The organism is Sphingopyxis sp. (assembly GCF_040216815.1).
Classification (GTDB): Bacteria; Pseudomonadota; Alphaproteobacteria; order Sphingomonadales; family Sphingomonadaceae; genus Sphingopyxis.
Genome location: NZ_JAVJOJ010000012.1, coordinates 1 through 57,671, shown reverse-complemented (window position 1 = coordinate 57,671; position 57,671 = coordinate 1). Strand labels below are relative to the sequence as shown.

The following is a 57,671-nucleotide window of genomic DNA, read 5'->3' as shown; positions in this document are numbered from 1 at the left end:
CGACGAAACGCTCGACGGGCATCTCGCTGCCCCAGCTGCCCCAGCTTGTATCGGCGAGCCGCTGCGTGACATCCTCGCTCAGCCCCAGCGCCTTGCCGACCTCGCGCACCGCGCTGCGCGGGCGGTAATGGATCACCGTGGCGGCAATGCCCGCGCGCCGCCGCGTGTAGCGGCGATAGACATATTGCATCACCTCCTCGCGCCGCTCATGCTCGAAATCGACGTCGATGTCGGGTGGCTCGCCCCGCTCTTCGGACAGGAAGCGCGTGAAGAGCAGATTGTTCGCGATCGGGTCGATCGAGGTGATTTCGAGCAGATAGCAGACGAGCGAATTGGCCGCCGAGCCGCGCCCCTGGCACAGGATCGGCGGGTCCCGCGTGCGCGCGAAGTTGACGATGTCGTGGACGGTCAGAAAATAGCAGGCGAAGTTGCATTTGCGGATGAGCGTCAGTTCCTCGTCGAGCACCTCCTGCCAGCGTTGCGGCAATCCGGCGGGATGAAGCCTGTTCGCAGCCTCCATCACCTTATGTTCGAGCCAGCTTTGGGGCTCCCAGCCTTCGGGGACCGGTTCGTGCGGATATTCATATTCCAGATCGCGCAGCGAAAAGCCGATGCGATCGAGAATCTTCACGCTTTCATCCACCGCTTCGGGACAGTCGCGAAACAGGCGGCGCATTTCCTGCGGCGATTTCAGATGGCGTTCGCCATTGGCGCGCAGCAGGCGGCCGGCGGCATGAAGGTTGGTGCCCTCGCGGATGCAGGTGACGACATCGTGCAGCGGCCGCTGGCCGCGCGTCGCATAGAGCGCGTCGTTGGTCGCGAGCAGCGGGATTCCGACCCGTTTCGCCAGGGCTTTCAATCGGGCAAGACGGCGGCGGTCGCTTCCCCCCCGCGGCATTGTTGCGCCCAGCCAAAGCGATCCCGGTGCCCTTTGGGCCAGGCGATGCAACAGCGCCTCGTCCGCCTCGCTCGCCATCGCGATCAGGATCATCTCCTCGCAATGGATCAGCAGGTTTTTGAATTTCATCACGCAATCGCCCTTTCGGGTCCGGCGATTGCCGAGGGTCAGCATCCGGGTCAGGCGGCCCCAGCCGCGGCGCGTTACCGGATAGGCGATGATGTCGGGTGTGCCGTCGTCGAACACCAGCCGGGCGCCGACGACAAGCTTGAACGGCGGAAGGTCGACCCCCGCTTCGGCAGCCTCTTCGCGCAGATTGCGCAGCCCGGTGAGCGCGCGCACCACCCCCGCGACGCTGTTCCGGTCTGCGATGCCGATGCCTTTCATGCCGAGCGCCAGCGCTTCCGCAACCATGTCGGCGGGGTGCGAGGCGCCGCGCAGAAAGCTGTAATTGGTTGCGACGACCAGTTCGGCAAAGCCGGGATCTGCGGATTGTACGCTCATGCAAAGACCCCGTGGATATACCAGCGCGGGTCGGGCTTTTCGTCATACAGGCCGTGGCGAAAGACCCAGAAGCGGCGGCCCTGCGCATCCTCGACGCGGTAATAATCGCGCGTCAACCCGCCATTGTCGCGGCGGCGCCACCATTCGGCGGCGATGCGTTCGGGGCCTTCGTAGCGGCGCACGGCGTGGAAGGCGCGGCGCCAGCGAAACCGCTGCGGCGGCCCGTCGGGGACTTCGGCGATCACCTCAATCGGCTGCGGCGGGTCGAAAAGGTGGAAGGGGCGCGTCGGCGGTTCGCCTGGATCGGCCGCCTGCCACGGCAGCGGTGCGGGCGCGTCGATCGCGGGGAGTTCGAGCTGCGCCTGTTCGGGGATATGCGTGTCGGCGGGGCGAAGGCGCCGTACCCGCCCGCGCCCGAGCCGCGTCGCGAGCCGGTCGGCGAGTTCGTCGATCGCGGCGTCCTTGACCGCGCCGCCTTCGAGCCCCAGCTGGCTCGCGCCGAGCGTTTCGAGCCGCGGCACCGCGAGGCGGATCATGTCGAAGCCGAAACCGGGGTCGAGCGGATCGGCGAGGCCGTCCATGCGCTCGGCGAAGAGGCGCATGACGAGCCCCGCGTCGCGCGTCGGGTGGCCGGTCTCGATCGCGATGCCGCGGGCAAGACCGTCGCTGCGAAAGAAGGTCGCGCGGAAATGGCGCCCGCCCTGGCCGCGCTCGGCAAGCTCCGCGATCGTTTCCTCGACGAGTTCGGCCAGGATTCTGGCGGCGTGCGCCGTGCTGCCCAAAGGTTCGGCGAAGCGGCGTTCGGCGGCGACCGGGGGCGGCGCGACGCGCGGGTCGAGCGGGCTCGGCGCGTCGCCCAATATGCGGCGCAGCGCCATCGCGGCGTCGGTGCCGAAGCGCGCGGCGAGATTCGCCGTCGGTCGGCTCGCGAGGTCGCCGATCGTCTTCAATCCCGCACGCACGAGCGCGGTCGTCGCCTCGACCTCGAGTTCGAGCGCGGCGACGGGCAGGCGGCGGATCGCGCTGGCTTCGTCGGGGGCAGGGCGCGCCTGATAGCGCGCGAGCGCGCGAGCGGCGTCGGCGGTGGGGCCGAACGCATGGCGGAGCGTCATGCCGAGGCGCGCGAAGCGGCGTTCGGCGTCGGCGACCACCCGCGCCTCGCCGCCCAGAAGATGGTCGGCGCCGGTGATGTCGAGAATCAACCCGTCGGGCGCGTCGAGCGCGACAAGCGGGGTATAGCGCGCGCAGCCCTCTGCGAGCCGGTCGAGCCAGCCATGGTCGAGCACGGGATCATACGCGACGACCACCAGGTCGCCGACCTGCGCGCGGGCATCGGCGAGCGGCATGCCGGGGCGCAGCCCGACGGCAAGCGCCGCCGCATCGACGCTGGCAAGCCGCATCGCGCCGCGTTGCTTTTCGGCAAAGACGAGCGGAGCGTCAGGCGGCCGCGACGCCGTGCGCAGCCATCGCTCGGCGGGCAGGAAGGGGAAGAAGAGCGCCAGATAGCGCCGCATCGCCGGCCGGTGGTCCAAAGGCTTGTTCGTCATGGTTCCAGTCCAGTCGCCAGCGCGCGCCCGCAGGGCCGCCGCGCCAGCGCAGCAGTTCAAGGTCGAAGGCGGGGGCGCCGGGCGCATGGGCGGCAAGCGCGCCTGAGGCGGCGGCGGCGACGTTCCAGCGCGTTTCGGCGACGCTCGGCGCCGGCGCGGCGTTCAGGCGCAGCATCAGCAGCGTCGTTCCCGCGTCGCGCGCGCCAAGCGCGAGGCGGCGGCCTGCGGTGAGGTCGAGCAGCGGAAATCGCCCCCAGCTTTCGACGATCACCGCCGCCGATCCCGCGCAGCGAATCGCATCGTTCGCACAGCCGAGCAGCATCCTGGGGTCGGGGGTTTCGACGAGGAGCAGCCGGTCGGGATCGCCGCCAAGCTCGGCGATACCGGGGGCATAGATATGCCCCGCTCGCCGGCCCGCCTCGGCGGTGCGCAGCCAGATCAGCGGCGCCTGGCCCGGCACACGCAGCGCGACGAGCGCGGCGAAAGCCGCGGCGCTGGTCGCATCGAGCGCATCGGCGGCAAAAAATTCATGGGTGCGCCCGGTCATCAGCCCGCCGCCGAGCGCGGCATCGAACGGCGCATGGCCGCTCGTCAGCCAGCCCGCCGCCGGGCGGCTGGTAAGGCCGCCATCGGCGGCGATCCGGGCGATGCGTTGGCGCAGCCCGGCGAGAGGGTGGGACGACTCGCGCATCATTTGTTCCTGATATGTTCTATTAGCGCGCGCGAGGGGGCGCTTGTCAAGGCGAGTCCGTATCGTCCCCGATCGTCATGCCGGACGCTTCGACAAGCTCAGGACAGCTTGATCCGGCATCCATTCTACGACCGAAGCATGGACCCCGGATCAAGTCGGGGGGGGGGGGGGACGAAGAGGATGGTCCGGGTGCAGCGGGGCCTGCGCTGCTGTCGCCGCCGAGCGCGCGGAACAGCGCGATCCGGGTCTGCACGAGCAGCAGCTGCGTCGCAATCTCGCTCCGCCGCGCGGCATAGAGGCTGCGCTGGGCGTCGAGGCTGGCGAGGAAGCTGTCGATGCCGCCCCGATAGCGCGCGTCGGTGAGCGTCGCGGTGTCGGCGGCGGCGTCGCTGGTTGCTGTCGCGGCGCGCACCCTTTCGGCGATCGTGCCCTGAACCGCGAGCGCGTCGGCGACCTCGCGGAACGCAGTCTGGATCGCGCCTTCATAGCGTGCGAGCGCGGCGTCGCGCTGCGCCTCGCTGACCGCGACCCCCGCGCGGCGCCCGCCCGCATCGAAGATCGTCGCGGTGGCATCGCCCCCCGCCGACCAGCCGAACGACCCGCCGTCGAACAGACCGGACAGCGCATCGCTCGCCAAACCGAGCAGCCCGGTGAGCGAGATCGACGGGAAGAGCCGCGCGCGCGCCGCGCCGATGTCGGCATTGGCGGCGCGCAGATCATATTCGGCCTCGATCACATCGGGACGGCGCAGCAGGATGTTCGAGCTGACGCCCGCGGGGAGCGCCACGATCGACGGCGTCACGTCGGACAGGCTCGCGGGCAGCAGCGCGGCGTCGAAATCGCCGCCGACGAGCAGGCGGATGCGATTTTCACCCTGCGCGAGCGCGGTCTTTTGCTGTGCGATCGCATCCTCGGCGGCCGCGCGTATCTGTTCGGCCTGGCGCAGGTCGGTGCGCGGCGCGACGCCGCCGGCGAGCCGCGCCTGCGTCAACCTGACACTGTCGCGGGCATTGGCCGCTGTATCCTCGGCGATCTTCAACAGGTCGCGGTCGGCGCCATAGGCCGCCCAGGCATTCGCCAGCTCGGCGATCAGCGCGAGCCGCACCGTGCGCGCCGCCGCCTCGGTCGCGAGCGCGCGGTTACGCTCGGCCTCGGTCGCATTGGCGAGGCGGCCGAACAGGTCGAGCTCGAACGCGGTAACGCCGCCGCGCAGCGAAAAATCGGCGACGCCGCGGCTGCCCTCGCTGTCCGAATAGCCCGCGTCGGCGCTGACGCCAAGTTCGGGGAATTGCGCCGATCGGGTGACGCGCACCTGCGCGCGCGCCGCGGCGACATTGGCATAGGCGGTGCGCAGGTCGCGGTTGCCGGTGAGCGCGGCCTCGACCAGCCGTTGCAGCCGCGCGTCGGTGAAGACGCCTTTATACGACAGAAGCGGCAGCGCCGCCTCGCTCGCGATCAGATAGGCGTCGCCGATGGGCCAGCTTGGCGGCACCGGCGATGCGGGGAGGGTCGTTTTCGGCGCCAGCGAGCAGCCGCCGAGCAGCAACAGGCCGGCGCCGAGACAGGCGCGAAGCGCGATCATGCCGTCGCCTCGGCGCTGTCGCCGCGCGTCACTCTGCCGAAACGGCGGCGGAGCGCCGCCAGCCCGTCGCGCACGCCGCGGCGAACGAGGACGAAGAAGAGCGGGATGAAGAAGATGGCGAGGAAAGCCGCGGCGAGCATTCCGCCGATCACCGACGTCCCGATCGCGACGCGGCTGTTGGCCCCCGCGCCGGTCGCGACGGCGAGCGGCAGCACGCCGAAGATGAAAGCAAAGCTTGTCATCAGAATCGGGCGCAGGCGGATGCGCGCCGCCTCGATCGCCGCGTCGATCACGCGCTTGCCGCGCTTTTCCGCCTGTTCGGCAAATTCGATCATCAGGATCGCGTTTTTCGCGGCGAGCCCCATCGTCGTGAGCAGCCCGATCTGCAGATAGACGTCATTTTCCAGTCCGCGCAGGTTCACCGCCACGACCGCGCCGATCAGGCCCAGCGGGATGACGAGCAGCACGGCAAAGGGGATCGACCAGCTTTCGTAAAGCGCCGCAAGGCAGAGGAAAACGACGAGCAGCGACAGCGCATAGAGCAAGGGCGCCTGTCCCGACGAGAGGCGTTCCTGATAGGAAGCGCCCGACCAGGCGACGCTGGTGCCGGGAATCGCGTTCGCCATGCGCTCCATCTCGTCCATCGCTTCGCCCGAACTGGTGCCCGCGGCCGGTTGGCCGGAGATTTCAAAGGCGGGGACGCCCTGGAAGCGCGAACTGCTGCTGGGCGTCGTCGACCAGCCGAGGCTGGCAAAAGCCGAAAAAGGAGACATTTCGCCGCCGGACGAGCGGACATACCATTGGCCGATGTCTTCCGGGCGCGCGCGATAGGGGGCGTCGCCCTGGACATAGACGCGCTTGATGCGTCCCTTGTCGATGAAATCATTGACGTAGCGCCCGCCCCACGCGGTCGCGAGCGTCGCATTCACATCGGCATTGTCGATGCCATAGGCGGTGAGGCGCTGCGTATCGACGTCGACCTTCAGCGTCGCGACGTCGGGAAGGTCGGACAGGCGTACCGACGTCAGCTTGGGATTGTCATTCGCCATCGCGAGCAGGCGGTCGCGCGCTTCGGCAAATTCGGCGCGGCTCATCCCGCTGCGGTTCTGGAACTGCATCGTGAAGCCCGATGTGTCGCCAAGCCCGCGCACCGCGCCGGGGACGAGCGCGAAAACCTGCGCGTCGCGAAGGCCGCCCAGCGCTTCGCGGGCACGCGCGGCGATGGCTTCGGCGCTGTTTTCCGCTCCCCGCCGGTCGTCCCAATGGGTCAGGTTGACGAAGCCCTGGCCCGTATTCTGCCCCGTCGCGCCGCCGCCACCGCCGCCACCGGCGATGAGGAACAGCGTATCGACATTGGCCCTTTCCTTGGCGAGCAGATAATCCTCGATCCTGTCGCGCACCTCGAGCGTTCTCGCCTGCGTCGCGCCCGCGGGCAGGCGGAACTGCACCGCGACGCGGCCCTGATCCTCGTTGGGCAGGAAACCGCCGGGCAGGCGCAGAAAAAGAAAGGCGAGGAGCGCGAGCAGCACCAGATAGAGGCCGAGGAACATCCACTTGCGGTCGACCACCGTGGTGACGCTCCCGACATAGCGGTCGACCGACCGATCGAAACGGGTGTTGAAACCATTTTGTGCGCGTTCGAGCAGCGCGCGGACGCGCGGAAAGCGGCCGCTGGCGGCGCTCTCACCATTTTTGGGCTTGAGAAGGGTCGAGGTCAGCGCGGGGCTCAAGATCAGGGCGACGAGCACCGACAGCGCCATCGCCGAAACGATCGTGACCGAAAACTGGCGATAGATCACGCCCGTCGAACCGCCGAAAAAGGCCATCGGCAGGAACACCGCCGACAGCACAAGCGCGATCGCGATCAGCGCCACCTGCAGCTCCTTCATCGACTGGATCGTCGCTTCGCGCGCGGTCATGCCGGGGTTTTCTTCCAGCAGCCGCTCGACATTCTCGACGACGACGATCGCGTCGTCGACCAGCAGACCGATCGCGAGCGTCAGCCCGAACAGCGTCAATGTGTTGATGCTGAATCCCAGGAGGTAAAAGATGCCGAAAGTGCCCAGCAACACGACGGGCACCGCGATCGCCGGGATCAGCACCGCGCGCCAGCTTTGCAGGAAGACGAACATCACAAGGATCACCAGCAGGATCGCCTCGAACAGGGATTTCTGCACCTCGCTCACCGACAGCTTGATGAAGGCGGTCGAGTCGTTGGCGTAGCTGTATGTGAGTCCGTCCGGGAAATTATCAGCGAGCTCCTCCAACCGCGCCTTCACGCGCTCGGCGGTTTCGAGCGCGTCGGCGCCCGGCGACAGCGAGACCGACATGCCCGATCCCGGATGCCCGTTGATGCGGACGATGGTGCTGTAATTTTCGGCGCCGACCTCGACCCGCGCAACATCCTTGAGCCGCACCGTCGCGCCGTCGGGCAGCGTCTTGAGCAGGATATTCTCGAATTCTTCGGGGGTCTGCATCCGCGACTGGGCGGTGACGGTCGCATTGAGCATCTGACCCGCGGGCGCGGGAAGGCCGCCGACCTCGCCGGCCGCGACCTCGCTGTTCTGGGCCCCGATCGCCGCGACGACGTCGCCCGGCATCAACGACATCGCCGCCAGCCGTTGGGGATTGAGCCAGATGCGCATCGCGTGCGGCGAGCCGAAGACATTGACGTCGCCCACCCCCTCGACGCGCGACAGCGGATCCTGAATGTTCGACGACAGATAATCGGAGACGTCCTGATTCGAGCGCGTGTCGGTTGTGTCATAGACGCCGACGAGCAGCAGCGAATCGGCATTGGACTTGGTGACGCGGACACCCTGCGCCTGCACCTGCTGCGGCAGGCGCGAAACCGCCGACTGGATCTTGTTCTGGACCTGGACCTGCGCGATGTCGGGGTCGGTGCCCTTTTCGAAGATTGCGGTGATCGTCGCCTGTCCGCGCGAACTCGACTGCGAGCTGAAATAAAGGAGGCCGTCGATGCCGGTAAGCTGCTGTTCGAGCACCTGGGTGACGCTGTTCTCGATCGTTTCGGCCGACGCGCCCGGATAGGAAGCGCGGATATTCACCTGCGTCGGTGCAATGTCGGGATATTGCTCGATCGGGAGGGCGGAGATCGCGCCGATGCCGCCCAGCATGACGATGATCGCCAGCACCCAGGCAAAGATCGGCCGGTCGATGAAAAGGCGCGACATGGCGCGCTACTTGTCCGCCGCGCCGGTATCGGCGCGCTTGGCCGGGCCCAGGCGCTGTGCGCGGGCCGCGGGCACCGGGCGAACCGCCGCCCCCTGCCGCAGATTGCCGATCCCCTGGGTGATGACACGCTCGCCGGGCTTGAGGCCGCCGGTGACGACCCAGTTCGCGCCGAGCGTGCGTTCGGCGACGATGCGGCGCCGCGCGGTCTTATTGTCCTTGCCGACGATATAAACAAAGGCCGACCCGTCGAAATCGCGCTGCACCGCGGGTTGCGGCAACAGGATCGCGGCGGGGTTCACCGCCTGGTCGAACAGCGCGGTCACGAACATCCCCGGCAACAGCAGTCCGTCCGGATTGGGAAAGCGCGCGCGGAGCGTCACCGTGCCCGTCGCCTCGTTCACCGTGACCTCCGAAAATTCGACCGAGCCTGCGGGGCCATATTCGCTGCCGTCCTCCAGCCGCAGCCGCACCGCGGTGCTTCCCGGCGCAACCCCGCCGCTTTGCAGCGCCTGGCGCAGCCGGGTGAGATCGGCGCTCGACTGCTGCATGTCGACATAGATGGGGTCGATGCGCTGGATCGTTGCCAGCGGTTCGGCCTGGCTGGCGCTGACGAGCGCGCCGGGGGTCGCCAGGCTGCGTCCGATCCGCCCGCTGATCGGGGCGGCGATCGTCGCATAGCGCAGGTTTATCCGCGCGGTTTCGAGCGCGGCGCGGTTCTGCGCGACCGCGGCGCGCGCCATCCGCGCCTGGGCCCGCGCATCGGTATAGTCCTGTTCGGCGACCGCCTGCATCTTCGCCAGCGGTTCCAGCCGCCGCGCACGCTCTTCGGCGGCCTCGGCGCTCGCCCGCGCGCTTGCCAGATTGGCCTCCGCCTGCTGGGCCGCGGCGCGATAAAGGCTGGCGTCGATCTGATAGAGCGGCTGGCCGACGCGCACGAAACCGCCCTCGGTGAACAATCGCCGCCGAATGATGCCGTTCACCTGCGGCCGCACTTCGCTCGTTTCAAAGGCGACGGTCCGGCCGCCGAGCGACGTCGTCAGCGGCACGGCCTGCACGGTGGCGGTGACATAGCCGACCTCGGGCGCGCGGCGGCCGCCATTCCCGGGTTCGGCGGTGCAGGCGCTCATCGTCAAGGCAATGGCGCCCCAGGCCCCCAGGCGGAGCAGCGGCCGTTTGTTCAGCATATCACATGTCTCGTCACAGGCCGCCGCGGGCGGGGGCATTCGGACCTATCAGCCCATTGCTCCGCCGCTGGCAAGTCCTGCGGCCGCCTTGCGACAAATTGCGACAATTTTCTTGATTTCGTCGGCGCTTCGCAGGCGGCTTGGCGCGGTCGGCGGGATATTATTCCGGACCGTTCGCCTGCCCCGCCGCGATCAGCGCATTGTCGATGTCCTTCGCCCGCCGGTACGCCGCGCGTTCGCGCAGGGGCGCGACATAGGATTCAAAGGCGGGGCGCGACGCGATCGTCCCGAACTGCAGCCCGCAGTCGATCTGGCTGCCGACATAGACGTCGGCGGCGCTGAACCGATCGCCCGCGACGAAAGCCTTGCCCGCAACCGCGCGTTCGAGCGCGTCGAGCGCCGCGGCCAGCGAGCCAAATCCTGCCATGCGCTGCTGATCGGCGTCGGGTTCCAGCCCGAACATTCCGGCGGTGATCGCCTGCTCGACCGGGCCCGCGGTAAAGAAGAGCCAGCGATAATAATCGGCGCGGTCGGTGGGCACTGGCGCGAGTCCCTTTTCGGGAAAGGCGTCGGCAAGATAGGCGCAGATTGCGGCGCATTCGGTCACGACCCTGCCGCTGTGGACGATCGCCGGAACCTTGCCCATCGGGTTCACCGCCAGATAGGCGGCGTCCTTCATCGTCGTCCCATAATCGAGGATGCGCGGTTCATAGGGAACGCCAACCTCTTCGAGCATCCAGCGCACGATCTGGCCGCGCGACACCGGGTTGGTGTAGAAAATCAGTTCGTCGGCCATCGTGCCTCTCCTTGCGGGTTGCGAGTCGACTTGGAACATATCAGGAACAGATTGACCCTTCCACCGCTCTTGTTTTGTCATGGCGGCGCGGTAAGGCAAGGCGATGACCGACGAACGCATCTGGACCGCCGCCGTGCTGGTGATCGGCGACGAAATCCTTTCGGGCCGCACGCAGGACAAGAATGTGTCGCAGATCGCGACCTGGCTCGACGTACAGGGGATCCGCCTCCGCGAAGTGCGCATCGTTCCCGACGTCGAGGCGGAGATCGTCGAGGCGCTGAATGCGATCCGCGCGCGTTACGACTATGTCTTCACCACGGGCGGCATCGGGCCGACGCACGACGATATCACGGTCGATGCCGTGGCGAAGGCGCTCGGCGTCGGCGTGATCGTGCATCCTGAAGCCCGCGCGATTCTCGACCGCTATTACAGCGCGCGGGGCGGCGAACTCACCGAGGCGCGGCTGCGCATGGCGCGCACCCCCGACGGGGCCGAACTTATTCCCAACCGCATGTCGGGCGCGCCGGGTATCCGCATCGGCAATCTGTTCGTGATGGCGGGGGTGCCGCACATCACCGCGGGGATGCTCGATGCGCTGACCGGTCAGCTCGAAGGCGGCGCACCGCTTGTCGCGCATACGATCGGCGCCTGGGCGCCCGAGAGCGAGATCGCCGATCTGCTCCGCCTCGGCGAAAAGGAGCATCCGGGGGTCGCGATCGGCAGCTATCCCTTTTTCCGCGACGGCAAGGTCGGCGCCAATTTCGTGATCCGGTCGGTCGACGGGGCGGCGGTTGCGGCCTGCACGGCGATGCTGACGGCGGGGCTCGAGGCGACGGGCTATGCCGTGACCGACGGCGGGATCTGATCGCCCGTCGGCGTTGCGCGGGGCAGGCGGCGCAGCATCGCAATCGCCAAAAAGCCAAAGATCGCCGCGACGATGAACGCCGCGCCGGGGAAGTGGACGGGCGCCGTATCGGCGGTGAAATAGGCCATGGTGCCGGTGAGCAGCATCGGCGCGGCGAGCTGGCCCAGCCCCATCGCCATCGCCGAAATCCCCTGCACCTCGCCCTGCGTATCGGCGGTCGCGCGGCGCGACATCATCGCCATCAGCGACGGCTGCACGGGCGCCTGCAATGCGACGGGAATCAGCAGCAGGAACGCACCGATCGTCGAGGTGGTGAAGGCATAGGCGATGTAGACGGCGACCGCGACGAGGATGCCGAGCGTCGCGGCGTCGCGCTCGCCGAAGCGCGCGACCGCGGGGCCGACCACGAACGTCTGTCCGAGTGCGATCATCACCCCGACCGCGGCAAGGCTCGCGCCGATCATGCCGGGGGTCCAGCCGAGCTGCGCGATGCAATAGAAGCTCCACGTCATCGGATAGACGAGGCTGGCGATCTGCCACAGCACGAGCACGCCCGCGACGCCGTCCATTCCGGGCAGCGCGCGCATCGTTTTCCAGGCGCCCAGCGGATTGGCGCGGCGCCAGTCGAACGCGCGGCGGCGTTCGGGTGGCAGCGTTTCGGGAAAGATGAAAAAGCCGTAGAGCATGTTGGCGGCGGCCAGGATCGCGGCGGCGACGAAGGGCGCGCGCGGGCTCATCTCGCCCAGGAAACCGCCGATCGCGGGCCCGGCGACGAAGCCGACGCCGAAGGCCGCGCCGACGAAGCCGAAGTTGCGCGCGCGCTCCTCGGGCGCGGTGATGTCGGCGATGGCGGCCTGCGCCGCGGCATAGCTGCCGCCGAAAATCCCCGACAGCGCGCGCGCAACGAACAGCCACGGCAAAGTCTCGACGACGGTGAGCAGCGCATAATCGACCGCCAGCCCGCCGAGTGCGAGCAACAGGATGCGCCGCCGCCCATAATGGTCCGACAGATTGCCGAGCACCGGCGACGCCAGAAAGGTGGCGACCGCCATCACCAGCCCGATCCACGCGCCGACCTCGATCGCTTTGGCAAGGTCGATTCGTCCGACCTCCATGACCAGCTGCGGCAGGACCGGCATGATGATGCCGAACCCGACGGCATCGACAAAGATCGTCGCGACGATGAAAGGGATGGTGCGTCCCGCGTTCACTTGTTCTGCTTCCCGATTGTCATTGGCGCGGCCGTTCTTTCCGTCATAGGGTGCCGATAGATGAAACTGAAAATTTCCGCCTCCCTAAATTACCGGATCGTCGAACCCGCCGAACTGATGCTTCAGATCGAGGCAGCCGACGGCGGCGGGCAGCGGGTGATCGACGCGGCGCTCGACCTTAAAACTCCGGCCGAGGTGGTGCGGGTTCCGGCCGCGGCAGGGGTGTGCACGCCGGTCTGGCTGCGCGCCGAGCGGGCGCTCGATGTCGCTTATCGCGCGATTGTCTCCGTCGAGCGCGACGGTGCCGATCTGGCGGCGCTCGCTGCGGTACCGCTCCACCGCCTGCCCGCGGAAGCCATCCCCTATCTCAACGAATCGCGCTATTGCCCGTCGAACAAGTTTCACGCCTTTGTCGAGCGCCGCTTCGGCGACGCCGAGGGCGGCGCGAAGATCCGTCAGATGCGCGACTGGATCGAAAGCCGCTTTACCTATGCCGCGGGATCGAGCGACGCCGAAACCGGCGCACTCGACAGCTTTGTCGAACGCCGCGGCGTGTGCCGCGACTATGCGCATGTGCTGATCGCGCTCGCCCGCGCCGCGCATATTCCCGCGCGCATGGCAAGCGTCTATGCGCTGGGCGTCGATCCGCCGGATTTCCATGCGCTCGCCGAAGTCTATCTGGACGGCGACTGGCACATGGTCGATGCGACGGGCATGTCGCGCCCCGGCGAATGCGCGCGCATCTGCGTCGGCCGCGATGCCGCGGACATCGCCTTCCTGACCGCTTATCGCGAGGTCCGGTTGATCGAACAGACGGTGACGGTCGACCGCGCTTGAAGTGGGTGGGCGGCGCTGTCAGGGTGCGGGCGTCGCGAGCATCGTTTCCATCATCGCCAGCGCCGCCTCTCTGCCGATCTCTGCGATGCGCGCGCGGTCGGTTTCATCGCCGATTTCGAACGTCGCGGTGGGGACGCGATAGGCTTCGTAAACCCATGACTTGGCGGTCGGCAGGCCGGGATTGTGGCTGGCATCGCGCTCGACGCGATAGCCGGGCATACGGTCCTGGTAGCGTGCAAGCCAATTGGCCGTGAAACCGGGCGGATCGCTGACCTTGGTATCGGGCAGGGTATAGACGACATCCTTGTGCGTCGAATGGAAATCGAGAAAGAGGCGCAGCGTCCGCGCCGGGTCGTCGGCAATGCGCTGAAGCAGGCTTTGCATCAACCTGGTTTCGGGCTGGGTAAACGGCCCCCAGTCGCGGTTCAGGTCGAGCCCGCCCGTCGCGTGGCGCCAATGCCCGCGCGCGACGCCGTCGGGGTTCAGCATCGGCACGACAATCGTGGAAAAGCGCGCGCGATAGGCGATGGCAATCGGGTCGTCCGACAGGATCGTGTCGACGAAAGCCAGCATCGCCTGCGCGCCGGTGATTTCCGGCGGGTGCTGGCGGCCGAGCAGCACCACCTGTTCGCGCGGCGGGGTCCGCGCCGACGTGATCGTTAGCTGGTCGATGGTGCGGCCCTCGGCCGACTGTCCCAGCACCGTGCGGCTGACATCGGGATGGCGCGATTTTTCGGCGAGCCACTGATCGTTGGTCGAAGGCGCGATGATTTCCTGGCCCGCGACGAACAGCGGCCTTTCGCCGATCCGGATCCGCAACCGCGCCTGCTTGATCCCCTGGTTTTCGAACAAGGTCACGTCTTTTGCCGAAAGCCTGGTCCAGCGCACCCCGTCTTCGCTGACTTTGGGCCAATAGCGATGCCCGCATGCGGTATAGTTCAGCGTGATCGTCACCCGCTGACCGCGTTTTGCGCCGCCTTGCGGCGTCAGGCGGAAGGCATACCACGCGCTGCAATTGATCGGCGGCGCATCTTCGGGCGCCAGCGTCACCACCAGCTCGCGCTTGCCCACCGCATCGCAGCGCGCGGCGGCGCCGGTCGGGAAATCGGTGTCGAGTTGCACCCGGCGGTTGGCACATCCCGCCTTTTGTGCAGCGGCGACCGGCGCCGCAGCCGCGCCGGTCACGGCCGCCAGGGCTGCGGGCGGCCCCAGAACCGCGGCCGCGACCGACACAATAAGGGCGTGACGGATCATGGCTTTCATGCGCGCCGCGCCCCTGTCATCGCATCGCCTCAGAACTTCTTGCGGATTTCAGCAAAGAGCATGCGCCCCTTGCCGCTATGTTCGGCGCCATAATAGCCGTAGCTTTCGTCGGCGATCGGCGGGTTGCGGTCGAACAGATTGTTCGCGCCGATACGGATGCGCGTGTCGCCGAGCGGCCCCCGGCCCTTGAACGTATAGCCAGCCGACAGGTTGACGACGAACCAGGATCGAACAGGCAGGTAATCGCCGTCGTTGTTGGTCGTGCTCGGATCCAGGAACTTGCCCGTATATTTGCCGAACAGGTCGATGTCGAAATCGCCGATGTCCCAGTTGATCGACGTGCTGAAACGCCATTTCGGGCGGCCATCGATCAACAGCAGCTCGCCCAGCCCTTCGACCGGGAAATTGGCGTCGAGCAGAGCCTGGCCGTCGACGCTGGGTACCTGGAAGAAGGACCGCAGGCGCGCCGCGTTGAAACGGAATTTGAAGTCGCCGATCGGGGTGGTGCCAATATCGTAATAGAGGCCGAAGTCGATGCCCGAGGACGTCCGGCTGTCGAGGTTCAGATACGGGTCGAGGATGAAGGTGATCGGCCCCGCCGGATTGGCCTCCAGGCTGGTCCCGGCGAACAGGGCGATCGTGTCGGCATCGACCGGACCGCGCAGCACATTGGGATTGGAGCTGCCCTGCGTGCGCAGCAACAGATCGAGCGCGACCTGGTTCTGGAAACCGAAGGTTCCGACAAGCCCGGTTTGCTTGATCCGCCAATAGTCGGCCGTGACGACGAAACCGCGCAGCTCGGGCGGAGCAATAACGATACCCGCATTGATGCTTTGCGTGTGTTCGGGATTGAGCGCGTCGGTACCGTTCCGCAAGCTGGAGATGCTGGTGCCGGCGCAATCTTCGACGTTGTTGATCCCGGGCTCGCCGCGTTCGACGCGCGGCAAGCAGCGGACGAAGTCGTCGGTCGTGTTGCTGCGCGTCGTGCCGACGTCATTGACCTGTGCCAGGTTCGGGGCACGGAACCCCTTCGACCAGGCGCCGCGCAACGTGACCGAATCGTTCAGCCCCCACGACGCCGCAATACGCGGGACAAAGGTGCTGCCGACGTCGGAGAAGCTTTCGAACCGGCCGGCAAGTTGCACGTCGAGCTTATGCACCAGCGGGATGTTCATGTCTTCGCTGACCACCGGCACAAAGAGTTCGGCAAAGGCCGAATAGACTTCGCGATTGCCCGACGTGTCGGGGCTGGGGCTGGTGCCCAGAATGTCGCTTTGGTCGAACAGGCCGGTGACGCTGTCGGTGAAGGTGATCGTGCCGTCGGCGCGCGGATCGCGGTCGTCGATAAAGGTTTCGCGGCGGGCTTCGACGCCCAGCGCGATGCCCAGATCGCCGGCCGGAAGCTGGAACAGGTCGTTGCGCGAAATCTTGAAGTCGGCCAGCGCCAGCGTCGTCTCGCCCTTGCGGTAGACATTGACCAGGAAGCTGTCGATCGTCGCCTGGCTGTTACGCCCGCTGCCTTCGGTATTCGTGTTGGTCAGGCTGCCGCCGCTGAACGGGTTATACGCCGTCGGATCGGTGCGGTTGATCGCCGCTTGATACAGCGTTTGCGAAATACGCCGCGCGCGGTCGGTGGTATTGGCCTGCGTATAAAGGATCGCGCTGTCGAAATCCCATGCGCCGATTTCGCCGCGCAGCCCCGCGAGCAGCCGCCAGCTGTCGCCCGTTACCTGGATGACTCGCGGCCCCGCGTCGATCGGGCGATAGCCCACGATGGCCACCGTCAGACCTTCGGGTGGAACATCGGTGCCGGTGACGCGGTTGGGGTTGGTGGGGTCGGCGGCGCCGAACGGGTTGTAATAGGCGGTTGCCGAAACGGTCACGGGCGCGGCGCCCAGCGGCGACGATTGTTCGATCGTCCGGTTCAGTTTCGAATAATAATAGGACCCCTCGGCATAAAGCTCCATGCCGTTGTCAAATTCATGGTTGAGCAAGGCATAGGCGTTGTACCGGTCGCGGTTCGAATAGAGATTGGATACCGGCGCCGAATCATAGCGAAGATCGCTGGTGATCGCGCTGGTCGTGCTGCCGTTATCGATACAAAGGCCGTTGCCAATCTGGATGTTGCAACCGCTGTTGGTCGCGGGCTGGATATGGAAATCATCGTCGCCGACCAGATTGATGCGGCGGCTTGCCTTGAAACGCCCCCAGGGCGTCACCGTGCTGCGGTTGTCGAGCTGGCTGTCGCCTTCGAAGCTGGTGCCTTCGAAAAAGCGCTGGAAATTGTCGGTCGACGAAAAATCCTGCTCGGTGGCGAGGATGCCATTGCCATGGAAATAGCTGCCGTAAACGGTCAGGTTGGTTTTCCCGCCGTTGAAGTCAAAGCCGTATCCGCCGAATATATTATATTCGAACTGCGACGTGCTGTCGGAAAAATCATAACGGCCCTGCAGGAAGCCGCCCTTCATATTTCCACGGAGCTGGGTGTCGATCACCCCGGCGACCGCGTCGGCGCCGTAAATGGGCGACGCGCCGTCGCGCAGCACCTCGACGCGGCGCACCGCACCGGGCGGAATGGTGTTGGTGTTGGGCGACACGACGGGGACCAGCAACTCGGTCTGGAAACCGGGGTTCAAAACCATGCGGCGTCCATTGATCAGCAGCAGCGTGTTGCCGGTGCCAAGGTCGCGCAAATTGATCGACGCGACGTCGCCGCGCGCCGCATTGGCGCTGCCGACGGTATTCTGGTCGTTGAAGGCGGTCGCGCCGATTTGCGGGATCGACCGGAATAATTCGTCGCCGGTGATGGCGCCGGTCGTTTCGACATCCTCTTCGGTCAGAACGGTGACCGGCAGAACGGCGTCGATCTTGGCGCCCTTGATCTGTGAGCCGGTGACGACAATTTCGGTCGTATCGGCGGTTTCGGCCGACGGTGCGGGCTCTTGAACCGTTGCGCCGTAATTGGCTGCGCTGCCGCCCAGGGCGACTGCGGAGACCGTATGGCCCGGCCGGGCCACGACGAACGATCCCCCCGCCGTTTCGCGCAGGATCAGACCCGAACCCTGAAGCAGCATCCGATAGGCGGCCCCCGCCGTGACGCGCCCGCGAACCGCCGGCGCGGTCTTTCCCTGGACGACCGATCCGGCAAAGACGACATTGCTGTTGGTGATCGAAGCCACTTCGCGCAGCGAGCGGCCGAGCGGCTGCGATGGCAGGTCAAAGCTGTATTCCGCCTGGTCGCGCGCCTCTGCGGTGTTTGCTGCAATTGCGACAATGGCGGCGCAGGCCCCCAGCATAGCCTTCGATATCATAATATGTCCCCCCTGCGCCCGGTGCGTTCATCGCATTCCGCCGCATTGGTTTAGACGCGCGGGCGTCCCAAATCCGACACAATCACGAACAAAAACATGTCTGCGGCCGCAAGTGTGTAATTATATTCCGATTTTCGGTTCACTTGCCCGCGGTTTCGCCTAGCGCGACAGGCGCAGGCGGCCGTCCTCTCGCTTCACTTCCAGCCCGTGGAGCACGGCGACGGCCGAGGCGAATTCGGCCGCGTCATTGGTGGCAAACACCCCCGAAACCAAAAGGCCGCCCAGCCTGGGATCCGCGACGTCGATCTGTACGCCGCCATAATGATTGAGTTCGGCGATGGCGGCCGACAATGTCGTATCTTCGAACACCACCTGTCCGCGCCGCCACGCCGTCGCCGCCTCGGACGAGGTGCGCGTGACAATTTCCGGCGAGTCGGCCGCCGCGATCAGGCGCTCGCCCGGTGCCAGCACGACGGGCGCCGGTGACGCCGACCGGGCCGCGCCATCCTGCGTGTCGACGCGCACCTTCCCCGAAATCAGCGTCACGACCACCGCGTCACCCACCTTGCGCACAAGGAAGCTGGTGCCGAGCGCGGTCACGGTCTTGTCGCCCGCCTCGACCCGGAAGGGTCTTTTGGGATTGTGCTTCACCTCGAACATTGCCTCGCCGCTGTCGAGGCGGACGCTCCGCGTCCGACGGTCGTATCGGACACTGAGGTGCGTTTCCGCGTTCAGCGCGATGCGGGTTCCATCCTCCAGCGTGGCGATTTTTTGCTCGCCCACCGCGGTCGAATAGGCGGCGGGCTGGTCGAGAAGCCACCAGCCCGCCGCAAAAAGAACGAAGACAAGCGACGCCGCGAGCGCAAGCGCCCGGACAAGCCGCGACCGATCGTTCGCGGGCGCCGGATGGGCGTCGAGCAGCTGCGCCGCCCCCGGGATGATCGCCCAGGCGTCCATGGCGCGTTCGAACGATCGCCGATGCGCGTCGTCGGACACGAGCCACGCCTGCAGCCCCGGCTCGGTCGCGGCGCTACGCCCCGTCGATTCGAGCCGGGCGAGCCACGCCGCGGCTTCCGCGGCAATCCGTTCGGACCGGTCGGGCGGCGTCACCATTGTTCCATCCATTTCATCAGTTGCAATGTCGCGCGCGCGACCTGCTTTTCCACCGCGGCGACCGACATCCCTTCGAGTTCGGCGATCTCGGCGAACGAAATATTGTCGAGCCGCCGTCGCAACAGGATCCGTCGCGCGCGCTCGCTCAACTGCTCCAGCCCTGTCGCGGCGTGGAGCAGGCGCAACCGTTCTTCGACAATTTGCGCGGCGTCCGGCGACGTATCGCGGATGTCGGCAATATTGTCATAGTCGGTGAAGGGCGATCGGCGGCTCCGGCGCACGCGATCGATCGACAGATTGACGGCGGCCTTGACCAAAAGCGCCTCGCGCGATTGGGCCCGGTGGATCTGCTCATATTGCTCGACCTTGATAAAGGCGTCGTGCACAATTTCGTCCGCATCGTCGGCCGCGACGCCGCGCCGCATCACCGCGCGCCTTGCTTTTGCCATCATCTCGGTCAGGCTCGACATAGCGTTCCCATATATTGCTTCGTCCAGTTAGACGAATGGGCGGACCGTTTCAGACAATTCCAAACGATCGCTCCGCCGATCGCTTCCAGAAGCAAGGCGCAAAATCATGGCGTCCAGCGGGCCATGCCGGGGGCACGGCCGGCCGATTGGCGAAAGGATTTTCAGGGATGGAGCGGGTGAAGGGAATCGAACCCTCGTCGTAAGCTTGGGAAGCTTCTGCTCTACCATTGAGCTACACCCGCTTGCCGCTCCGGCCTTTGCCGCCTTCCGGCGCGGCGGTCAATGCTTCAGCGCGCCGATTCGAGGATCGTTTCCATCGCCACGAAGGTCGAGGTGCTCGCGACATGCGGCAGGCTGGAGATTTTTTCGCCGAGGACGATGCGATAGCGGCGGATGTCGGGGGTGCGGACCTTGAGCAGATAGTCGAAGCTGCTCGCAATCATGTGACATTCCTCGACCTCCGGGATTTGGCGTACCGCATCGTTGAACTGCTTGAGCGCCTCCTCGCGCGTGTCCGACAGCTTGACCTCGGTAAAGGCGACATGGTCGAGTCCGACTTTCGCGGGATCGACGATTGCGCGAAAGCCGGTGATCAGCCCGCTGTCGACAAGGCGTCTCACGCGCTGCTGGCACGGGGTTTTCGAGAGCCCGACCCGCGATGCGAGGTCGGTGTAGGTGATTCGTCCGTCGCGGCCCAGAATCGCGAGAATCTTGCGATCGAAATCGTCCAGATCGACTGTTGAAGAAGGATTTGTCATCCAAAGAGACTATGATTGATTGAAAAGTTGGTCAATTCGCACCTGAAATTCCAGCAAACAAGTCGGATCGCCCTCGGTGACTATGCTATTCGGGACGGCATGACCCCGAACCCCGACCGCGCGCCCCTCCGCGCTCTCGCCCGCCGCAACGAAGCCGATCTTGTCGCAGAGCTGCGCGCCGCCCTTGCAACCTCGACGGCGAGCGTCGAGGCGGTGACGCGCCGTGGGCTCGCCCTTATCCGCAAGGCGAAGGCCGAGGGCGAACGCGAAACGCTCGTGGCGCAGCTGATGAACCGCTACCGCCTGTCGACCGAAGAAGGCGTGGTGCTGATGTGCCTTGCCGAAGCGCTGCTGCGCGTTCCCGACAATGCCACCGCCAATGCGCTGATCCGCGACAAGATCGCCGGGCGCCATTGGGCCGAGGGCGATGATGACGACAGCCCGCTGATCGTCGCGCTGTCGGCGCGCGGCCTCTCGCTCGGCTCGGCGACCTTGATGCTCGATGCGATGGGGAGCAAGGCGAACCCGCTCAGCCTGCTCAAATCGATGATCCGCCGATCGGGCGAGCCGGTGATCCGTCAGGCCGCGCTCGCGGCGATGAAACTGCTCGGCCAGCAGTTCGTGATGGGCGAGACGATCGACGCCGCGGTCAAGCGCGCCGACAAGGAACAGTCCGAACTGGCGAGCTTCGACATGCTTGGCGAGGCGGCGCGCACCGCCGAGGATGCGCAGCGCTATTGGAACAGCTATGCCGCGGCGATCCGCCGGATCGGCGAGCGCGCGATGGCCGGCGACCCCCATGCGAACCACGGCATATCGATCAAGCTCTCGGCGCTTCACCCGCGCTACGAATATCTGCAAGCGGCGCGCGTCCGCGAAGAGCTGGTCCCGCGCGTCATCGACCTCGCAAAAGCGGCGCGCGCGGCGAACATCCCGCTGATGATCGACGCCGAGGAAAGCGACCGGCTGGAACCGCATATGGACGTATTTGCGGCGCTGATCGATGCCGGCATCGCCGACGGCTGGACCGGGCTGGGCATCGTCATCCAGGCATATCAGAAACGCGCGCCCGCGGTGATCGACTGGCTGGCGGCGCGCGCGCGGGCGCGCGGGGTCAAATTGTCGATGCGCCTCGTCAAAGGGGCCTATTGGGATACCGAGATCAAGCGCGCGCAGACGCTGGGCCTCGGCGATTTCCCGGTGTTCACGGCCAAGCTGCACACCGACCTCAACTATATGCGCTGCGCGCAGCTTCTCCGCGGCTATCAGGATTGCATCTATCCTGCCTTTGCGAGCCACAATGCGATGACGCTGGCTTTCGTCGCCGAACTCTTTGCGGGCGCCGATTACGAGCTGCAACGGCTGCACGGAATGGGCGAGGGCGCGCACGACGCGCTCGTCGCGCTGTCGCCGCCACCGCGACCGGTGCGCGTCTACGCGCCCGTCGGCACCCACCGCGACCTGCTCGCCTATCTGGTCCGGCGCCTGCTTGAAAATGGCGCCAATTCCAGCTTTGTGCATCAATTCTCCGATCCCGACGTCACCGCGGAGGAACTGGCGGTCGATCCGCGCAGCATCGCGAGCGCGCCCTCTTCAAATATCGCCACCGGGCTCGCGCTGTTCGACCCGGCGCGGCGCAATTCGCGCGGCTACGACCTCGGCGAGCCGGGCGTGCCCGAGGCGCTGGTCGCTGCGATCGGCGCGGCGCGGCGCGCCGACCGGGTCGCGGCGCCGATCGTCGGCGGCATCGCGCGCGCAGGGCGCCATGAACCGGTGCGCAATCCCGCGACGGGGGCGATCGTTGGGCAGGTGGTCGAGGCCGATGCCGATACCGTCGCCGATGCCGTCGCGGCGGCGCGCCGGGCGCAAGGCGACTGGAGCCTCGCGGGCGGCGCCTTCCGCGCCGCGCGGCTCGAACGCGCGGCGGACCTGCTTGAGGAACAGGACGCGACCTTCCTCGGCCTCGCGATCGACGAGGCGGGAAAAACGCTTGTCGACGCGATCGCCGAGGTACGCGAAGCGGTCGATTTCCTTCGCTATTATGCGGCGCAGGCGCGCGCGGACTTCACCCATCCCCTCGCGCTTCCCGGCCCGACGGGCGAGCGCAACGAATTGATGCTCGAAGGCAAGGGCGTGTTCGCGTGCATAAGCCCGTGGAATTTCCCGCTCGCGATCTTTCTGGGCCAGCTATCGGCGGCGCTCGCTGCGGGCAACGCCGTGCTTGCGAAGCCCGCCGAGCAGACGCCGCTCATCGCGCACGCCGCCGTCGAGCTGCTGCTCGAAGCCGGGGTTCCCGGCGATGTGCTCGCCTTTCTGCCCGGCCGCGGTGAAACGGTGGGCGCGGCGCTGACCGGGCACCCCGGTATCATCGGCGTCGCCTTCACCGGGTCCACCGAGGTTGCGCGCGCGATCAACCGGGGTCTCGCGATGCGCGACGGCCCGATCGCGACCCTCATCGCCGAAACCGGCGGCGCCAACGCGATGATCGTCGATTCGACCGCGCTGCCCGAACAGGTGGCGCGCGATGCCGTCGCCAGCGCCTTTCAGTCGGCGGGGCAACGCTGTTCGGCGCTGCGCCTGCTTTGCGTGCAGGAGGATGTCGCCGAAACGATGATCGCGATGGTTGCGGGGGCGATGGCCGAGCTTGATGTCGGCGACCCCGCGATCCTTGCCACCGACGTCGGCCCGATCATCGACGAGGAGGCGCAGGCCAGTATCGCGGCCTATATCGCCGAAGCGCGCGCGGCGGGCCGCGTGATCGCCGAAGCGGGGCGGACGAACACGCCGCCGGGCGGGCATTTCGTGCCGCCGGTGCTGATCCGGCTCGACGATGTCACCGATCTGAAGCGCGAGATTTTCGGTCCGGTGCTGCATGTCGCGACGTGGAAGGGGGGCGAACTCGATGCGCTGATCGACGCGATCAACGCATCGGGCTATGGTCTGACGCTCGGCGTCCACACGCGGATCGACGGCGTGGCCGCGCACATCGCCGCACGCGCCGCGGTCGGCAATGTCTATGTCAACCGCAACCAGATCGGCGCGATCGTCGGCTCGCAGCCGTTCGGCGGGCGCGGGCTGTCGGGAACGGGGCCGAAGGCGGGCGGCCCGCACTATCTCCACCGCTTTGCCGAGGAAAAGACGATCAGCACCGACATCACCGCCGCAGGCGGCAATGCCGCGTTGATGGCGGGATGAGCGATCTGAAGGGTCGGCGAGCGGCGACCGCGGGTTTCAAACCCCATGAACCGCGCGGCCTGATACAGAGTGGACAGCTATCCCAGGCAATACGTCCGAAATCGTCACGCGGCTTGGTGCCGCGGCGACCCTTTATTCTGGTTCCCCCCGCAGCGCCCGCAATATAGCCTTTATGCGCGGTTATGCAAAGCTTCCGCGTCGACGGCGACCGCGCCAGTCGGGCCGCCCGTCAACGGCCTTGATCCGGTCGACGAGGGCGCGGATGCGCCGCAGCTGCCCGCCGCTCTTTTTGGGGTCATCACCTCGATAGAGTCCCAGATCAGGCGCCCGGCACCCCGAGCAATTGTCCTTGCGCCTTCAATCGTGCGGTCGCGCCTGGATTGGCGGCCATCGCGTCCTTCAGCGCCTGTGCCGCCTTTGCGGTCTCGCCCAGCGTCATACGGCTGCGCATCAGCATGATCCATCGGTCGACGTCGGCCGGGTTCGCCTTCAGCTTTGCCTCCAGCCCGTCGACCATGCCGGCGATCATCGCGTCCTGCTGGCCCTTGGGAAGCTGTGATGCCGCTTCCATCTCGGCGCGACTCGGCCCCGGAATCGCACGCGCGGCGACGGGCATTTCATCGGCGGTCGGCGCGCGCGGCCGTGTGCTGGCGAGGCGCGCTGCAACGTCGATCCTGTGGATCGCGCCGACCTGTTCGATCGTCCGGTGCAGGTCGGCCTCCCACGGCGCGCCTTCGGGCGTGTCGGCCAGCAGCGCGAACCAATCGTCGATCGCGCCCTTGTGATCGCCGCCGATGTCCTTTTTCACCGCGAGGAAATAGCGCGCGCGCGGATCGCTGGCGTCGAGCGCGATGGCCTTGTCAAAGGCCCGCGCCGCCGCGGCCGGCATCGGATCGCGCTCGCTCGCCATCACGCGCGCTTCGCCCAATGCCGACCACAAACCCGCCGCGTCCGGCGACAGCCGGGTCGCCTTTTCATAGGCCGCGATGGCGCCCGCAAAGTCGCCGAGGTCGAATCGCGCCGCCCCCAGCGCGGTCCAGGCATCGGCGCTGTTCGGTTCGCGCGCCGTGCGCGCCTCGATCGCGGCAAGCTGGTCGCGCGGCGCCGCGACATCTTCGGCCGCCGGATCGGCGGCGGGAGTTGTATCGCGCCAGACCGAATAGCCGATCGCCGCGGCGAGCAGGGCGAAGGCGGCGACCAGGATCGCGCGGTTGATGCCGGTAAGCCCACCCGCCTTTTCGGCCTTGATCCCATTGGTCCCGCTCATTTTTGCCCCCACGAAAAATAGCCGGCTTCCGGCGCTGCCATATTGCCTTTGGCCCGCGATGGTGTAGCCTTTGACCCACGAGGTCGGTCAACGACAAAATCGTCAGGGGTCGCACCGGCTTTCCCAGTCAGCAGGGGAGGGGTGCATGGCAGTGTCGGATCACGTCGATTTTTCGACGTTCATGGAAGGCGTGAAAAGGCGCAATCCGGGGCAACCCGAGTTCGTCCAGGCGGTGCAGGAAGTGTCCGAGGACATTTTCGATTTCATCGCCGACAAGGAAGAATATCACGCCCAGCAGATATTGCGCCGCATCGCCGAACCCGACCGGGTCGTCTCCTTCCGCGTCTGCTGGGAGGATGATAATGGCAACATCCGCGTCCAGCGCGGCTGGCGCGTCCAGAATAACAATGCCATCGGCCCCTATAAGGGCGGTATCCGCTTTCACCCCAGCGTCACCGAAAGCGTGCTCAAATTTCTGGCGTTCGAACAGACGTTCAAAAATGCGCTGACCGGGTTGCCGATGGGCGGCGGCAAGGGCGGGTCGAATTTCAACCCCAAGGGCAAGAGCGTGCGCGAGATCATGCGCTTTTGCCAAAGCTTCATGACCGAGCTGTACCGCCACATCGGCGCCGACGTCGACGTGCCCGCAGGCGACATCGGCGTCGGCGGGCGCGAGATCGGCTTCATGTTCGGCCAGTATAAACGCATCACCAACGAATTCACCGGCGTGCTCACCGGCAAGGGGCTCGAATGGGGCGGCTCGCTGATCCGGACCGAGGCGACGGGTTATGGCGCGGTCTATTTCCTCGCCAACATGCTCGCCGCCAAGGGGCAGGATCTGGTCGGCAAGAGCGCGGTGATTTCAGGGTCGGGCAATGTCGCGACGCACGCCGCCGAAAAGATCGTGCAATTGGGCGGCAAGGTGCTGACGCTGTCCGATTCAGGCGGGTTCATCCACGATCCCGACGGCATCACGCAGGACAAGATCGACTGGGTCAAGGCGCACAAGACGCACCGCCGCGGCCGGATCGAGGAATATGTCGACGCGTTCAAGGGCGCGACCTTCACCGCCGGCAAGACTCCATGGGGGGTGCCGTGCGACGTTGCGCTGCCGTGTGCGACGCAGAACGAACTGCTCGGTGAGGATGCCAAGACGCTGGTAGCCAATGGCTGTATCGCGGTGAGCGAGGGCGCGAACATGCCCACCAACCTCGACGGTGTGCATCATTTCAAGGATGCGAAAATCATGTTCGCGCCGGGCAAGGCCGCCAATGCCGGCGGGGTTGCCGTGTCGGGGCTGGAAATGAGCCAGAACAGCGGCCGCCGCGCGTGGAGCGAGGGCGAATTGCAACAGATGCTGCAGGACATCATGGACGGCATCCACGCGCGCTGCCTGACCTATGGCGACCAAGGCAATGGCTATATCGACTATGTAAAGGGCGCCAATATCGCGGGATTCAAAAAGGTTGCCGACGCGATGCTGGCTTTCGGGGTGGTGTAATTCGGTTCAAGGCGTAAAAGCGCCGGTTGGGGAAAAGGGGAACTGCGGATGACGGCGCACGCTGGGAAGGAGCGCGGCGATCGGCCTCGGGCGGCATTGGGCGCCCGTCCTCCCCTGCGCGCGGCATTTGCCGCGCTGGCGGCGACGTTGCTCGCGCTCGCTATCGCGGCGCTTGTCTTTGCTCCCCCAGCGCAGTCGCAGGGCGACGGCAGCGCGCGTTACACCGGCGTCGCGTCGTGCGCCGGGTCGACCTGTCACGGCCGAATGGAGGGTGACGGCACCGTCGTCCGCCAGGACGAGCTGATGAGATGGCAGGAACCCTCGACCCCCGGCGGCGCGCACAGCCGCGCCTGGGCGGTGCTCAATAATAATCGCAGCCAGTTCATCGCGCGCAATCTGGGCATCGGCGATCCCGCGAAGGCGCAGATGTGCCTGGGCTGTCATAGCACGGCGGGGGCGTCGCGGGCGGTGTTGGCCGAGGATGGCGTCGGCTGCGAATCGTGCCACGGCCCCGCGGGGGGCTGGCTCGCGAGCCATTATGCCGGGGTCGGCACCAACGCCGATCCCGATGCCGAGATGCGCCAGAAACATCTCGCCAACCTGTCGGCGGGGCTCAAAAAGCTGGAGGATCCGGTGGTGCGCGCCGGGGTCTGCGTCGATTGCCACTTCGGCTCGGCCGCCGACGGCCAGTTCGTCACGCACCGCATCATGGCGGCCGGGCACCCGCGCATTGCGTTCGAGCTCGACCTTTTTTCCTCGCTGCAGGCGCATCATCAGGAGGACGCCGATTATGGCTGGCGCAAATTCGGGGCACCGGGTCGCCGCACCGATCATGTCCAGATGTGGGCGGTCGGGCAGGCGGCGGCGATCGAGCGCAGCCTTGCCCTCTTCCAGACGCGGCGCGGGACCGAGGGCATCTTCCCCGAATTTTATTTCCTCGATTGCCACAGCTGTCATCGGCGCATCTTCGACCAGGCAAAGCCCGTGCGCACCGGCATCGACAATCCCGGCCGCAACCTGCCCGAAGGGATGCCGCCCTATAATGACGAAAATCTGATCATGCTCGCCGCGGCGGCGCGCATGGCGGCGCCCGCGCTCGCCGATCAGCTCGCTGCGCGCACGGCCGCGTTCCACAAGGCGATGGCGACCGACCGCGCGAGCGCGGTTCAGGCGGCGGCGGCGCTGGCGCAAACGGTCGCGGCGCTGAAGCGCGCCTTTGCGTCGCGCAGCTTTTCGGGTGCCGATGCCTTTCAAATGGTCGACGCGATTGCCGCGAAGGCGACGAGCGAGCGTTACACCGACTATGCGGGGTCGCAGCAGGCGGTGATGGGGGTCGACACGCTGCTGGGCGCGATGGTCTCGTCGGGGCGCGTCACCGTCGGCGCGGCGGCGGGAATCCGCGGCGACATCGACCGCGCCTATGCCGCGGTGAAGGACCCCAATGCCTATCGACCCGCGGAATTTCAGGCGTCATTCGGCAGTGCGGTGCGCGCGATCGGGGCGCTTCGGTAAGATGATGCAAGGCAAGACCCGTTTTTTCCGTTCGGCCGCCGTTGCAGCAGGCAGCGCACTGCTGCTCGCCGCCTGCGGGGGCGGTGGAGGCGGTGGCGGCACACCGGCGCCCTCGCCTTCGCCCGCGCCGACCCCCACGCCGACCGGCGGGTTCTATACGCCGCCTGCCGCCGAGGCGCTGAGCACGGGCGACGTGCAGACGGTCCTCGCCAACGCCATTGCAGAGGCGCAGGCGCGCGGGCTGCCCTCGGTCATTGCCGTGACCGACCGCGTCGGCAATGTGCTTGGCGTCTTTCGTATGACCGGCGCGCGCGCCACGGCGACGACGTCGGCGGCGCCCAACGGCAACAGCATCGACGCGCAAAATGTCACCTTTCCTGCCGAAGGCGGCGCGATCGCCAAGGCGGTGACGGGGGCTTATCTGTCGAGCGGCGGCAATGCCTTTTCGACGCGCACCGCCAGCCAGATCGTCCAAGAACATTTCCCGCCCGCACCGACGACGGCGGGGCTGGAAAGCGGTCCGCTCTTCGGCGTGCAGTTCAGCCAGCTTCCGTGCAGCGACCTGTCGGCGCGTTTCGGCGCCGCGGGGTCGGCCGCGCTGATCGGCCCGAAGCGCTCGCCGCTCGGCCTCGCCGCCGATCCCGGCGGACTGCCGCTTTACAAAAATGGCGTGCTCGTCGGCGGCATCGGGGTGATGGGCGACGGCGTCTATGGCAGCGACCCCAATATCCTCGACATCGACGCCGATGACGAGGAGTTCATCGCGCTGGCGGGGACACGCGGGTTCGAGGCGCCGAGCAGCATCACGGCCGACAAGATCGCCGTCGACGGGACGACATTGCGCTTTTCCGACGCGACCTTCGCCGGGGTGCGGACGAGCGGCGGCGCCAGTTTCGCCAGCCTTAACGGCAGCGCGGGCAATCTGGTCGCGGTGATCGGCTATGCCAATGCCGCGATCACCGCCGGGACCGCCTATGGCACCGAGGCGTCGGGCATCCGCGCCGCGACCGCGGCCGAATTTTCCAACCGCGACGCCTTTATCCTCACCAACGGCAGCGGCACGAACCGCTATCCGATCCGCGCCGGTACCGATGGCGCGAGCGTCGCCGCGCCGCTAAGCGCGGCCGAGGCACGCGCGGTGCTGGAGGAAGCCTTTGCGGTGATGAGCCGCGCGCGTGCGCAGATCCGCCGCCCGCTCGACAGCCGCGCGCAAGTGACGATCAGCCTTGTCGACACGCATGGCGCGGTGCTCGGCATCGTGCGCTCGCCCGACGCGCCGATTTTCGGGACCGATGTGTCGTTGCAGAAGGCACGCACCGCCGCTTTCTTTTCGGGACCGCAGGCCGCCGCCGAGCTGTCGGCGAACGCCAGCGCCGATGTCGCCGCCTTCGTGCCCGCGGTGCGCAGTTTCCTGAGCGACCCCGCCGCACTTACCGGCGCCATCGCCTTCGCCGACCGATCGGGCGGCAATCTGTCGCGCCCCTATTTTCCCGATGGCGAGGTCGGGCGGCCGCACGGCCCGCTGTCGCGCCCGATCGCGCAGTTCAACCCCTTTTCGACCGGGCTGCAATCGGCGCTGATCATCGGCAATCTCGGCGCGCATCTGGGCTTTGTGTCGGGGGCGAGCCCCACCGACACGCCCGCGCGCTGCACGACCTTGCCCGACGCCGCGCCGGGACAGAACCGGCTGCAGAACGGCATCCAGATCTTCCCTGGATCGGTCCCCATCTATCGCGGCAATACGCTGGTCGGGGCGATCGGCGTGTCGGGCGACGGCATCGACCAGGACGATATGATCAGCTTTCTGGGCACGCACAACGCCGGCGCGCGCGTCGGCGGCATCGGCAATGCCCCGAAAGCGATCCGCGCCGACACTATCGTCGTCACGCTCGCCGACCGGCGGACGGTGCGCCTTCGTTACATCAGCTGTCCCTTTGCCCCCTTCCTCGACACGGCGGGGCAAAATGTCTGCGACGGGCTATAGGCGATGATGGCGGGGGGCAGCCTTTGGCCAGTCATCGCGGCGCTCGGCGCGCCGGGCGCCGATGCACCGCCGCCGCCGGCGACTGACGTGCGGTCGGCCGATAGCGTGCCCGCCGAGCAACCGGGCGAAGACCTTTCCCCGCCCCCGCCGCCGGTCGACTGGCAGGAAATCCTCCCCGACGATCTCGTCACCGACATGATCGAGGGGCGTCGCCGTCCCGGCTATCGCCCCGAGCTGCCCGATGCGCTTGCCCAGGACAATGTCGGCGCGCTGCGCCCGCCGCCGCCGCAGGCTTTTCCGGGGATCGAGGACCAGCTTCCCGTTCCCGACCGCTGGCGCCTCATCGAAACGCTTGGCGTCGTCAAGGAACGCTGGTTCGACCCCTATCACCAGAATGTTCTGAAGGGCGACCGCGCGATCGACCCCGACAAGGTCAAATGGTTGCCGATCAAGGGCGACGACTGGTTTTTTGTTGCCAGTGCGGTGTCCGACACGGTGTTCGAACCGCGCACCTTTCCCATTCCCGTCGGCGTCCAGACGACCGAGCGGCCGGGCAGCCTCGACGTCTTTGGCAAGGATCGCAGCTTTGTCTTTGCGCAGACCTTCATCGGGGGCGTCGCGCTGATCAAGGGATCGACGGCCTTCAAACCGCCCGATGTCGAATATCGGCTGACGCTCGCCTGGCAGGCCAATTATGTCGACGTGCCCGAACGCCGCGTGCTCGACGTGCGCCCGTCGAAGCCCAGCCATCGTTACGACAGCTTCCTCGGCGTGCAGGAACTCTTCGTCGACAAGCATCTGGGCAACACGTCGGATCGCTACGACTTCTATTCGATCCGCGTCGGCATCCAGCCGTTCCAGAGCGACTTCCGCGGTTTCCTCTTCAACGACAGCCAGCTCGGCATCCGCCTGTTCGGCAATCGCGACAACAACCGCTTTCAATATAATCTCGCGGCCTTCTGGCGGCTCGAAAAGGATACGAACAGCGGGCTCAACGACATCACCCAGACGCCGCGCGACGATTTCATCCTCACCGCCAACCTCTATCGCCAGGATTTCCCGGTCGTCGGGCTGACCAGCCAGGTCAGCGTGACCTATAATATGAACCGCGAAAAGAAGGATGTTCAGATCGACCACAACGGATTCCCGGTGCGCCCCGCGCTGCTCGGCGACCTGCGCGGGCGCGAATATGATGTCGTCTATCTGGGCTATAGCGCCGACGGGCGTATCGGGCGGATCAACCTGACCGCCAGCTTCTACGCCGCGCTGGGCGAGGATCGGAACAGCTTTTTCACCAGCCAGCCCGCCGAAATCCGCGCGGGCTTCGGCGCGGTCGAACTCAGTTACGATTACGACTGGATGCGCTTTCGCCTGTCGGGGCTGTACGCGACGGGCGACGGCGATCCCTATAACAAGACCGAAGGCGGTTTCGACGCGATCTTTGAAAATCCGATCTTCGGCGGCGCCGACACAAGCTATTGGATTCGGCAGACGATCCCCTTTGCGGGCGGCGGGCGCGTCATTTCGGTGAACGGCCGCAACGGCATCTTGAACTCGCTGCGCTCGTCAAAGGAAGAGGGGCAGTCGAATTTCAACAACCCCGGCACCGTCTTCGTCGGCGCCGGCGCCGATTTCGACCTGTCGCCGCAGATGCGCGTCAGCCTGAACGCCAACCATCTGTGGTTCGAAAATACCGCGACGCTGCAGGCGCTGCGCGTCGAGGGCTCGATCCCCAAGGACATCGGTTTCGACCTGTCGGTTGCCGCGATCTGGCGACCCAAGGCGACGCAGAATATCGTCGGGCGCCTCAGCGCCGCGGTGCTGCTGCCCGGCGACGGGTTCAAGGACCTGTTCGACAACAAGCAGAAGAACGACGCCTATGTGTCGATCCTCGCCAATGCGATCTTGAGTTTTTGATATGCTGATGCGCAAACTCTTCGCTCTGTTGGCTTTCGTGACGCTGTGCGCTGCCTTTGGCGCCAGCGTCGGCCGTGCGGCCGAGGAGGAAAAGCCGCTCAAGATCACCTATCGCTTCACCCCGCCCGCGCCGCGCGAGCAGAGCGACGCCGACGTCGCGGCGAAATCGGCGGGCTGTTACAGCTGCCACACGCAGACCGATCAGCCGTCGATGCACGCCACCCCGGCGGTCAAGCTTGGCTGCACCGATTGTCATGGCGGCGACGCGACCTCGCCCGCCGCCTTCGGCAAGCCCGAGCTGGGATATAAAAGCGCCTACAATATCGCCGCGATGAAGGTCGCGCACCCGCAGCCGACGCTGCCCGGCGCGTGGCACGACAGCTCGGCGAACCCCGTGCGCAGCTATACGTTGCTCAACAAGGAAGCGCCCGAGTTCATCCGCTTCGTGAACCCCAGCGACTATCGCGTCGCGCGCGAGGCGTGCGGGGCGTGCCACATGGAGGTGATCGAGGCGACCGAACGCTCGCTGATGTCGACCGGCGCGATGCTTTGGGGCGGCGCGGCGTATAACAACGGCATTGTTCCCTACAAGAATTACATCTTCGGCGAGGCCTATACGCGCACCGGCGATCCGGCGTGCATCCTCTCGCCTTCGTCGAAGCTGACGCGCGAGGAATATGCCGAGGCGTGCAAGCCAAGCTTCGCGTCCGAAAAAATCCTGACCGACGCCGAACGCAAGCGCGGCGCGCTCGCCAAAATGTATCCGCTCCCGCGCTGGAGCGTGATCCCGCCGGGCGACGTATTCCGCGTGTTCGAGCGCGGCGGGCGCAACATCAATACCCAGTTCCCCGAGATCGGCCTGCCCAATCCGACGGGGCAGATCCAGCGGCTCGAAGAGCCGGGGCGCCCCGACCTCAAACAGTCGAACCGCGGCCCCGGCACCGGCCTTCGCGTCGCGATCCCCGTGCTCAACATCCACAAGACGCGCCTCAACGACCCGTTCATGTGGTTCATGGGGACGAACGACCAGCCGGGCGACTATCGCCATTCGGGCTGCGCGGGCTGTCACGTCATCTATGCCAACGACCGCGAGCCGCGCCACAGCCTGACCTATGCCCAATATGGCCGCGATGGCGAGACCGCGACGGTCGATCCGACGATCGCGGAGAAAAAGTGGAAGGGCGGCGGGCATGGCGACGACGACGCGCATGGGGCGCCCGCCGACGGTCATCATGCGGGCGGCGGGCACGGCGCGCTGATCGACCCCGCCGACCCCGATGTCCCGGCGCGCGCCGGTCAGAAGCCGCGCCGCGAGTCGGGGCATCCGATCAGCCACGCCTTCACGCGCGCGATCCCGACCGCGCAGTGCATGACGTGCCACATGCACCAGCCCAACATCTTCCTCAATTCCTACCTCGGCTATACGATGTGGGATTATGAATCGGACGCGCCGCAGCTGTGGCCCGGACCCGAAAACAGCGCGCCGCGCCCGCCGGGGATGAGCGACGAAGAGTATCAGAAGAGGTATAAGCAGCAGCGCTATCCGACCGCCGCCGAGGTGCATCAGGTGCTCGAACGCAATCCGGAGGGCGCCGCGCCGCGCGGCCTCTGGGCCGATGTCGAGTTCCTGCGCGACGTCTATGACGTCAACGACAGCAACAAGGACACGCAGTTCGCGGACTATCACGGCCATGGCTGGAACTTCCGCGGCATCTTCAAGCGCGACCGGAGCGGCAACCTGCTCACCGCCGATGGCAATATGGCGACCTGGGGTACCGACACCGCACATATCGTCGACCCTGCCGACCCCGAAAAATGGCGCAAAAGCTGTTCGAGCTACAGTGATCCCAAGGAACGCGACCTCTGCCTGACGAGCGCGACCGCCGACGGGCGCGAGGGCAAGTTCGTCCCCGCCGGGCTCAATCCCGGCAAGACGGTCCATATGATGGACATTCACGCCGAAAAGGGGATGCAATGTGCCGACTGCCACTTCGCGCAGGACGCGCACGGCAATGGCTATATCCAGGGCGAGGTCGCGAACGCGGTCGAGATTTCGTGCAAGGATTGCCACGGCACCGCCGACGCGCTGCCCAACCTCCTGACCTCGAACGTCGCCGCGCGGCCGCAGGGCACCAATCTGGCGCTGCTGCGCAACCCCGATGGGCGCCGTCGCTTCGAATTCCAGTATAATGACGATGCTGAGATAATCGGCCTCATCCAGCGTTCGATCGTCGATCCCAAGCTCGAATGGCAGGTCAGCCTGGTCAAGCAGGCGGTGACGCCGGGGCCGCAGTTCAACGCGAAAGCGGCGCGCGCCAAGCTGATGGCGCGTTCGGGCAGCGACGACGGCAAATATGAATGGGGGCCGGGTATCGCGAAGGAAGACCGCGCGCACGGTGACGACAAGATGACGTGCTTCACCTGTCACCTCTCCTGGACGACCAGCTGCGGGGGTTGCCATTTGCCGATCGAGGCAAATTGGAAAACCAAGATGCACCATTTCGAGGGGGAAGAGACGCGAAACTTTGCGACGTACAACCCGCAGGTCGCGCGCGACGAAATGTTCCAGCTCGGCCGCCACCAGCTCACCAAGCCCGGCGAGCCTGACGCCGACGGCAACCCGCGCGGCATCATCACCCCGGTGCGTTCGACCTCGGCACTGATCCTCTCGTCGACCAATATCAACCGCGAGCGCATCTATATCCAGCAGCCGCCGATCTCGTCGGCAGGCTATTCGAGCCAGGCCTTCGCTCCGCACTTCCCGCACACGGTCCGCAAACAGGAAACCAAGCAGTGCACCGACTGTCACCTGTCGGCCGCCGACGACAATAATGCGATCATGTCGCAGCTCCTCCTGCTCGGCACCAATTTCGTCAATTTCGTCGGGCTCAACGTCTGGTCGGGGATGGAGGACGGCTTTCAGGCGACGCGCGTGACCGAATGGGACGAGCCGCAGGCGGTGATCGGCTCCTATCTCCACCGCTATGCCTATCCCGATTATTGGAAGCTCCACGTCGAACAGAACGGCCGCGAGCTTAAAAATTGGGTGCGCGGCAAGACCTTCGACGCCAGCGGGTCGGGCGAGACCAAGGCGCTCGAGGAATTTGCCAATATCGTTCAGGACACGAGCGGGCGGGTGAACTGCCTGCAACAGCGCGGCGAGTATATGTTCGTGGCGGAGGGCAAGGGCGGCTTCCGCGTTTATGACGTCGCCTCGATCGGCAACAAGGGCTTTTCCGAACGTATCGTGCGCGCGCCTTTCTCGCCGCTCGGCCACGACACGCATGTGCGGACGAAGAATGCGACCTGCATGGCGCTCGCGACGACGCAGCCGATCAGCGTCGCGCGCAACGAGAATATCGTCCAGAATTTCCCGGAAAATCTCGAACAGGAAATGCACCCCATCTATCGCTATGCGGTGATTACCGACAGCGTCGAGGGGCTGGTGCTCGTCGATGTCGATACGCTCGCCGATGGTGAGTTCCGCAACAACAGACTGAAGCGCGCGCTGACGTGGAACGAGGGTAATGTGCTGACGGGCGCGCGGCATGTGACGCTGGCGGGCAGCTTCGCCTATATCACCACCGACGCGGGGCTCGTCGTGCTCGACCTGTCGGCGCCGCTCAAACCGAAAGTCACCGCGCAAATCCCGCTCAGCGACGCGCGCGCGAGCGCGGTGCAGTTCCGCTACCTCTGGGTCACCGACGCCGAGGGGGTCAAGTTGTTCGACGTCACCGACATGGCGCGGCCGGTGGCGGTGCCGTCGGGCACGGTGCGGCTTGCCGACGCGCGCAAGCTCTATCTCGCGCGCACCTATATGTATGTCGCGGCGAAGCAGGACGGGCTCGTCATCGTCGACGTCACGCGCCCCGCCGCGCCGGTTGCATGGCCAGCGCTCAACTTCGACGGCGCGATGCGCGATGCGGAGGATGTGATCGTCGCCTCGACCAACGCGTCGCTCTTTGCCTATGTCGCCGACGGGCGCGGGGGCATCAAGGTGATCCAGCTGACCAGCCCCGACAATCCCGGGCTCTATGGTTTCTCACCCAAACCGACGCCGCAGCTTATCGCCTGGGCGAAAACCCCGTCGCCCGCGCTTGCGCTGTCGAAGGGCCTCGACCGCGACCGCGCGGTCGACGAAAGCGGCGGCCAGATGGCGGTCTTCGGCCGCCTCGGCTCGCGCCCCTTCACCCGCGCGGAGATGGAGAAGCTGTTCCTGAACAGCAAGGGGCTCGTCTACAAGGTCCGCGACGAGGTCGATGAGAGCGCGTGGCGGCCGCCGTTGCTGTATGCGAATTGAGGGTGGCGTCCGCTTTCGACCGGAAGTTGACGTTTCGGTTCTTATAACTTCGTCATTCCCGCGAAAGCGGGAACCCAGTGTGGGGTCAGCCTACGCACGCTCTGGGTCCCCGCTTTCGCGGGGATGACGAATATGGGTGTGGCAGCTTCCCACCCCACAACAGACGTCGCGAACCTATAACCGCTCCGCCTGCACCACGCTGTCCGACGCGCGCAGCGCCGAAAGGATACGCATCACATGCTGGACGTCGCGTACCTCGACGACGACGTCATAGGTGTGGAAACCGCCTTCGCGGTTCGACAGCCGCAAATTGGTGATGTTCGCCGAATTGGCGGCGAGGATGCCCGACATTTCGGCGAGCGTGCCGGGTTCGTTCAGGATGACGATGCACAGCCGCGCATTGCCGCCCTCGCTATCCTCCTGCCAGCGCAGGTCGATCCAGTCGGCATCGACCCCGTCGGCGAGGCTCGGGCAGTCGATGACATGCACTTCGATGCCCTCGCCGGGGCGTGAGAGGCCGACGATGCGGTCGCCGGGCACGGGGTGGCAGCAATCGGCGAGCTGATAGGCGACGCCGGGGGTCAGGCCGGCGATCGACACCGCGGCACCCTGTACGAGCTTGCCGGGCTTGGTCTTCATCTCGGCGGTGATGCCGGGGACGAGCGCTTCGAGCAGGGCGTTGTCGGTCAGCCGCTGCTTGGCGATCGCGACATAGAGCGCCGTGTCGTCGTCGAGCTTCAGCCGTTCGCGCGCTGCTGCGCGGGCCTTGTCGCCGACCTTGTTCGGCAGGCGCGCGACGATTTCGTCGTACATTTTCCGGCCGAGCGCCGCGAGTTCGATCTTTTCCTTTGACCGGACGTGACGCCGGATCGCCGCGCGCGCCTTGCCGGTCACGGCGAAGCCGAGCCACGCGGGTTGCGGCGTCTGTTTGTCCGACGAGAGGATTTCGACCGTATCGCCGTTGACCAACTGGGTGCGGAGCGGCACGAGCCGCCCGTTGACCTTGGCCCCCACCGTGCGGTCGCCCAGCCCCGTGTGGACGGCATAGGCAAAATCGACCGGCGTTGCGCCTTTGGGCAGCTGATGCAGGCTGCCCTTCGGCGTAAAGGCGAAGATGCGGTCCTGATACATTGCGATGCGCGTATTTTCGAGCAGCTCGTCGGGATCGTGCGTCTGTTCGAGGATTTCGATCAGGTCGCGGATCCACCCCGCCTGGCCGTCGGGGGCGCTGCCGCCCTGTTTATACGCCCAGTGCGCGGCAAGGCCGAATTCGGATTCCTGATGCATGCCGATGCTGCGAATCTGGATTTCGATGCGCATATTCTGCTGGTGCATGATCGTCGTGTGCAGCGATTTATATCCGTTGCGCTTCGGCGTCGAAATATAATCCTTGAACCGGCCGGGGACCATTTTCCACTTGCGGTGGATTTCGCCCAGCGCGGCATAGCAATCGGCGTCGGTCGGCGTGACGATGCGAAAGGCGATGATGTCGGTCACTTGTTCGAAGCTGACGTGGCGTTCCTGCATCTTGCGCCAGATCGAATAGGGGTGCTTCTCGCGCCCCGACACTTCGGCCTCGATTCCTGCGGCGGACAGCAGTTCCTTGAACTCGCGGCTGATCGCTGCGACCTTGTCCTTGCCGCCCGCGGTCAGCTTGGCAAGGCGGCCGGTGATCGTCGCATAGGCTTCGGGTTCGAGCTCGCGAAAGGCGAGCAGCTGCATCTCGCGCATATATTCGTACATGCCGATCCGCTCGGCGAGCGGGGCATAGATATCCATCGTCTCCCTGGCGATGCGGCGGCGCTTGTCGGGATTCTGGATGAAATGCAGCGTCCGCATATTGTGCAGCCGGTCGGCAAGCTTGACCAGCAGCACGCGGATGTCGTCCGACATGGCGAGCAGGAATTTGCGCAGATTTTCCGCCGCGCGTTCATTCTCGGTCTGCGCTTCGATCTTGCTCAATTTGGTCACGCCATCGACCAGCCGGCCGACGTTGGGTCCGAACAGCCGTTCGATCTCCTCGGGCGTCGTCAGCGTGTCCTCGAGCGTGTCGTGAAGCAGCGCGGTGACGATCGTTTCGCTGTCGAGGTGCAGGTCGGTCAGGATTCCCGCGACTTCGACCGGATGGCTGAAATAGGGGTCGCCCGACGCGCGCTTCTGACTGCCATGCTTCTGGACGGTAAAGACATAGGCGCGGTTGAGCAGCGTCTCGTCGACGTCGGGATCATAAGCGCGCACGCGCTCGACAAGTTCATATTGACGCAACATCGGCCCCAATGTCGCCCCTGCCGCCCATATTGCAATGCGAAATTTGCGTGCGCCGTACAGAAGACATCGGCAATTTTGGTAAAGCGCGTTGGAAGCATTGTGCGTCGCCGCTAGGACAGGCGACAGATGGGGACCGAAGCTCTTGATTCGACACCGCCGCCGCGCGTGTCGATGATCATGCCCGTGCACAATGGCGCACGCTGGCTTGCCGACGCTATTGCATCGGTCCTTGCCCAGGATTTCACCGATTTCGAACTGATTCTGGTCGACGACGCCTCGCGCGACGATTCGCCCGCGATCATGGCCGCCGCCGCCGCGCGCGACCCGCGCGTACGGCTGGTGCGGCTGAAGGCCAATCAGGGCCTGCCGGCAGCGCTCAATCACGGCTTTGCGGCCGCGCGCGGCGAGCTTCACAGCTGGACCTCGGACGATAATCTGCTTCGCCCGCACATGCTGACCCGTCTCGTCGCGACGCTCGACACGCACCCGGACGCGGACATTGTCCACGCCGACTTCATGCTCATCGACGAGGATGGCCGCGAACTTGGCCGGGCGCAGGTGGGGCCGGTCGAACGGCTGCTATATGGCAACAATATCGGCGCCTGTTTCCTGTATCGCGCGCGCGTGGCCAGAGCGCTCGGCGGCTATGACGTCCGGCTCTTCGGCGTCGAGGATTATGACTTCTGGCTTCGCGCAGCGCAGCGTTTCCGCTTCGTCGCGCTGCACGAGGATCTGTATATCTACCGCAAGCATGGCGGCAGCCTGACCAATCAGCGGTCCGATGAGATTCAGGCGCTGACCGCCGAAATCGTCGAACGCGCACTTCCCGCTACGCTGCCCGCACGCATCCGCAGCGAAATCCTCGTCGGGCTTGCGCTGCGCAGCCAGGGGCGGTGGCGGCTCGACCTCGTCGGCCGCGCCTTTCGCGCGCACCCGGCGCCGGTCGTTGTGCGGCTGCCCGCGCTCGCGCGTTGGTCGCTCGTCGTCGCGCGCAACCGCTTCACCGCCTGAACGGCGGGCGATTCCCGTTGCGAAACGCAACGCAGCCTCTATATTTTTTTGGCACGTTGGGCGATTTTACGTTAGGGCTTTGGGCATGGGAAAATTACGCGAAGTCTTGAACGATCTGAACGGTGGCAATTGCGCATTGCCCTTGGCCCTTGAGGCGATGGGCGAACGCTGGTCTTTCATGATCCTGCGCGCGGCGTTCAACGGCGTCCATCATTTCGAGGAGTTCCAGCAGGAACTCGGCATCGCGCGCAACATCCTGTCGAACCGGCTGTCGAAGCTGGTCGACCATGGCATCATGGCGCGCGAAGTCATGGCCGAGGATCGGCGCAAGGTGCGGTATCAGCTTACCGAAAAGGGCATCGACCTGCTCCCCGCGATGATTGCGCTGCGGCAGTGGGGCGAAAAATGGGGCGCCGGCGTTCCCTCGACACCCGTTCTTGTCGACGCGCGCGACGAACAGCCGATCGGCCCCGTCGGGCTGACCGCGCATGACGGCCGGGTGATCGGTTACAAGGAATTGCTGTGGAAGCATCGGTCGGAGCTTCAACCGCTGGGTCAGGCGCGCGTGCGCGCCGATGGCGCCGCGGCGCCGGTCGCGGCGGAATGATCCGCCGCGCCGCCGCCCGCCTCGTCGTGCGCGGCCGTTGACCATCGCCATCGCCCGGACCCCCATGCCGCTGTTTCGACTGACTTCGCCCGGTCCCTTTTTCGATAACAAGGTCCGTGCTTTCTGGAACCTTCAGATATTGGGCTGGGCCGCGTGGCTCGGCCTGCGCGGCGTATCGGGCCTTGCCAATGGGCAGGCGTTCAGCTTCTTCATTCCGCAGACGATTTCGGCGATCACCGGCTTTTCGCTGACGCTGATCCTGTCGGTCTGTTACCGCGCGCTGATGAACCGCCGTCCGCTGCTCATGTGGGGGGTCAGTTTCGGGCTTGCCGGCCTCGCGACGGCGCTTTGGGCGTTCATCGACGCCTGGGTCGCGCAGATCCAGAATCCGGCCAGCGAGGCGGGCTTTACCAGCCTGCTGCTCGGCGCGATGTATATCGACGCGACCTCGCTTGCCGCCTGGTCGGCGCTTTATTTCGCCATCAATTATTTCCTCCAGCTGGAAGAGCAGAACGACCGCGTGCTCCGCCTCGAAGCGCAGGCGGCGTCGGCGCAGCTCGCGATGCTGCGCTATCAGCTCAATCCGCATTTCCTGTTCAACACCTTGAACAGTATCTCGACGCTCGTGCTGCTGAAACAGGCCGAGCCCGCGAATGCGATGCTATCGCGCCTGTCGGCCTTCCTCCGCTACACGCTCGCCAACGAGCCGACCGCGCAGGTCACGCTGGCGCAGGAAATCGAGACGCTGAAGCTGTATCTCGATATCGAAAAAATGCGTTTCGAGGACCGGCTGCGCCCGCATTTCGCGATCGACCCGGCGGTGGCGCGCGCGCGCCTGCCCTCGCTCTTGCTCCAGCCGCTCATCGAAAATGCCATCAAATATGCGGTGACGCCGCAGGAAGAGGGCGCCGACATCACCATCTCTGCACAGCTGGCCGGTCAAAATGTCCGGATCACCGTGTCCGACACCGGCGCGGGATTGTCAGGCGAGCGCACCGACCCCACCACGGGCGTTGCAACGGAATCGACCGGCGTGGGTTTAGCCAACATCCGGGACCGCCTGGCGCAGGCATTTGGCGACCAGCACCGGTTCGACGCCCAGCTGGGCGCTGAGGGCGGCTTCACGGTGGTGATCGAGTTTCCGTTCCAGCCCGATGGGCAAGCAAGAATTGGAACCGAAGGCACATGACGATCAGAACCATCCTGGTGGATGACGAAAAATTGGCGACCCAGGGCCTGCAACTGCGGCTCGAAGCGCATTCGGATGTCGAGGTTGTCGACACCGCCCAGAACGGCCGCGAGGCCATCCGAAAGATCAAGACGCACAAGCCCGACCTTGTCTTCCTCGACATCCAGATGCCGGGGTTCGACGGCTTTTCGGTGATTCAGGGACTGATGGAGGTGGAGCCGCCGCTGGTCGTCTTTGTCACCGCCTATTCGGACCATGCGATCCGCGCGTTCGAGGCACAGGCGGTCGATTATCTGGTCAAACCCGTCGAGCCCGAACGGCTCGCCGATGCGCTCGACCGGGTGCGTCAGCGGCTCTCCGAAAAGCGCGGCGCCGCCGAAGTCGAGCGGCTGAAGACCGTGCTCGCCGAAGTCGCGCCGGAGGCCGTCGAGGAGTTTGGCGCCGAGACGGCAGCCGACGCACTCTCGTCCGATCGCTATGAAAAGATGATCAATATCAAGGATCGCGGCCAGATTTTCCGCGTCGATGTCGACAGCATCGAACGCATCGATGCCGCGGGCGACTATATGTGCATCTATACCGCCGATAACAGCCTGATCCTGCGCGAGACGATGAAGGATCTGGAAAAGCGGCTCGACCCGCGCAATTTTCAGCGCGTCCACCGCTCGACGATCGTGAATCTGAGCCAAGTCAAGCAGGTCAAGCCGCACACCAATGGCGAATGCTTCCTCGTGCTTGGATCGGGCGCGCAGGTGAAGGTCAGCCGCAGCTACCGCGACGTGGTGGCGCGGTTCGTGCATTGATTTAACCGTCGCCCCCGCGAAGTCGGGGGCCGCTGCCAGCCTTGCGCTACGCCGATAGCGGCTCCCGCCTTCGCGGGGGGCGACGAGTTTTAAAGCTGATGCCCCGTCCGGTCCCGCTTCGTCGCGAGATAGTGCGCGTTGTGCGGATTGGTCGGGAGCGCGAGCGGGATACGCTCGACAACCCCGACACCCTCCGTCTCCAGCCGCGCGACCTTTTCGGGGTTGTTCGTCATCAACCGGATGCGCGGAATGTTGAGCAATTCCAGCATCCGGGCCGCGATCGCAAAATCGCGCGCCTCGACCGGAAAGCCGAGCCGCAGGTTCGCGTCGACCGTGTCATATCCCTGATCCTGCAACGCATAGGCGCGCAGCTTGTTGACCAGTCCGATGCCGCGCCCTTCCTGCCGGAGATAGAGCAGCACCCCCCACGGCGCGTCGGCCATCGCGTGAAGCGCCGCGTGAAGCTGCGGTCCGCAGTCGCATTTGAGACTGCCCAGCACATCGCCGGTCAGACATTCGCTGTGCAGCCGGACGACCGGCGGATTGCCGTCGCGCCGACCGATCACCAGCGCGACATGGTCCGACGCCTCTTCGGGCGAGCGAAAGGCGACGATCTCGGCGCTCTCGCTCGCCGCGACGGGCAGCCGCGCGCGCGCCGCGACGTCGAGCCGCGCGGGATCGAGCAGCGTCGCGACGTCGTCGGCGCGGCACTGCGTTTCGGCCTCGCCCGCCGCCGCGCGCACGAAAAAGGCGGGGAGCAGTCCGGCATGGCGCGCCATCGTCATCGCCGCCGCCGCCGCTACGTCGCCGCCGGTTGCAATGGTGCGGAACGGCCCTTTCAGGGGATGCGCGAGGTCGAGCGCGGGGTCGGCGACCGCCAGCGCCGCGGCGACCGTATCGGCGGCGTCGGCAAGGCGCACCGGGCCGGGCGCCGCCGCGGCGCGCTGGTTGGTGAGTTTCAGCGTCACCGCGCGTTCGCCCGACAAAAGCAGGTCGCCGCTGGCGAACGCCGCAAAATTTCCGTCGCGCGCACTTTCGACCGCGAGCAGGTCGAGCGTCCCGTCGGCGCCCGCGACCCGCAGCGGCCAGCCGCGGCGCAGCGCGTCGATCGCGCGCGCTGCCTGCCGGGCGCCCTGCTCGGCCGCGCCCCCGCTCAAAAGGCGAACTCGGTGATCAGCGGGATATGGTCCGACGGCCGTTCCCAACTGCGCGCCGGGCGGACGATGCGGTGCGCGACCGCCTTGTCCTGAAGGTCGGGCGTCACCCACATATGGTCGAGGCGGCGGCCGCGGTTCGACGCTTCCCAATCCTTCGCGCGATAACTCCACCAGGTATAGAGCGGCGCGGGCGCGGCAATGAAATGCCGGCCAAGATCGACCCAATCCGACGCCGCCTGCAAACGTGCGAGCGTTTCGACCTCGATCGGCGTGTGGCTGACGACATCGAGCAGCGCCTTGTGGTTCCACACATCGCTTTCGAGCGGTGCGACGTTGAAATCGCCGGTGAGCACCGTCGGCGTGCCATTGAGAGCGCCCGACCATTCGGTCATCCGGCCGAAAAAATCGAGCTTTTGACCGAATTTGGGATTGAGATCGCGGTCGGGAATGTCGCCGCCCGCGGGAATATAGACATTGTCGAGCCGCACGCCTGACGGCAGCGTGACGCCGATATGGCGCGCCTCGCCATTCGCCTGCCAGTCATATTTGCGCACATCGGCAAGCGGAAGCTTGCTGACGATCGCGACGCCATGGTGCATCCGCTGGCCATGCGTCACGATGTGCCGATAGCCGAGCGCCTCGAACATGCCCTTGGGGAACAGCCCGCATTCGACTTTCGTTTCCTGAAGGCACAGGATGTCGGGGGCTTCTTCGCGCAGGAATTTCTCGACGATGCCGATCCGGGCGCGGACGCTGTTGATATTCCACGAAGCAATGCTGGTGCGAGTCATGGGTCGGCTCTATCGGCGCGTGACGTTGTTCGCAATGCGATTGCGGCACCGCCCCGCTCCCCCGCCCAGCCTCCCATTTCAGGATAGGCTGTAGGGAGGCTGGGCGGGGAAGCGGGGCGGTGCGGCTCCGCCGCGTCAGCGGCAAAATTCGCCGGACAAACTAAACCCCCGTCCCAGGGGCGGTGGAACGGGGGTTCAAGGTCAGCGTTCGTCACGCTCTTGAATGAAGGTGCCGGGCAGCCCGGGTGGGGCAACAGGGGGAAACCCAAATCCGGGGGCCATGTTGGCGCCTTCGAGTGTTGGAATAGCGCCCCTTCCCTGTCGCGAAGCTGAACGAAAGGCGGTGTCCGGCGCCCCTGTTTGTCGTTCGTCGATGCCTGACGCCCGTTCGTCCGGGATCGGCCGCGATTCGCGTTTGGTCGGCCCTGCGGCCGATGCGCGGCGGATCACCGCCCGCGGCGGTTGGGGCGCGGATCGGTCCAGCGGAACGCCGAATCGGCGACGGCGACGTTGAATTTCTGGTTGCTGAGGTCGATCCGCGTCCGGTTGTTCTGCGAATCGAGCGCGACCCAGCCGCGCAGGCGCAGCCCCGCCGGAGCCGATCCGTCGCGGACGAACACCATGGTGATCGTACCATATTCGGGGCGCTTCGGATCCTTGACCTCGACGCTCACGACGTCCGTGTTGCCCGTCGGGAGCAGCTTGGCATATTTCGCGAGGTCGCGGTCGGGATCGAGCAGGGCGCCGAGCGGCGAGTTCTTCACCGGCCAGCTTTGCACCTGCCGCACCTCATAATCGATCATAGTCAGCCGGCTGCCGTCGCCGACGATCAGCAGCGGCACGCCCTTCTGATACTGGAACCGGATCTTGCCCGGACGCTTGAGCGTGAGCTTGCCCGACACGCGCTGGCCGTTGCGGTCGGTCTGGACAAAGTCGGCGGTCATCGAACTCGTTGCCTTGAGGTGCGATTGGACCGACGCCAGCGCGTTCGCCGACTGGGCGATTGCGGGAACGCCGACAGTGAGCCCTGCGGCGGCGGCGGGCGCGAGAAAGATAGCGGCAATACGGGTCAGCTTGGTCGAAAAGATCATCTGGCTCTCAATTCTGTAATCGGGAATCTGTCTCTGGCTTCTGCGCTTTGAACCCGTAGTGAACCGTCATTTCATCCCTCGGTCATCCCGGCGAAGGCCGGGATCTCACCGGTGCATTTGAAGCGCGAGGTCGAGATCCCGACCTTCGCCGGGATGACGAATGGTGAAGAGCCATCAACCCGGTCAAACTTCCTACCGCGGCTGGCCATATTGGTCGGTAAGGACATCGCGGCGCCCGACATGGTTCGGCGGGCTCACCAGCCCCTCTTCCTCCATCCGTTCAATCAGGCGCGCGGCGCTGTTGTAACCGATGCGGAGTTGCCGCTGCAGCCAGCTGGTCGAGGCCTTCTGGCTTTCGGCGACGATCTGGCACGCCTTGGCATACATGCGGTCCTCGGCGCTGTCGCCGCCGGTGGGCGCGCCTTCGAGTGCGAAGCCGCCATCTTCGGGGTCTTCGGTGACGCTTTCGATATAGTCGGGGCGCCCCTGACCCTTCCAGTGATCGGCGACCGCGCGCACTTCGTCATCGGACACAAAGGGGCCGTGGATGCGCGTGATCTGCTTGCCGCCGGGGACATAGAGCATGTCGCCCTTGCCGAGCAGCTGTTCGGCGCCCGCTTCGCCGAGGATCGTGCGGCTGTCGATCTTTGACGTGACGTTGAAGCTGATCCGCGTCGGCAGATTCGCCTTGATCACGCCGGTGATGACGTCGACCGAGGGGCGCTGCGTCGCGAGGATCAGGTGGATACCCGCCGCGCGCGCTTTCTGCGCGAGCCGCTGGATCAGGAATTCGACCTCCTTGCCCGCGGTCATCATCAGGTCGGCGAGTTCGTCGACGACCACGACGATCTGCGGCAGCGGCTGGTAATCGAGCGTCTCTTCCTCATAGACCGGCTGGCCGGTGTCGGGGTCGTATCCCGTCTGGACCCGGCGGCCCAGCGACTTGCCCTTGGCGAGCGCGGCGCGGACCTTGTCGTTATAGCCCGCAAGGTTGCGCACCGACAGCGACGACATCATCCGATAGCGGTCTTCCATCTGCTCGACCGCCCATTTCAATGCGCGGATCGCCTTCTTCGGCTCGGTGACGACGGGGGCGAGCAGGTGCGGAATGTCGTCATAGACGCTGAGTTCCAGCATCTTGGGGTCGATCATGATCATCTTCACCTGGTCGGGGCCAAGGCGATAGAGCAAGGACAGGATCATCGCGTTCAGACCGACCGACTTGCCCGATCCGGTCGTACCCGCGATCAAGAGGTGCGGCATCGGCGCGAGGTCGGCGATCATCGCATCGCCGCTGATATTCTTGCCGAGGATGATGGGAAGCGATCCGGTATGATCCTGGAACAGCGCGCTGCCGATGATTTCGTGCAGCACCACCGATTCGCGATGCGCATTGGGCAGTTCGATGCCGATGACGGTGCGGCCGGGGATCGGCGCGATGCGCGCCGACAGCGCCGACATGTTGCGCGCAATGTCGTCGGCGAGGTTCGATACGCGGCTGGCCTTTGTGCCCGGCGCGGGTTCGAGCTCGTACATGGTGACGACGGGGCCGGGACGCACCGCGGTGACGACGCCCTTGACCTGAAAATCCTCGAGCACCGATTCGAGCAGCCGCGCATTGCGTTCGAGCGCCGCCTTGTCGATCTGCCCCGCCGGACGTTCGGGTGCGGGCGTGAGCAGGTCGATCGATGGCAGCTGATAATGTGTGAAGAGTTCGGTCTGCGGCTTGGGCCTGGGTTTCGACACGGCGGTGCGCTGCACCGGCTCGGCGATCTCGGGCGGCGCGCGGTCGACCGGCTCGGCAACCGCGCGCGGCCGTACGGTCCGTTCGCCCATCTCCGAGGCCTTTTCCGAAGCGAGCGGCGCGCCGCGTGGCGGTTCGATCACGCGGCTTGCCTCCCTGGCGGGAAGGCGGAGTCGCGACGCCCATCCCTTTTCGAGCCGCAGCGCGCGCCAAGCGAGGAACAGTCCGATACCGATCAGCAGCAAAATCGTGGCGAAGCGGATCAGCGCCGCGGCGGGTTCGCCCGCGCTGGCGAACAGCGGCGTGATCGCGCCGCCGACGAGCAGCGCGATGATCCCGCCCCAGCCCGCGGGCATCGGCGCGTTCGTCGCCGGCGACCAGAGTTCGGCGCCGAGCCCGACGAACAGGATGCCGATGAAGCTGTAGGACAGTTGGCGCGGCCAGTGGGGCTGCGCCTCGCCCTTCCACATCCGCCACGCGAGGATCGCGAGCAGCGGCAGCAGCAGGACGACGCCGACGCCGCCGATCGACAGGCCGATGTCGGCGAACCAGGCACCCGCATTGCCCATCCAGTTCGCGGCGGTGCCCGCGGCGGCGGTGTTGAGCGCGGCGTCGGTGCTGTCGTAGGTTGCGAACGCAAGCGTCAGGAACAGGGTGAACAGGCCGAGCGCCGCCGCCGCCGCGATGACGATCGACCGCGCGATGCTCTGGCGGAAAACCGTACGCCAATCGGCCTTTGCGGGTGCGGCCTTGCGGCTAGCCATGCTCTCTTTTGTCCCTTTATGTTTACCAAGGCGATATGCGCATGGGGCGGACTCGCCGTCAAGCGCGCGGCCGGGCCGCCCGCGCCCTTTCCAACCGCTTCGCCGCGCGCTAGGGCGGCGACATGAGCGACACTTTGCGCAGCGATGTCCTGATTTCGGGTGGCGGCCTGGTCGGGCAGGCGCTCGCGCTTGCGCTCGCGCATCACGGGCTTTCGGTACAGGTGGTCGACCCCGCCGATCCGCGCGCCACCATCGCGCCTGGCTTCGACGGCCGCGCGTCGGCGATCGCCAGCGCGACATGGCAGATGTTCAAGGTGCTGGGCCTTGCGGACCGCCTTGCGGGGCACGGCTGTCCGATCCACACGATCCGGGTCGGCGACGGCGCACCCGACGGCGGCCGTGGCGGCGCCCTCGATTTCGGTGCCGCCGAGGATGAATCGCCGCTGGGCACGATGGTCGAAAATCGCCAGCTTCGGCTCGCGCTCGCCGACGCCCTCGCCGACGCGCCGCTCGTCCGGCTGGCCATGCCCGCGACGGTGGCGTCGCGCACGATCGACGCGCATGGCGTCACGTTGACGCTCGCCGACGGAATGCGGCTCGCCGCGCCGCTCCTGATCGTTGCCGAGGGGCGCCGCTCGCCGACGCGCGAGGCGGCGGGATTTCATATCGCCAGCTGGTCCTATCACCACCATGCGATGATCGGCGCCGTCGCGCATTCGCGCCCGCACGATCATGTCGCTTATGAAATCTTTTATCCTTCGGGTCCGTTCGCGCTGTTGCCGCTCGTCGACGATGCCGAGGGGCGGCATCGCTCGGCCTTTGTCTGGACCGTCTCCGAAAAGGACGGCCCCGGCTTTGCCAAGCTCGGCGAGCGCGGTTTCACGGCCGAACTCGAAAAGCGCGCTGGGGGCGTACTGGGCGCGATGCAGCTCGTCGCGCCGCGCATGACCTATCCGCTCGGCTTTCATCACAGCGCGTCGATCGTTGCGAGGCGCATCGCGCTCGTCGGCGACGCCGCGCACGGCATCCATCCGATTGCGGGGCAGGGGCTGAACCTCGGCCTGCGCGACGTCGCGGCGCTCACCGAAGTGCTCGTGGAGGGCGCGCGGCTCGGGCTCGACCTTGGCGACGCGGCGCTCCTTGCGCGCTACCAGCGCTGGCGCGGGCTCGACAATCTGATGGTCAGCCTCGCCACCGACGGGCTCACGCGCCTGTTTGGCGTTCCCGGCCGCGCGGCCGCCGCGGTGCGGCGCTCGGGCCTTGGCGCGGTTCAGCACATGCCGATGCTCAAACGCTTTTTCATGGACGAAGCGCGGGGCGAAGCGGGCGACCTGCCGCGCCTGCTCGGCGGCGAGGAAGTTTAGGGTCCTGACCCTAGGTATTTCCACGTAGGGAGCCGGCAACCCGCCGCAAAGCATGATGTCCTATCCCCGCCGTGCGGCCTGGCGGCCGAACGAGGATGGGGACAGGTCATGGCGACGAAAAGCGACGCGCTGGAAACAGCTGTCATCGACTATATCGAGGCGCGAACCGCGCTTGAGGCGGCGCCGGGGCCGCGCCATCGCGCGCTTGCCGACCGCGCCTTCGTGCGCCTCGCCGCGCTCGTGGCTCCGCGCATCCGCTATTTCACGCGCATCTATGGCCTCACCGACGTGGCCGAGGACGCGGCTCAGGTTTGCGCGATCGCGCTGCATCGCGCCGCCGAACGCTATGATCCCGCCCGCGCCCGCTTCACCACCTATGTGAACTGGCAGTTCCGCGCCGAATTGCAGGCGCTCCGCCACCGCCTCCACGGCGACCAGCGGCGCGCGGGGCAGCGGCGGGCGGCGGCGACGCTTTCGCTCGACGCCCTGCCGGTGGAGGATGCCAGCGAATGGCTGATCGACACTGCGGCCGAACCCGGAGTCGAACGCGCCGCCGCCGACCATCTCGCCGGCTGCGCCGCCGAACGGCTGATCGGCGAGTGGGCGGATCGCCGCGCGTCCGCGCTGCGCGGCGGTGATCGACGGGTCGCGGCGCGGATCGCCGCCGAAAGCGCGCTGGTCCGGCGCCATCTGACGTTCATCGAATCCGCCGACCGGCTGCGCGAGAGCGAGCGACACATCGTTCGCCGCGCGCTCGCGGACATTGTCCGCCACGCCGCCACGCCCAAGACGCATTGACCGCGCTTATTGCAGTGTCGCGCGCCCGTCGTCGCTGTCGAAGCGCCCAAAAAACTGCATCAGCTGGATCACCAGTTCGGCGCGCGCGTCGATCGGAGTCGCTTCGAGCAGGGCCTGCTTCGCGGCGGCATCGAAGGGGGCGACCTGTGCAATGCCGTTGACCAGCGTTTCGTCGTCGAGCTGGCCCACCGAATCCCAGTCGACGACATAGCCCTGCCGCGCGGCGAAGCGTTTGGCCTCGCGCTCGAGGCTGGCGCGCTCGATGCTCGCCAGCACGGCGTCATCCTCCGTCTCCGGTTCGATTTCGGCCTCGACCTGCCGGAACGGCGTCGTCACGTCGAGTTCGCGGCGAACGCGAAAACGCGCGATGCCCTCCAGAACCAGGTTGAACCGGCCTTCGTCGAGCGCCTCGACATCGACAATGCGCCCGACGCATCCGACGTCGTACAGCGCCGGGGGCTCGCGATCTTCTTCGCCGGGAATCTGGCGCGGCTGGATCATGCCGATCTGCCGGTCGCGGGCCAGCACCTCCTGCACCATCGCCGAATAGCGCGGTTCAAAGATATGGAGCGGCAGGTGCAGCCCCGGAAACAGCACTGCGCCGGTGAGCGGAAAAATCGCGATCCGCTGGATGGTCAAGGGCGCGGTTGCGCCCATCAGCCGAACAGGATCAGCGACAGGCGGCGGCGCTGCGCCGCGACCCACGCGTCTTCCAGTCCCACCGCTTCGAACAGCGCCAGCAATTTGGCGCGCGCCGCGCCCTCCTGCCAGTCGCGGTCGGCGGCGATGATGTGGAGCAGATTGTCGGCGGCGGCATCGCGCTGCCCTGCGCCGATCTGCGCGGCGGCGAGGTCGAAGCGCGCCTGATGATCGTCCGGATCCGCGGCGATCGCCGCCTCGAACGCCGCGAGTTCGCCCGAATCGGGCGCGTCGGCGGCCAGCGCCAGCGCGCTTTTCGCCTGCGCGATCGCGGGGTCGGCAGCAAGTTCGTCGGGAAGCGCATCGAGCGCCGCCTGCGCGCCCGCGACGTCGCCCGCGAGCAGCATGGCGCGAATGAGGCCGCCGTGCGCGGCGGCGTTGTCGGGCGCCATCTCGACGATCTGGCCAAAGATTCCCGCCGCGCGGGCGCCGTCACCCTCTGCGAGCACACCTTCGCCCATTTCGATCAGCGGCGCGATCTCGACTGCGCGCTCCTTAGCGGCGCTTTCGATCGGCAGCTGCGCGAGCAGCTGGTCGAGCATCGACTTCAGCTGGCTTTCGCTGCGCGCGCCGGTCAGATTGGCGACCGGCTGGCCCTGAAAGATGGCATAGACGGTCGGGATCGACTGGACCTGAAACTGGCTGGCGATAAAGCGATTCGCGTCGACATCGATCTTGGCGAGCAGGACGCCCTTATCGGCATAGTCGGCGGCGACCTTTTCGAGTACGGGGGCGAGCTGTTTGCACGGTCCGCACCATTCGGCCCAGAAATCGAGAATGACGAGGCTCGTCATCGACGGCTCGACGACATCGCGGCGAAAAGCTTCGACGGCTTCCTTGTCCTGGGGATTCAGACCGAGAGTGGCCACAAAGGGGTGCTCCTGTTTCGATGGGCGCCATTTCCGCACTGGCGGGAAAGACTCATGCGCCGCTTATGTGGGATTTGCGGACGATATGCCAACCCTTCGGAGAAAATGCGCAATCAGGGCTTGCCGAGTCAAAAGGCCGGTGCTAATCGCGCGCCTCACCCGCTGGCCCCACACGGACGCCAGCCGCCAGAGCGGGCGTAGCTCAGGGGTAGAGCACAACCTTGCCAAGGTTGGGGTCGAGGGTTCGAATCCCTTCGCCCGCTCCAGTATTTCCGCCGTTTTCATGGGCTTGGCGGCGCGGTCGTTAGGGCGTTCTCTGCGCCACGCAAATCCCGCTACCTCTATCTAAAAATCGATGCGGCCGAGTGCTGTTCCGATCATGCGGCGATGACCCCTAGGCGGCGGCCGTTCGGACGCCTAATATCGAATGTTCCGCTCCCGATATACGGACGCTATCGTGGATCTTCGCCAGCTTCGTTATTTCGTCGCCATCGCCGAAACGGGGAATTTCAACCGGGCTGCCGAGCGGCTGAACGTCTCGCAGCCGCCGCTGACCGTCGCGATCCGGAAGCTTGAGGAGGAGCTGGGCGTGCGGCTTTTCGATCGCAGCAATCGCGGTGCAACGCTCACTGCGGCGGGTGCCGCCATTCTTCCATCGGCGCGCGAGAGTCTCGATCAGGCGGCAGCGATCCGGGAGATTGCGCGCGTGGGCGCCAGGGGCGAGAGCGGGCGCATCCGCGTCGGCTTCGTGGGTTCGGCGGTGAGCGAATTGCTGCCGCGGATCATCCCGGCCGTTCGGGCGAAATTCCCCGGGGCGGAGCTCGAACTTGCCGAAATGGCCAGCGCCGACATCGCCCGGGCGATCGAGGCTCGCGAGCTCGATGCCGGGCTGGTTCGCCTGCCCGTCGTGCGTTGCGGCGCGCTGCAATTGTCGGTGATCGAGCGCGATGTCCTCGTCGCGGCACTTCCCGAGGCCAGACATGGCGAGGGCGACGCGCCGATTGCGCTCGCACAGCTCGCTGGCGACCCCTTCATCGTCCACAGTCCGGTGAGCATTCTTCATGCCGTTACGCTGTTGGCATGTCAGGACGCGGGTTTCGTGCCAGAGATCGCGCAGGAGGCGGTGCAGGTGCAGACGATCTTGAGCCTCGTCCAGTCGGGTCTCGGAGTATCGCTCGTTCCGGCGCGGATGGCGCGCTTCGTCCCGCAGGGTGTGGTTCTGCGCGCGCTCGATCGACCCGTGCCGATCGCGACGGGCCTTGCGATGCGGCACGATGCTTCGCCGCTGGCGCGCAATTTCTTTGCGGTCGCGATGGCGGGCGTCGATAGTCAATAGCTATCATGGACCGGCCGAATACTATTGGAATTATTGTACGGCGATCTCCACTGTCCCAACACGTCTCCCTTCGAGATGCCCGAGCAAGGATGCCGCGAGATGTTCGATAGCATGTCCCTCCAGGCGATTCCGCCCGAGGACGAGGCGCTGCGACCGGCCATCCGCGTTCTCGCCGCGCGGTCGACCAAAGGCGTGCCCGCGGATGTCCGGGCGCGGTCGTGGCAGGGGTTCGATGCCGCATTCAGCCGCGAACTCGGAAAAGCGGGCTTCCTCGGTCTGACGCTGCCGAAACGCTATGGCGGCGGCGAGCGCGGACCGTTTGCGCGTTTCGTGGTCGTCGAGGAACTGCTTGCGGTGGGCGCGCCGGTCGCGGCGCACTGGATCGCCGACCGCCAAAGCGCGCCGTTGATCCTCAATTTCGGGACCGAGGCGCAGCGCGAGAGGTTTCTGCCGCCCATCTGCCGCGGCGATCTGTTCTTTTGCATCGGGATGAGCGAGCCGGGATCGGGGTCGGACCTTGCAAGCGTGCGGACCAGGGCAGAGCGGACGGCATCGGGGTGGCGGTTGAACGGTCAGAAAATATGGACCACCAACGCGCCGCACTCCGATTATATGATCGCTCTCGTGCGCACATCGGGAACGGCCGAGGACCGGCACAGCGGCCTTTCGCAGCTCATCGTCGATCTGCGCGCGCCGGGCGTCGCCGTTCGCCCGATTGCCGACCTTGCCGGCGACGCGCATTTCGCCGAGGTGTTTTTCGACAATGTCGACCTTCCGGCCGATGCCCTGATCGGGACCGAGGGCGAAGGCTGGAAACAGGTCAACGCCGAACTGGCATTCGAGCGCAGCGGTCCTGAGCGCATCTATTCGAGCATCGTGCTGTTCGACGCCTGGGTGGGCCATCTGCAACGCGCGGGCGTGCGGGAGGGGCCCGCTGCGTGTCTGGTCGGTCGTTTCACCGCGCGGCTCGCGACGCTGCGCGCGATGTCGATCGCCTGCACGGCGCTGCTCGCCAGGGGCGAAAGCCCCGTGGTCGAAGCCTCGCTGGTCAAGGATCTGGGCACCGCGCTCGAACAGGACATGCCCGTTGCGATCGCCGACGATCTGGCGTCGCGCCCCGACGAACCCGTCGATCCCGAACTCCTGCGCACGCTGACCTATATCGCGCAGGTGGCGCCCAGTTTTTCGCTACGCGGCGGGACGCGGGAAATCCTGCGCGGGATCATCGCGCGCGGAATGGGGCTGCGGTGATGGACGAGATGGATCTCGCGGCGCCCTTCGCGCGGATGCTCGCGGCGAGCTGCCCGCCCGCGACGGTACGGGCGATCGAACGCGGCGCGGATTACGCCGGTGTATGGGCCGAAATCGACGCGTCGGGGTTTCTCGACGCCCTCGTTCCCGAGAGCGCCGGGGGGGCTGGGCTCTCGCTTTCCGAGGTGGCGCCGCTCGTGCAGGCGGCCGCACGTCAAGCGCTTCCGCTGCCGGTCGGCGACACGATCGTCGCGCGCTGGCTTTTCGCGACATGCGGCAAGACCGCGCCGCGTGCGCCGATCAGGGCCGCCTCGTCGCGCGCGGCGCTTGGCGCCGGCACGACGATCGAGGCGGCGGATCTTGGGCTCTTTGAATCCGAAGGCGCGCTCTTTCTGACCCCCCTTGATGCCAAGACCGACCGCGCGGCGTCCTCACTCGTCGGTCCGGCGCCTGCGGGCGGCCTTCGCCCCCTTGTCGCGCTCATGCGCGCCGCCGCGATCGCGGGCGCCGCGGGCGCGCTTCTGGAAGCGACGGTGCGCTATGCCAATGAGCGCGTCCAGTTCGGTCGGCCGATCGGCAAGCAGCAGGCGATCCAGCAGCAGCTTGCCCTCATGGCCGAGCATTGTGTGGCGGCGCGCGTCGCGACCGAGATCGGCTTCGCATCGCCGCTGCCGCCGACTATCGAGGCCGTGGCGACCGCGAAAGCCATGACTTCGGCGGCGGCGCCGCTGATTGCCGCTACGGCCCATGCGGTTCATGGCGCGATCGGGATCAGCGAGGAATGCGACATCCAGCTTCTGACGCGGCGCCTGCATTACTGGCGTGGTTCGGAGGGTTCGGAAAGCTATTGGGACGAGCGGTTGGGGCAAGCGCGCCTCGCCGATACGGCGCCGAGCGTTCATTGGCTGTCCGGCGCTGTCGGGCGGTAGGCCGCCAACCTTGATGCGCCGCGGCACAGCGGCCGGCGGGAGCAGCGGAGGATGGGGGTTCCCGATTGTGGCCCTGCCGCGTCAGGAGAAGGTGAGCGAGGCGAGCGCGACGATAAAGAGCAACACGGCCGCGGTGAAAGCCGTGGTCAACGCCGCGAACAGAAAGGGATGAAAGGCGCCTCGGGCGCCGGACGCTCCGTCGGTGCGCGTCTCGGCGCCGGCCGGGGCTGGGTCCGTCCCCGCTTCGGGAGCGGTTTTGAGCAGCGCCGCGCTGATCGTGCTCGCCGGGATCGGCGACAGAAACTCGCAACCGAATATCCGGCCGTCGCCGCGCACGACGCGGGCCGGCGTGGCCCCAGCTTCGGGCAGCACCAGGATGAAGGTTTCGCCCACTTGGACCCCGGCGCCGGTCTCGATCAACAGCCCGGTTCGCGACAGGTTGCGGATGACCACCAGCGCCTCGGCGGCGGCCGTCTGCGCCGCGACATCGAGCCGCAGCGTGCGGCGGTGCATCCGACGGCGCTCGGTCGGCTCGATGATATGCGCCAGCAGTTGCGGCACGCCCGTCTCCTTTGCGGACGAACCATGGCAAGCCAAGCTTAACATTGCCTTTTCGTGCGCGGGAAGTGGGCCGGTGCGCCGGGACGATCGTTCGGCGGTCACAGCGTTGAATCGACCCAACCGCAGGTTAATAATTGGCTTAGTTCTATCCGTCCGGCACGCATCACGCCAGGATGGCTGATGGAAAAAATGCCCCTGATCGGGACGAAATCGAGAAGGGTTTCAGACGGGATCGGACCGAAATATTCGCTATTACACTGTAAAATAAGTAATTATTGTCCATGTGGCGGAGCGGTGAAGTCAACGCCCCTCTCGCGCAGCTAACTTCCTAAAAAATTGTTAACAAGCTTGCGGAGACGCAACATTCCATGCTCTCCTTGCTCGTGGGGATAGTCCGAGTCGCTCGGACTGTGGGTCGCACTGACATTGGAAGAATTTGCCGTGCCGCTTTCGCGGCAGGGCGAAGTGCGCTCGAGGGAAATGGACATGGACGCTTTTGACAATCCGGCCCGGAACGGAATGGCTGGGCTCCAGCGCGACGGCCTGCCGACCGACCAATCGAGCGGAGCCGTTGCGGGCAGCGACCTTCTTTCCGCCACGGCGCGGGCCACCGCGACCGCTTCGGCGATGCCGCTGGCGATCCAGGCGATCCTCGTCCCCGATGCCAGCGGGCGGATCGTGCTGCCTGCGGGTGCCTCAATCGACGACATCAGCGTCTCGGGCACCGACCTCATCGTCACGCTGCCGAACGGGCAGGTGCTTATCGTCCCGAACGGCGCGGTCGACGTGCCCGCGATCGTCGTCGACGGCGATACGGTGCCGGCGAGCACGGTCGCGCAGCTTCTCGAAGGCCTTGCCGACTTCAACCCCGAAGCGGGCATCCGCAGCTCGGGCGGCAATTTCGCCGATCCTGAAGGACCGATCCAGGACGCCTATGCGCTCGGCGACCTGCTGCCCTATACCGAGCTCGCCTTTCCGCAGCCCGAAGATCGCGAGCTGCTGCCCGACGTGCCCGACGAAGAACCCGAAGTCGTCATCGTCACGCCCGACCAGCCCGCCGGGGCGACGGCCGCTACGGCGAGCGTCGACGAGGCGGGTCTGCCGGCTCGTGGAGGGGAGCCCGCGGGCAGCGACAGCGCCGCGAACAGCGAAAGCACGACCGGAACGATCGTTTACGACGTCGCCGACGGGCTCGGCGCGATCACGATCAACGGGACCGCGATCACCGCGGTCGGGCAGGTCGTCACGACGCCGCTCGGCCAGCTGACGATCACCAGCTTGACGCCGGGTAGTGTTGGATACAGCTATACGCTTGCCGACAACACCGACGCGAATGCCAATCTGACCGACGTTTTCACGGTCGTGATCACTGATCGCGACGGCGATAGCGCGACCGCCACGCTGACGATCGATGTCATCGACGATGTGCCGACCGCGCGCGCTGATACCGATACGGTCGCGGCGGGCAGCTTTGCGCCCGAAACGGGCAATGTGCTGACCGGCGCGGGGACGACCAGCGGTTCGGCGGGGATCGACACGCCAGGCGCCGACGGCGCGACGCTGACGGGCGTTCGCCCCGCGGGCGGCGAGGGCGGTTTTTCGGCACCGGGTACGGTGACGGGACAATATGGCACGCTGACGCTGAACGCCGACGGCAGCTATTCCTATGTTCGCAATCCCGGCACGCCGGGCGGCGTCGACGATGTCTTCGCCTATCAGATTACCGACGGTGACGGCGATACCTCGACCGCGACCTTGACCATCGGTATCGCCGATTCGCCGACCGTCATCACCTTTGTCCCCGGCGATGGAGGGGGCGATGGGGGTACCATCGTATACGAAGCCGACCTGCCGGGCCGCAATGGCGAGACCCCGGGTTCGGCCTTCGGGGGCGGAGGTGGTGGTGCGTCGACCAGCGGCACCATCACCTTTACCGCAATCGACGGCGTCGGCAGCGTTTCGCTCGGCGGGACGGTGCTCACGCCCGGATCGCTGCCGCAGACGGTGTCGAGCGACGCCATGGGCACGCTCGTCGTCACCGGCTACAGCTATGACCCCGCGACCGGTGCGGGGTCGATTACCTATGTCTACACGCTGATCGACAACACGCTGGACAGCGACGGCACGACGGTCAGCTTTGACCTCACCGTCACCGATGCCGACGGCGATCCGGGGTCCGATACGCTCGACATTCTGATTGTCGACGATGTGCCGACGGCGCGCGACGACGCCGACAGCGTGACCGAGGATGGGCCGCTGACGGCGGATGGGAATGTCTTGAGGGGCTTGGGTGGCGGCGACGCCAATGCGACCGACGGCGTCGCCGACACTCAAGGCGCCGACGGCGCGAGCGTCACGGCGCTGGCCGGCGGCAGCGTGGGGGCACCGCTGGCGGGTGCCTATGGCACGCTGACGCTGAACGCCGACGGCAGTTACAGCTATGTCCTCAACAATGCGGCGCAGCCGGTGCAGGGGCTTTCGGCGGGCGAAACGCTGACCGAGACCTTTACCTATACGATCACCGATGGCGACGGCGAC

40 protein-coding genes and 2 tRNA genes (1 of these 42 running past the window's edge) are annotated in these 57,671 nt (G+C 66.3%); 19 read left to right on the top strand and 23 right to left on the bottom strand.

Going from position 1 to position 57,671, the window contains the following annotated elements; genetic code table 11:
• The 7 genes from RIA72_RS16990 to RIA72_RS16960 all read right to left on the bottom strand — a co-directional run.
• Positions 1–1,402 carry the 5' end (the start) of an error-prone DNA polymerase gene (locus RIA72_RS16990; protein ID WP_350033253.1) on the bottom strand. 1,877 nt of this gene lie to the left of the window's left edge, so the window shows 1,402 of its 3,279 coding nt (coding positions 1–1,402); its start codon is at positions 1,400–1,402; its stop codon lies beyond the left edge, outside the window.
• The gene (locus tag RIA72_RS16985) at positions 1,399–2,949 is read right to left on the bottom strand and encodes a Y-family DNA polymerase (RefSeq protein ID WP_350033252.1); all 1,551 of its coding nucleotides are present in this window, start codon (positions 2,947–2,949) and stop codon (positions 1,399–1,401) included. The genes RIA72_RS16990 and RIA72_RS16985 overlap by 4 nt, the downstream gene beginning before the upstream one ends.
• Positions 2,840–3,640 (bottom strand): ImuA family protein, encoded by an 801-nt coding sequence (locus RIA72_RS16980; RefSeq protein ID WP_350033251.1) that lies wholly within the window; start codon positions 3,638–3,640, stop codon positions 2,840–2,842. Before RIA72_RS16980 ends, RIA72_RS16985 begins: the two co-directional genes overlap by 110 nt.
• A 46-nt stretch (positions 3,641–3,686) precedes the next feature.
• Positions 3,687–5,222, bottom strand: a complete 1,536-nt coding sequence (locus RIA72_RS16975) for an efflux transporter outer membrane subunit (RefSeq protein WP_350033250.1) — start codon at positions 5,220–5,222, stop codon at positions 3,687–3,689.
• Positions 5,219–8,416, bottom strand: a complete 3,198-nt coding sequence (locus tag RIA72_RS16970) for an efflux RND transporter permease subunit (protein ID WP_350033249.1) — start codon at positions 8,414–8,416, stop codon at positions 5,219–5,221. Before RIA72_RS16970 ends, RIA72_RS16975 begins: the two co-directional genes overlap by 4 nt.
• Before the next feature lie 6 nt (positions 8,417–8,422).
• Positions 8,423–9,601: an efflux RND transporter periplasmic adaptor subunit gene (locus RIA72_RS16965; protein ID WP_350033248.1), complete on the bottom strand. Its 1,179-nt coding sequence runs from the start codon at positions 9,599–9,601 to the stop codon at positions 8,423–8,425.
• 160 nt (positions 9,602–9,761) lie between these two features.
• Positions 9,762–10,397: a glutathione S-transferase family protein gene (locus tag RIA72_RS16960; RefSeq protein ID WP_350033247.1), complete on the bottom strand. Its 636-nt coding sequence runs from the start codon at positions 10,395–10,397 to the stop codon at positions 9,762–9,764.
• Positions 10,398–10,500: 103 nt separating this feature from the next.
• Here RIA72_RS16960 and RIA72_RS16955 point away from each other — a divergent pair, with 103 nt between their 5' ends.
• On the top strand, positions 10,501–11,262 hold the full coding sequence (locus tag RIA72_RS16955) for a competence/damage-inducible protein A (protein ID WP_350033246.1): 762 nt from the start codon (positions 10,501–10,503) through the stop codon (positions 11,260–11,262).
• On the opposite strand, the gene RIA72_RS16950 is transcribed toward RIA72_RS16955, so the two are convergent.
• Positions 11,235–12,473: an MFS transporter gene (locus RIA72_RS16950; RefSeq protein ID WP_350033245.1), complete on the bottom strand. Its 1,239-nt coding sequence runs from the start codon at positions 12,471–12,473 to the stop codon at positions 11,235–11,237. The genes RIA72_RS16955 and RIA72_RS16950 overlap by 28 nt on opposite strands.
• Positions 12,474–12,533: 60 nt before the next feature.
• Here RIA72_RS16950 and RIA72_RS16945 point away from each other — a divergent pair, with 60 nt between their 5' ends.
• The gene (locus RIA72_RS16945) at positions 12,534–13,310 is read left to right on the top strand and encodes a transglutaminase-like domain-containing protein (RefSeq protein ID WP_350033244.1); all 777 of its coding nucleotides are present in this window, start codon (positions 12,534–12,536) and stop codon (positions 13,308–13,310) included.
• An 18-nt stretch (positions 13,311–13,328) separates the two neighbouring features.
• Here the strand turns inward: RIA72_RS16945 and RIA72_RS16940 are convergent, their stop codons facing one another.
• From RIA72_RS16940 to RIA72_RS16915, 6 genes are all read right to left on the bottom strand, one after another.
• Positions 13,329–14,573 (bottom strand): M14 family metallopeptidase, encoded by a 1,245-nt coding sequence (locus tag RIA72_RS16940; RefSeq protein ID WP_350033243.1) that lies wholly within the window; start codon positions 14,571–14,573, stop codon positions 13,329–13,331.
• A 29-nt stretch (positions 14,574–14,602) separates the two neighbouring features.
• Complete coding sequence (locus RIA72_RS16935; protein WP_350033242.1) at positions 14,603–17,884, bottom strand: TonB-dependent receptor; 3,282 nt, start codon at positions 17,882–17,884, stop codon at positions 14,603–14,605.
• A gap of 159 nt (positions 17,885–18,043) precedes the next feature.
• Positions 18,044–18,997, bottom strand: a complete 954-nt coding sequence (locus RIA72_RS16930; RefSeq protein WP_350033241.1) for a FecR family protein — start codon at positions 18,995–18,997, stop codon at positions 18,044–18,046.
• On the bottom strand, positions 18,991–19,467 hold the full coding sequence (locus tag RIA72_RS16925; RefSeq protein WP_350033240.1) for an RNA polymerase sigma factor: 477 nt from the start codon (positions 19,465–19,467) through the stop codon (positions 18,991–18,993). The genes RIA72_RS16930 and RIA72_RS16925 overlap by 7 nt, the downstream gene beginning before the upstream one ends.
• 168 nt (positions 19,468–19,635) lie before the next feature.
• Positions 19,636–19,709 (bottom strand) — tRNA-Gly (locus RIA72_RS16920).
• Positions 19,710–19,754: 45 nt separating this feature from the next.
• Positions 19,755–20,225 (bottom strand): Lrp/AsnC family transcriptional regulator, encoded by a 471-nt coding sequence (locus RIA72_RS16915; protein ID WP_350033239.1) that lies wholly within the window; start codon positions 20,223–20,225, stop codon positions 19,755–19,757.
• Positions 20,226–20,324: 99 nt separating this feature from the next.
• Here RIA72_RS16915 and putA point away from each other — a divergent pair, with 99 nt between their 5' ends.
• Complete coding sequence (gene putA, locus RIA72_RS16910; protein ID WP_502957981.1) at positions 20,325–23,420, top strand: bifunctional proline dehydrogenase/L-glutamate gamma-semialdehyde dehydrogenase PutA; 3,096 nt, start codon at positions 20,325–20,327, stop codon at positions 23,418–23,420.
• Positions 23,421–23,739: 319 nt separating this feature from the next.
• On the opposite strand, the gene RIA72_RS16905 is transcribed toward putA, so the two are convergent.
• Complete coding sequence (locus RIA72_RS16905; RefSeq protein WP_350033237.1) at positions 23,740–24,687, bottom strand: tetratricopeptide repeat protein; 948 nt, start codon at positions 24,685–24,687, stop codon at positions 23,740–23,742.
• A 145-nt stretch (positions 24,688–24,832) separates the two neighbouring features.
• Here RIA72_RS16905 and gdhA point away from each other — a divergent pair, with 145 nt between their 5' ends.
• From gdhA to RIA72_RS16880, 5 genes are read left to right on the top strand one after another with little or no spacing between them, the layout of a single operon-like run.
• Positions 24,833–26,188: an NADP-specific glutamate dehydrogenase gene (gene gdhA / locus RIA72_RS16900; protein WP_350033236.1), complete on the top strand. Its 1,356-nt coding sequence runs from the start codon at positions 24,833–24,835 to the stop codon at positions 26,186–26,188.
• Positions 26,189–26,236: 48 nt separating this feature from the next.
• Positions 26,237–27,700, top strand: a complete 1,464-nt coding sequence (locus RIA72_RS16895) for a multiheme c-type cytochrome (protein WP_350033235.1) — start codon at positions 26,237–26,239, stop codon at positions 27,698–27,700.
• 4 nt (positions 27,701–27,704) lie between these two features.
• Positions 27,705–29,684: a heme-binding protein gene (locus tag RIA72_RS16890; protein ID WP_350033234.1), complete on the top strand. Its 1,980-nt coding sequence runs from the start codon at positions 27,705–27,707 to the stop codon at positions 29,682–29,684.
• 3 nt (positions 29,685–29,687) lie between these two features.
• Positions 29,688–31,601 (top strand): hypothetical protein, encoded by a 1,914-nt coding sequence (locus tag RIA72_RS16885; protein ID WP_350033233.1) that lies wholly within the window; start codon positions 29,688–29,690, stop codon positions 31,599–31,601.
• A gap of 7 nt (positions 31,602–31,608) precedes the next feature.
• Positions 31,609–35,901: a hypothetical protein gene (locus tag RIA72_RS16880; protein WP_502957980.1), complete on the top strand. Its 4,293-nt coding sequence runs from the start codon at positions 31,609–31,611 to the stop codon at positions 35,899–35,901.
• Positions 35,902–36,075: 174 nt separating this feature from the next.
• On the opposite strand, the gene RIA72_RS16875 is transcribed toward RIA72_RS16880, so the two are convergent.
• Positions 36,076–38,169: a RelA/SpoT family protein gene (locus RIA72_RS16875; protein ID WP_350033231.1), complete on the bottom strand. Its 2,094-nt coding sequence runs from the start codon at positions 38,167–38,169 to the stop codon at positions 36,076–36,078.
• A 126-nt stretch (positions 38,170–38,295) separates the two neighbouring features.
• On the opposite strand from RIA72_RS16875, the gene RIA72_RS16870 reads away from it, so the two are divergent.
• The 4 genes from RIA72_RS16870 to RIA72_RS16855 all read left to right on the top strand — a co-directional run bounded on the left by RIA72_RS16870 (position 38,296) and on the right by RIA72_RS16855 (position 41,779).
• Positions 38,296–39,180 (top strand): glycosyltransferase family 2 protein, encoded by an 885-nt coding sequence (locus RIA72_RS16870; RefSeq protein ID WP_350033230.1) that lies wholly within the window; start codon positions 38,296–38,298, stop codon positions 39,178–39,180.
• 85 nt (positions 39,181–39,265) lie between these two features.
• On the top strand, positions 39,266–39,787 hold the full coding sequence (locus RIA72_RS16865; protein WP_350033229.1) for a winged helix-turn-helix transcriptional regulator: 522 nt from the start codon (positions 39,266–39,268) through the stop codon (positions 39,785–39,787).
• Positions 39,788–39,851: 64 nt separating this feature from the next.
• Positions 39,852–40,976, top strand: a complete 1,125-nt coding sequence (locus tag RIA72_RS16860; RefSeq protein WP_350033339.1) for a sensor histidine kinase — start codon at positions 39,852–39,854, stop codon at positions 40,974–40,976.
• Positions 40,973–41,779 (top strand): LytR/AlgR family response regulator transcription factor, encoded by an 807-nt coding sequence (locus tag RIA72_RS16855; protein ID WP_350033228.1) that lies wholly within the window; start codon positions 40,973–40,975, stop codon positions 41,777–41,779. Before RIA72_RS16860 ends, RIA72_RS16855 begins: the two co-directional genes overlap by 4 nt.
• Positions 41,780–41,868: 89 nt before the next feature.
• On the opposite strand, the gene ribA is transcribed toward RIA72_RS16855, so the two are convergent.
• The 4 genes from ribA to RIA72_RS16835 form a co-directional block, all read right to left on the bottom strand.
• On the bottom strand, positions 41,869–42,936 hold the full coding sequence (gene ribA / locus RIA72_RS16850; RefSeq protein ID WP_350033227.1) for a GTP cyclohydrolase II: 1,068 nt from the start codon (positions 42,934–42,936) through the stop codon (positions 41,869–41,871).
• Positions 42,933–43,727, bottom strand: a complete 795-nt coding sequence (locus tag RIA72_RS16845) for an exodeoxyribonuclease III (protein ID WP_350033226.1) — start codon at positions 43,725–43,727, stop codon at positions 42,933–42,935. Before RIA72_RS16845 ends, ribA begins: the two co-directional genes overlap by 4 nt.
• 446 nt (positions 43,728–44,173) lie before the next feature.
• A complete protein-coding gene (locus RIA72_RS16840) occupies positions 44,174–44,818 on the bottom strand; it encodes a LolA family protein (RefSeq protein WP_350033225.1) in 645 nt (214 codons plus the stop codon).
• 192 nt (positions 44,819–45,010) lie between these two features.
• Entirely contained in the window at positions 45,011–47,326 is a 2,316-nt protein-coding gene (locus tag RIA72_RS16835; RefSeq protein WP_350033224.1) for an FtsK/SpoIIIE family DNA translocase, read from the bottom strand.
• A 122-nt stretch (positions 47,327–47,448) separates the two neighbouring features.
• Between RIA72_RS16835 and RIA72_RS16830 the strand changes: the two genes are divergently transcribed.
• The gene (locus RIA72_RS16830) at positions 47,449–48,690 is read left to right on the top strand and encodes an FAD-dependent monooxygenase (RefSeq protein ID WP_350033223.1); all 1,242 of its coding nucleotides are present in this window, start codon (positions 47,449–47,451) and stop codon (positions 48,688–48,690) included.
• 108 nt (positions 48,691–48,798) lie between these two features.
• A complete protein-coding gene (locus RIA72_RS16825; protein WP_350033222.1) occupies positions 48,799–49,488 on the top strand; it encodes a sigma factor in 690 nt (229 codons plus the stop codon).
• A gap of 6 nt (positions 49,489–49,494) precedes the next feature.
• Here the strand turns inward: RIA72_RS16825 and RIA72_RS16820 are convergent, their stop codons facing one another.
• Both RIA72_RS16820 and RIA72_RS16815 read right to left on the bottom strand, forming a co-directional pair.
• The gene (locus tag RIA72_RS16820) at positions 49,495–50,145 is read right to left on the bottom strand and encodes an LON peptidase substrate-binding domain-containing protein (RefSeq protein WP_350033221.1); all 651 of its coding nucleotides are present in this window, start codon (positions 50,143–50,145) and stop codon (positions 49,495–49,497) included.
• Complete coding sequence (locus RIA72_RS16815) at positions 50,145–51,056, bottom strand: tetratricopeptide repeat protein (protein WP_350033220.1); 912 nt, start codon at positions 51,054–51,056, stop codon at positions 50,145–50,147. Before RIA72_RS16815 ends, RIA72_RS16820 begins: the two co-directional genes overlap by 1 nt.
• A 191-nt stretch (positions 51,057–51,247) precedes the next feature.
• Here RIA72_RS16815 and RIA72_RS16810 point away from each other — a divergent pair.
• The 4 genes from RIA72_RS16810 (at position 51,248) to RIA72_RS16795 (ending at position 54,572) form a co-directional block, all read left to right on the top strand.
• Positions 51,248–51,322 (top strand) — tRNA-Gly (locus RIA72_RS16810).
• Positions 51,323–51,513: 191 nt separating this feature from the next.
• Positions 51,514–52,392 carry a LysR family transcriptional regulator gene (locus RIA72_RS16805; RefSeq protein WP_350033219.1) on the top strand — a complete coding sequence of 293 codons (879 nt, stop codon included), beginning with the start codon at positions 51,514–51,516 and terminating at the stop codon, positions 52,390–52,392.
• A 99-nt stretch (positions 52,393–52,491) separates the two neighbouring features.
• Entirely contained in the window at positions 52,492–53,643 is a 1,152-nt protein-coding gene (locus RIA72_RS16800) for an acyl-CoA dehydrogenase family protein (protein WP_350033218.1), read from the top strand.
• Positions 53,643–54,572 (top strand): acyl-CoA dehydrogenase family protein, encoded by a 930-nt coding sequence (locus RIA72_RS16795; protein WP_350033217.1) that lies wholly within the window; start codon positions 53,643–53,645, stop codon positions 54,570–54,572. Before RIA72_RS16800 ends, RIA72_RS16795 begins: the two co-directional genes overlap by 1 nt.
• A gap of 81 nt (positions 54,573–54,653) precedes the next feature.
• Here the strand turns inward: RIA72_RS16795 and RIA72_RS16790 are convergent, their stop codons facing one another.
• A complete protein-coding gene (locus RIA72_RS16790; protein WP_350033216.1) occupies positions 54,654–55,133 on the bottom strand; it encodes a PilZ domain-containing protein in 480 nt (159 codons plus the stop codon).
• 486 nt (positions 55,134–55,619) lie between these two features.
• Between RIA72_RS16790 and RIA72_RS16785 the strand changes: the two genes are divergently transcribed.
• The coding region (locus tag RIA72_RS16785; protein ID WP_350033215.1) for a cadherin-like domain-containing protein at positions 55,620–57,671 on the top strand (2,052 nt) is incomplete at its 3' end.

Coding starts and splice junctions, on each gene's coding strand:
- RIA72_RS16985 (WP_350033252.1), bottom strand. CDS start 2,949: ATGACGAACAAGCCTTTGGACCACCGGCCGGCGATGCGGCGCTATCTG.
- RIA72_RS16980 (WP_350033251.1), bottom strand. CDS start 3,640: ATGCGCGAGTCGTCCCACCCTCTCGCCGGGCTGCGCCAACGCATCGCC.
- RIA72_RS16975 (WP_350033250.1), bottom strand. CDS start 5,222: ATGATCGCGCTTCGCGCCTGTCTCGGCGCCGGCCTGTTGCTGCTCGGC.
- RIA72_RS16970 (WP_350033249.1), bottom strand. CDS start 8,416: ATGTCGCGCCTTTTCATCGACCGGCCGATCTTTGCCTGGGTGCTGGCG.
- RIA72_RS16965 (WP_350033248.1), bottom strand. CDS start 9,601: ATGCTGAACAAACGGCCGCTGCTCCGCCTGGGGGCCTGGGGCGCCATT.
- RIA72_RS16960 (WP_350033247.1), bottom strand. CDS start 10,397: ATGGCCGACGAACTGATTTTCTACACCAACCCGGTGTCGCGCGGCCAG.
- RIA72_RS16955 (WP_350033246.1), top strand. CDS start 10,501: ATGACCGACGAACGCATCTGGACCGCCGCCGTGCTGGTGATCGGCGAC.
- RIA72_RS16945 (WP_350033244.1), top strand. CDS start 12,534: ATGAAACTGAAAATTTCCGCCTCCCTAAATTACCGGATCGTCGAACCC.
- RIA72_RS16940 (WP_350033243.1), bottom strand. CDS start 14,573: ATGAAAGCCATGATCCGTCACGCCCTTATTGTGTCGGTCGCGGCCGCG.
- RIA72_RS16935 (WP_350033242.1), bottom strand. CDS start 17,884: ATGATATCGAAGGCTATGCTGGGGGCCTGCGCCGCCATTGTCGCAATT.
- RIA72_RS16930 (WP_350033241.1), bottom strand. CDS start 18,997: ATGGTGACGCCGCCCGACCGGTCCGAACGGATTGCCGCGGAAGCCGCG.
- RIA72_RS16925 (WP_350033240.1), bottom strand. CDS start 19,467: ATGTCGAGCCTGACCGAGATGATGGCAAAAGCAAGGCGCGCGGTGATG.
- RIA72_RS16915 (WP_350033239.1), bottom strand. CDS start 20,225: ATGACAAATCCTTCTTCAACAGTCGATCTGGACGATTTCGATCGCAAG.
- putA (WP_502957981.1), top strand. CDS start 20,325: ATGACCCCGAACCCCGACCGCGCGCCCCTCCGCGCTCTCGCCCGCCGC.
- RIA72_RS16905 (WP_350033237.1), bottom strand. CDS start 24,687: ATGAGCGGGACCAATGGGATCAAGGCCGAAAAGGCGGGTGGGCTTACC.
- gdhA (WP_350033236.1), top strand. CDS start 24,833: ATGGCAGTGTCGGATCACGTCGATTTTTCGACGTTCATGGAAGGCGTG.
- RIA72_RS16895 (WP_350033235.1), top strand. CDS start 26,237: ATGACGGCGCACGCTGGGAAGGAGCGCGGCGATCGGCCTCGGGCGGCA.
- RIA72_RS16890 (WP_350033234.1), top strand. CDS start 27,705: ATGCAAGGCAAGACCCGTTTTTTCCGTTCGGCCGCCGTTGCAGCAGGC.
- RIA72_RS16885 (WP_350033233.1), top strand. CDS start 29,688: ATGATGGCGGGGGGCAGCCTTTGGCCAGTCATCGCGGCGCTCGGCGCG.
- RIA72_RS16880 (WP_502957980.1), top strand. CDS start 31,609: ATGCGCAAACTCTTCGCTCTGTTGGCTTTCGTGACGCTGTGCGCTGCC.
- RIA72_RS16875 (WP_350033231.1), bottom strand. CDS start 38,169: ATGTTGCGTCAATATGAACTTGTCGAGCGCGTGCGCGCTTATGATCCC.
- RIA72_RS16870 (WP_350033230.1), top strand. CDS start 38,296: ATGGGGACCGAAGCTCTTGATTCGACACCGCCGCCGCGCGTGTCGATG.
- RIA72_RS16865 (WP_350033229.1), top strand. CDS start 39,266: ATGGGAAAATTACGCGAAGTCTTGAACGATCTGAACGGTGGCAATTGC.
- RIA72_RS16860 (WP_350033339.1), top strand. CDS start 39,852: ATGCCGCTGTTTCGACTGACTTCGCCCGGTCCCTTTTTCGATAACAAG.
- RIA72_RS16855 (WP_350033228.1), top strand. CDS start 40,973: ATGACGATCAGAACCATCCTGGTGGATGACGAAAAATTGGCGACCCAG.
- RIA72_RS16845 (WP_350033226.1), bottom strand. CDS start 43,727: ATGACTCGCACCAGCATTGCTTCGTGGAATATCAACAGCGTCCGCGCC.
- RIA72_RS16840 (WP_350033225.1), bottom strand. CDS start 44,818: ATGATCTTTTCGACCAAGCTGACCCGTATTGCCGCTATCTTTCTCGCG.
- RIA72_RS16835 (WP_350033224.1), bottom strand. CDS start 47,326: ATGGCTAGCCGCAAGGCCGCACCCGCAAAGGCCGATTGGCGTACGGTT.
- RIA72_RS16830 (WP_350033223.1), top strand. CDS start 47,449: ATGAGCGACACTTTGCGCAGCGATGTCCTGATTTCGGGTGGCGGCCTG.
- RIA72_RS16825 (WP_350033222.1), top strand. CDS start 48,799: ATGGCGACGAAAAGCGACGCGCTGGAAACAGCTGTCATCGACTATATC.
- RIA72_RS16820 (WP_350033221.1), bottom strand. CDS start 50,145: ATGGGCGCAACCGCGCCCTTGACCATCCAGCGGATCGCGATTTTTCCG.
- RIA72_RS16800 (WP_350033218.1), top strand. CDS start 52,492: ATGTTCGATAGCATGTCCCTCCAGGCGATTCCGCCCGAGGACGAGGCG.
- RIA72_RS16795 (WP_350033217.1), top strand. CDS start 53,643: ATGGACGAGATGGATCTCGCGGCGCCCTTCGCGCGGATGCTCGCGGCG.